This window comes from Paramixta manurensis (assembly GCF_013285385.1).
Lineage (GTDB): Bacteria > Pseudomonadota > Gammaproteobacteria > Enterobacterales > Enterobacteriaceae > Paramixta > Paramixta manurensis.
In genome coordinates, this window is sequence record NZ_CP054212.1 from 2,584,271 (window position 1) to 2,637,232 (window position 52,962).

Annotated in this window: 75 protein-coding genes and 2 pseudogenes (1 of these 77 running past the window's edge); 30 read left to right on the forward strand and 47 right to left on the reverse strand. The window is 49.4% G+C overall.

What is annotated here, in order from left to right:
- Nucleotides 1-25: 25 nt before the first annotated feature.
- From PMPD1_RS12445 to PMPD1_RS12495, 11 genes are all read right to left on the reverse strand, one after another.
- Nucleotides 26-1,243, reverse strand: coding sequence for a hypothetical protein (locus PMPD1_RS12445; protein ID WP_173634341.1), 1,218 nt, complete (start codon nt 1,241-1,243; stop codon nt 26-28).
- A gap of 98 nt (nt 1,244-1,341) precedes the next feature.
- A complete protein-coding gene (locus PMPD1_RS12450) occupies nt 1,342-1,605 on the reverse strand; it encodes a bacteriocin (protein WP_173634342.1) in 264 nt (87 codons plus the stop codon).
- Nucleotides 1,602-1,994: a hypothetical protein gene (locus tag PMPD1_RS12455; protein ID WP_173634343.1), complete on the reverse strand. Its 393-nt coding sequence runs from the start codon at nt 1,992-1,994 to the stop codon at nt 1,602-1,604. Before PMPD1_RS12455 ends, PMPD1_RS12450 begins: the two co-directional genes overlap by 4 nt.
- Before the next feature lie 8 nt (nt 1,995-2,002).
- A complete protein-coding gene (locus tag PMPD1_RS12460) occupies nt 2,003-2,668 on the reverse strand; it encodes a hypothetical protein (RefSeq protein WP_173634344.1) in 666 nt (221 codons plus the stop codon).
- 10 nt (nt 2,669-2,678) lie between these two features.
- The gene (locus tag PMPD1_RS12465) at nt 2,679-3,044 is read right to left on the reverse strand and encodes a hypothetical protein (RefSeq protein ID WP_173634345.1); all 366 of its coding nucleotides are present in this window, start codon (nt 3,042-3,044) and stop codon (nt 2,679-2,681) included.
- Nucleotides 3,041-3,727 (reverse strand): hypothetical protein, encoded by a 687-nt coding sequence (locus tag PMPD1_RS12470; RefSeq protein WP_173634346.1) that lies wholly within the window; start codon nt 3,725-3,727, stop codon nt 3,041-3,043. Before PMPD1_RS12470 ends, PMPD1_RS12465 begins: the two co-directional genes overlap by 4 nt.
- Entirely contained in the window at nt 3,727-3,999 is a 273-nt protein-coding gene (locus PMPD1_RS12475; protein ID WP_173634347.1) for a hypothetical protein, read from the reverse strand. The genes PMPD1_RS12470 and PMPD1_RS12475 overlap by 1 nt, the downstream gene beginning before the upstream one ends.
- The gene (locus PMPD1_RS12480; protein ID WP_173634348.1) at nt 3,999-5,210 is read right to left on the reverse strand and encodes a phage tail tip fiber protein; all 1,212 of its coding nucleotides are present in this window, start codon (nt 5,208-5,210) and stop codon (nt 3,999-4,001) included. Before PMPD1_RS12480 ends, PMPD1_RS12475 begins: the two co-directional genes overlap by 1 nt.
- Nucleotides 5,207-6,835, reverse strand: a complete 1,629-nt coding sequence (locus tag PMPD1_RS12485; protein ID WP_173634349.1) for a hypothetical protein — start codon at nt 6,833-6,835, stop codon at nt 5,207-5,209. The genes PMPD1_RS12480 and PMPD1_RS12485 overlap by 4 nt, the downstream gene beginning before the upstream one ends.
- A 108-nt stretch (nt 6,836-6,943) precedes the next feature.
- On the reverse strand, nt 6,944-8,206 hold the full coding sequence (umuC, locus tag PMPD1_RS12490) for a translesion error-prone DNA polymerase V subunit UmuC (protein WP_173634350.1): 1,263 nt from the start codon (nt 8,204-8,206) through the stop codon (nt 6,944-6,946).
- 1 nt (nt 8,207) lies between these two features.
- Entirely contained in the window at nt 8,208-8,627 is a 420-nt protein-coding gene (locus PMPD1_RS12495) for a translesion error-prone DNA polymerase V autoproteolytic subunit (RefSeq protein WP_173634351.1), read from the reverse strand.
- A gap of 224 nt (nt 8,628-8,851) precedes the next feature.
- On the opposite strand from PMPD1_RS12495, the gene PMPD1_RS12500 reads away from it, so the two are divergent.
- Complete coding sequence (locus PMPD1_RS12500) at nt 8,852-9,382, forward strand: DUF2778 domain-containing protein (protein WP_173634352.1); 531 nt, start codon at nt 8,852-8,854, stop codon at nt 9,380-9,382.
- A gap of 181 nt (nt 9,383-9,563) precedes the next feature.
- Here the strand turns inward: PMPD1_RS12500 and PMPD1_RS12505 are convergent, their stop codons facing one another.
- Entirely contained in the window at nt 9,564-10,199 is a 636-nt protein-coding gene (locus PMPD1_RS12505; protein ID WP_173634353.1) for a recombinase family protein, read from the reverse strand.
- 81 nt (nt 10,200-10,280) lie between these two features.
- On the opposite strand from PMPD1_RS12505, the gene PMPD1_RS22730 reads away from it, so the two are divergent.
- Complete coding sequence (locus tag PMPD1_RS22730) at nt 10,281-11,153, forward strand: phage tail fiber protein (RefSeq protein ID WP_354292602.1); 873 nt, start codon at nt 10,281-10,283, stop codon at nt 11,151-11,153.
- On the opposite strand, the gene PMPD1_RS12515 is transcribed toward PMPD1_RS22730, so the two are convergent.
- The 31 genes and pseudogenes from PMPD1_RS12515 to PMPD1_RS12660 all read right to left on the reverse strand — a co-directional run bounded on the left by PMPD1_RS12515 (nt 11,150) and on the right by PMPD1_RS12660 (nt 34,456).
- The gene (locus PMPD1_RS12515) at nt 11,150-13,357 is read right to left on the reverse strand and encodes a phage tail fiber protein (protein WP_173634354.1); all 2,208 of its coding nucleotides are present in this window, start codon (nt 13,355-13,357) and stop codon (nt 11,150-11,152) included. The genes PMPD1_RS22730 and PMPD1_RS12515 overlap by 4 nt on opposite strands.
- Nucleotides 13,354-14,016: a phage adaptor protein gene (locus tag PMPD1_RS12520; RefSeq protein ID WP_173634355.1), complete on the reverse strand. Its 663-nt coding sequence runs from the start codon at nt 14,014-14,016 to the stop codon at nt 13,354-13,356. Before PMPD1_RS12520 ends, PMPD1_RS12515 begins: the two co-directional genes overlap by 4 nt.
- 6 nt (nt 14,017-14,022) lie before the next feature.
- Nucleotides 14,023-14,592 (reverse strand): hypothetical protein, encoded by a 570-nt coding sequence (locus tag PMPD1_RS12525; RefSeq protein ID WP_173634356.1) that lies wholly within the window; start codon nt 14,590-14,592, stop codon nt 14,023-14,025.
- Between the two features lies 1 nt (nt 14,593).
- The gene (locus PMPD1_RS12530; RefSeq protein ID WP_173634357.1) at nt 14,594-15,040 is read right to left on the reverse strand and encodes a hypothetical protein; all 447 of its coding nucleotides are present in this window, start codon (nt 15,038-15,040) and stop codon (nt 14,594-14,596) included.
- 50 nt (nt 15,041-15,090) lie between these two features.
- Nucleotides 15,091-15,474, reverse strand: a complete 384-nt coding sequence (locus PMPD1_RS12535; RefSeq protein ID WP_173634358.1) for a hypothetical protein — start codon at nt 15,472-15,474, stop codon at nt 15,091-15,093.
- A 63-nt stretch (nt 15,475-15,537) separates the two neighbouring features.
- Nucleotides 15,538-16,773, reverse strand: a complete 1,236-nt coding sequence (locus PMPD1_RS12540) for a phage capsid family protein (protein WP_173634359.1) — start codon at nt 16,771-16,773, stop codon at nt 15,538-15,540.
- Nucleotides 16,774-16,787: 14 nt separating this feature from the next.
- Nucleotides 16,788-17,819 carry a hypothetical protein gene (locus tag PMPD1_RS12545; protein ID WP_173634360.1) on the reverse strand — a complete coding sequence of 344 codons (1,032 nt, stop codon included), beginning with the start codon at nt 17,817-17,819 and terminating at the stop codon, nt 16,788-16,790.
- Nucleotides 17,820-18,090: 271 nt separating this feature from the next.
- Nucleotides 18,091-20,214: a portal protein gene (locus PMPD1_RS12550; RefSeq protein WP_173636211.1), complete on the reverse strand. Its 2,124-nt coding sequence runs from the start codon at nt 20,212-20,214 to the stop codon at nt 18,091-18,093.
- An 8-nt stretch (nt 20,215-20,222) separates the two neighbouring features.
- Nucleotides 20,223-21,884, reverse strand: coding sequence for a terminase large subunit (locus PMPD1_RS12555; RefSeq protein WP_173636212.1), 1,662 nt, complete (start codon nt 21,882-21,884; stop codon nt 20,223-20,225).
- 47 nt (nt 21,885-21,931) lie between these two features.
- Complete coding sequence (locus PMPD1_RS12560) at nt 21,932-22,765, reverse strand: terminase (RefSeq protein WP_173634361.1); 834 nt, start codon at nt 22,763-22,765, stop codon at nt 21,932-21,934.
- 69 nt (nt 22,766-22,834) lie between these two features.
- Nucleotides 22,835-23,179 carry a Gp49 family protein gene (locus tag PMPD1_RS12565; protein WP_173634362.1) on the reverse strand — a complete coding sequence of 115 codons (345 nt, stop codon included), beginning with the start codon at nt 23,177-23,179 and terminating at the stop codon, nt 22,835-22,837.
- A gap of 55 nt (nt 23,180-23,234) precedes the next feature.
- Entirely contained in the window at nt 23,235-23,531 is a 297-nt protein-coding gene (locus PMPD1_RS12570) for a DUF2829 domain-containing protein (RefSeq protein ID WP_173634363.1), read from the reverse strand.
- 166 nt (nt 23,532-23,697) lie between these two features.
- Nucleotides 23,698-24,057, reverse strand: coding sequence for a hypothetical protein (locus PMPD1_RS12575; protein ID WP_173634364.1), 360 nt, complete (start codon nt 24,055-24,057; stop codon nt 23,698-23,700).
- A 77-nt stretch (nt 24,058-24,134) separates the two neighbouring features.
- A complete protein-coding gene (locus tag PMPD1_RS12580; protein ID WP_173634365.1) occupies nt 24,135-24,677 on the reverse strand; it encodes a lysozyme in 543 nt (180 codons plus the stop codon).
- Nucleotide 24,678: 1 nt separating this feature from the next.
- Nucleotides 24,679-24,987 carry a hypothetical protein gene (locus PMPD1_RS12585; protein WP_173634366.1) on the reverse strand — a complete coding sequence of 103 codons (309 nt, stop codon included), beginning with the start codon at nt 24,985-24,987 and terminating at the stop codon, nt 24,679-24,681.
- 154 nt (nt 24,988-25,141) lie between these two features.
- Nucleotides 25,142-25,960: a TIGR02642 family protein gene (locus PMPD1_RS12590; protein WP_173634367.1), complete on the reverse strand. Its 819-nt coding sequence runs from the start codon at nt 25,958-25,960 to the stop codon at nt 25,142-25,144.
- Between the two features lie 55 nt (nt 25,961-26,015).
- Complete coding sequence (locus tag PMPD1_RS12595; RefSeq protein WP_173634368.1) at nt 26,016-27,194, reverse strand: hypothetical protein; 1,179 nt, start codon at nt 27,192-27,194, stop codon at nt 26,016-26,018.
- 2 nt (nt 27,195-27,196) lie between these two features.
- On the reverse strand, nt 27,197-27,646 hold the full coding sequence (locus tag PMPD1_RS12600) for a VRR-NUC domain-containing protein (RefSeq protein WP_173634369.1): 450 nt from the start codon (nt 27,644-27,646) through the stop codon (nt 27,197-27,199).
- Entirely contained in the window at nt 27,639-27,968 is a 330-nt protein-coding gene (locus PMPD1_RS12605; protein WP_354292604.1) for a DUF1364 domain-containing protein, read from the reverse strand. Before PMPD1_RS12605 ends, PMPD1_RS12600 begins: the two co-directional genes overlap by 8 nt.
- On the reverse strand, nt 27,968-28,612 hold the full coding sequence (locus PMPD1_RS12610; RefSeq protein ID WP_173634371.1) for a DUF1367 family protein: 645 nt from the start codon (nt 28,610-28,612) through the stop codon (nt 27,968-27,970). The genes PMPD1_RS12605 and PMPD1_RS12610 overlap by 1 nt, the downstream gene beginning before the upstream one ends.
- Nucleotides 28,612-29,484 carry a hypothetical protein gene (locus PMPD1_RS12615; protein ID WP_173634372.1) on the reverse strand — a complete coding sequence of 291 codons (873 nt, stop codon included), beginning with the start codon at nt 29,482-29,484 and terminating at the stop codon, nt 28,612-28,614. The genes PMPD1_RS12610 and PMPD1_RS12615 overlap by 1 nt, the downstream gene beginning before the upstream one ends.
- Nucleotides 29,481-29,948, reverse strand: a complete 468-nt coding sequence (locus PMPD1_RS12620; RefSeq protein ID WP_173634373.1) for a hypothetical protein — start codon at nt 29,946-29,948, stop codon at nt 29,481-29,483. The genes PMPD1_RS12615 and PMPD1_RS12620 overlap by 4 nt, the downstream gene beginning before the upstream one ends.
- Entirely contained in the window at nt 29,945-30,592 is a 648-nt protein-coding gene (locus tag PMPD1_RS12625) for a phage N-6-adenine-methyltransferase (protein ID WP_354292606.1), read from the reverse strand. Before PMPD1_RS12625 ends, PMPD1_RS12620 begins: the two co-directional genes overlap by 4 nt.
- A complete protein-coding gene (locus tag PMPD1_RS12630; protein WP_173634374.1) occupies nt 30,589-30,936 on the reverse strand; it encodes a hypothetical protein in 348 nt (115 codons plus the stop codon). The genes PMPD1_RS12625 and PMPD1_RS12630 overlap by 4 nt, the downstream gene beginning before the upstream one ends.
- Nucleotides 30,936-31,178 (reverse strand): DNA translocase FtsK, encoded by a 243-nt coding sequence (locus PMPD1_RS22735; RefSeq protein WP_354292906.1) that lies wholly within the window; start codon nt 31,176-31,178, stop codon nt 30,936-30,938. The genes PMPD1_RS12630 and PMPD1_RS22735 overlap by 1 nt, the downstream gene beginning before the upstream one ends.
- A pseudogene (gene rdgC, locus PMPD1_RS12635) lies at nt 31,170-32,060 on the reverse strand (recombination-associated protein RdgC); the annotation flags it as partial. The pseudogene rdgC and the gene PMPD1_RS22735, both read right to left, overlap by 9 nt.
- A gap of 2 nt (nt 32,061-32,062) precedes the next feature.
- Entirely contained in the window at nt 32,063-32,620 is a 558-nt protein-coding gene (locus PMPD1_RS12640; protein ID WP_173634376.1) for a replication protein P, read from the reverse strand.
- Nucleotides 32,544-33,659 carry a DnaT-like ssDNA-binding domain-containing protein gene (locus PMPD1_RS12645; RefSeq protein WP_173634377.1) on the reverse strand — a complete coding sequence of 372 codons (1,116 nt, stop codon included), beginning with the start codon at nt 33,657-33,659 and terminating at the stop codon, nt 32,544-32,546. Before PMPD1_RS12645 ends, PMPD1_RS12640 begins: the two co-directional genes overlap by 77 nt.
- The gene (locus PMPD1_RS12650; RefSeq protein WP_173634378.1) at nt 33,659-33,841 is read right to left on the reverse strand and encodes a hypothetical protein; all 183 of its coding nucleotides are present in this window, start codon (nt 33,839-33,841) and stop codon (nt 33,659-33,661) included. Before PMPD1_RS12650 ends, PMPD1_RS12645 begins: the two co-directional genes overlap by 1 nt.
- A 2-nt stretch (nt 33,842-33,843) precedes the next feature.
- On the reverse strand, nt 33,844-34,194 hold the full coding sequence (locus PMPD1_RS12655; RefSeq protein WP_173634379.1) for a hypothetical protein: 351 nt from the start codon (nt 34,192-34,194) through the stop codon (nt 33,844-33,846).
- 19 nt (nt 34,195-34,213) lie between these two features.
- Entirely contained in the window at nt 34,214-34,456 is a 243-nt protein-coding gene (locus PMPD1_RS12660; protein WP_173634380.1) for a hypothetical protein, read from the reverse strand.
- A gap of 85 nt (nt 34,457-34,541) precedes the next feature.
- Between PMPD1_RS12660 and PMPD1_RS12665 the strand changes: the two genes are divergently transcribed.
- Entirely contained in the window at nt 34,542-35,213 is a 672-nt protein-coding gene (locus PMPD1_RS12665; protein ID WP_173634381.1) for a LexA family protein, read from the forward strand.
- Between the two features lie 5 nt (nt 35,214-35,218).
- Here the strand turns inward: PMPD1_RS12665 and PMPD1_RS12670 are convergent, their stop codons facing one another.
- Nucleotides 35,219-35,728 carry a hypothetical protein gene (locus tag PMPD1_RS12670; protein ID WP_354292939.1) on the reverse strand — a complete coding sequence of 170 codons (510 nt, stop codon included), beginning with the start codon at nt 35,726-35,728 and terminating at the stop codon, nt 35,219-35,221.
- Between the two features lie 24 nt (nt 35,729-35,752).
- Nucleotides 35,753-35,815: pseudogene (locus PMPD1_RS22740) on the reverse strand (zinc-ribbon domain-containing protein); the annotation flags it as partial.
- A gap of 453 nt (nt 35,816-36,268) precedes the next feature.
- On the opposite strand from PMPD1_RS22740, the gene PMPD1_RS12675 reads away from it, so the two are divergent.
- The 27 genes from PMPD1_RS12675 (at nt 36,269) to PMPD1_RS12805 (ending at nt 51,644) form a co-directional block, all read left to right on the forward strand.
- Nucleotides 36,269-36,625: an antitermination protein N gene (locus PMPD1_RS12675; protein ID WP_173634383.1), complete on the forward strand. Its 357-nt coding sequence runs from the start codon at nt 36,269-36,271 to the stop codon at nt 36,623-36,625.
- 854 nt (nt 36,626-37,479) lie between these two features.
- Nucleotides 37,480-37,716, forward strand: coding sequence for a hypothetical protein (locus tag PMPD1_RS12680; RefSeq protein ID WP_173634384.1), 237 nt, complete (start codon nt 37,480-37,482; stop codon nt 37,714-37,716).
- A complete protein-coding gene (locus tag PMPD1_RS12685; protein ID WP_173634385.1) occupies nt 37,716-37,991 on the forward strand; it encodes a hypothetical protein in 276 nt (91 codons plus the stop codon). The genes PMPD1_RS12680 and PMPD1_RS12685 overlap by 1 nt, the downstream gene beginning before the upstream one ends.
- Nucleotides 37,988-38,239: a KTSC domain-containing protein gene (locus PMPD1_RS12690; RefSeq protein WP_173634386.1), complete on the forward strand. Its 252-nt coding sequence runs from the start codon at nt 37,988-37,990 to the stop codon at nt 38,237-38,239. Before PMPD1_RS12685 ends, PMPD1_RS12690 begins: the two co-directional genes overlap by 4 nt.
- A gap of 13 nt (nt 38,240-38,252) precedes the next feature.
- Entirely contained in the window at nt 38,253-38,561 is a 309-nt protein-coding gene (locus PMPD1_RS12695; RefSeq protein WP_173634387.1) for a hypothetical protein, read from the forward strand.
- Nucleotides 38,562-38,686: 125 nt separating this feature from the next.
- Complete coding sequence (locus tag PMPD1_RS12700) at nt 38,687-38,836, forward strand: hypothetical protein (RefSeq protein WP_173634388.1); 150 nt, start codon at nt 38,687-38,689, stop codon at nt 38,834-38,836.
- 10 nt (nt 38,837-38,846) lie between these two features.
- The gene (gene bet, locus PMPD1_RS12705) at nt 38,847-39,671 is read left to right on the forward strand and encodes a phage recombination protein Bet (RefSeq protein WP_173634389.1); all 825 of its coding nucleotides are present in this window, start codon (nt 38,847-38,849) and stop codon (nt 39,669-39,671) included.
- On the forward strand, nt 39,658-41,367 hold the full coding sequence (locus tag PMPD1_RS12710; RefSeq protein ID WP_173634390.1) for a YqaJ viral recombinase family protein: 1,710 nt from the start codon (nt 39,658-39,660) through the stop codon (nt 41,365-41,367). Before bet ends, PMPD1_RS12710 begins: the two co-directional genes overlap by 14 nt.
- A 32-nt stretch (nt 41,368-41,399) precedes the next feature.
- On the forward strand, nt 41,400-42,530 hold the full coding sequence (locus PMPD1_RS12715) for a hypothetical protein (RefSeq protein WP_173634391.1): 1,131 nt from the start codon (nt 41,400-41,402) through the stop codon (nt 42,528-42,530).
- Complete coding sequence (locus PMPD1_RS12720; RefSeq protein ID WP_173634392.1) at nt 42,530-42,952, forward strand: hypothetical protein; 423 nt, start codon at nt 42,530-42,532, stop codon at nt 42,950-42,952. The genes PMPD1_RS12715 and PMPD1_RS12720 overlap by 1 nt, the downstream gene beginning before the upstream one ends.
- A 54-nt stretch (nt 42,953-43,006) precedes the next feature.
- A complete protein-coding gene (locus tag PMPD1_RS12725) occupies nt 43,007-43,594 on the forward strand; it encodes a hypothetical protein (RefSeq protein WP_173634393.1) in 588 nt (195 codons plus the stop codon).
- Complete coding sequence (locus tag PMPD1_RS12730; RefSeq protein WP_173634394.1) at nt 43,595-43,888, forward strand: hypothetical protein; 294 nt, start codon at nt 43,595-43,597, stop codon at nt 43,886-43,888.
- Nucleotides 43,881-44,081: a hypothetical protein gene (locus tag PMPD1_RS12735; protein ID WP_173634395.1), complete on the forward strand. Its 201-nt coding sequence runs from the start codon at nt 43,881-43,883 to the stop codon at nt 44,079-44,081. The genes PMPD1_RS12730 and PMPD1_RS12735 overlap by 8 nt, the downstream gene beginning before the upstream one ends.
- A complete protein-coding gene (locus tag PMPD1_RS12740; RefSeq protein WP_173634396.1) occupies nt 44,074-44,286 on the forward strand; it encodes a hypothetical protein in 213 nt (70 codons plus the stop codon). The genes PMPD1_RS12735 and PMPD1_RS12740 overlap by 8 nt, the downstream gene beginning before the upstream one ends.
- On the forward strand, nt 44,279-44,485 hold the full coding sequence (locus tag PMPD1_RS12745) for a hypothetical protein (RefSeq protein WP_173634397.1): 207 nt from the start codon (nt 44,279-44,281) through the stop codon (nt 44,483-44,485). The genes PMPD1_RS12740 and PMPD1_RS12745 overlap by 8 nt, the downstream gene beginning before the upstream one ends.
- Complete coding sequence (locus PMPD1_RS12750) at nt 44,478-44,927, forward strand: phage tail protein (protein ID WP_173634398.1); 450 nt, start codon at nt 44,478-44,480, stop codon at nt 44,925-44,927. Before PMPD1_RS12745 ends, PMPD1_RS12750 begins: the two co-directional genes overlap by 8 nt.
- The gene (locus PMPD1_RS12755; RefSeq protein WP_173634399.1) at nt 44,920-45,501 is read left to right on the forward strand and encodes a hypothetical protein; all 582 of its coding nucleotides are present in this window, start codon (nt 44,920-44,922) and stop codon (nt 45,499-45,501) included. The genes PMPD1_RS12750 and PMPD1_RS12755 overlap by 8 nt, the downstream gene beginning before the upstream one ends.
- Nucleotides 45,498-45,749, forward strand: a complete 252-nt coding sequence (locus PMPD1_RS12760) for a hypothetical protein (RefSeq protein WP_173634400.1) — start codon at nt 45,498-45,500, stop codon at nt 45,747-45,749. The genes PMPD1_RS12755 and PMPD1_RS12760 overlap by 4 nt, the downstream gene beginning before the upstream one ends.
- A gap of 70 nt (nt 45,750-45,819) precedes the next feature.
- On the forward strand, nt 45,820-47,112 hold the full coding sequence (locus PMPD1_RS12765; protein ID WP_173634401.1) for a phosphoadenosine phosphosulfate reductase family protein: 1,293 nt from the start codon (nt 45,820-45,822) through the stop codon (nt 47,110-47,112).
- A 9-nt stretch (nt 47,113-47,121) separates the two neighbouring features.
- A complete protein-coding gene (locus tag PMPD1_RS12770; protein WP_173634402.1) occupies nt 47,122-47,877 on the forward strand; it encodes a hypothetical protein in 756 nt (251 codons plus the stop codon).
- Nucleotides 47,874-48,065, forward strand: coding sequence for a hypothetical protein (locus tag PMPD1_RS12775; protein ID WP_173634403.1), 192 nt, complete (start codon nt 47,874-47,876; stop codon nt 48,063-48,065). The genes PMPD1_RS12770 and PMPD1_RS12775 overlap by 4 nt, the downstream gene beginning before the upstream one ends.
- 27 nt (nt 48,066-48,092) lie before the next feature.
- Nucleotides 48,093-48,338: a DNA polymerase III subunit theta gene (locus PMPD1_RS12780; RefSeq protein WP_173634404.1), complete on the forward strand. Its 246-nt coding sequence runs from the start codon at nt 48,093-48,095 to the stop codon at nt 48,336-48,338.
- Nucleotides 48,335-48,637, forward strand: coding sequence for a hypothetical protein (locus PMPD1_RS12785; protein WP_173634405.1), 303 nt, complete (start codon nt 48,335-48,337; stop codon nt 48,635-48,637). Before PMPD1_RS12780 ends, PMPD1_RS12785 begins: the two co-directional genes overlap by 4 nt.
- A 65-nt stretch (nt 48,638-48,702) precedes the next feature.
- Nucleotides 48,703-49,062 (forward strand): hypothetical protein, encoded by a 360-nt coding sequence (locus PMPD1_RS12790; RefSeq protein ID WP_173634406.1) that lies wholly within the window; start codon nt 48,703-48,705, stop codon nt 49,060-49,062.
- A 69-nt stretch (nt 49,063-49,131) separates the two neighbouring features.
- On the forward strand, nt 49,132-49,944 hold the full coding sequence (locus PMPD1_RS12795) for a ParB/RepB/Spo0J family partition protein (RefSeq protein WP_173634407.1): 813 nt from the start codon (nt 49,132-49,134) through the stop codon (nt 49,942-49,944).
- Between the two features lie 373 nt (nt 49,945-50,317).
- A complete protein-coding gene (locus tag PMPD1_RS12800; protein WP_354292608.1) occupies nt 50,318-50,587 on the forward strand; it encodes an excisionase in 270 nt (89 codons plus the stop codon).
- Nucleotides 50,565-51,644, forward strand: coding sequence for a tyrosine-type recombinase/integrase (locus PMPD1_RS12805; protein ID WP_173634408.1), 1,080 nt, complete (start codon nt 50,565-50,567; stop codon nt 51,642-51,644). The genes PMPD1_RS12800 and PMPD1_RS12805 overlap by 23 nt, the downstream gene beginning before the upstream one ends.
- Before the next feature lie 358 nt (nt 51,645-52,002).
- On the opposite strand, the gene PMPD1_RS12810 is transcribed toward PMPD1_RS12805, so the two are convergent.
- Nucleotides 52,003-52,341: a YebY family protein gene (locus PMPD1_RS12810; RefSeq protein WP_173634409.1), complete on the reverse strand. Its 339-nt coding sequence runs from the start codon at nt 52,339-52,341 to the stop codon at nt 52,003-52,005.
- A 57-nt stretch (nt 52,342-52,398) separates the two neighbouring features.
- Nucleotides 52,399-52,962, reverse strand: the 3' portion of a protein-coding gene (gene copD / locus PMPD1_RS12815) for a copper homeostasis membrane protein CopD (RefSeq protein ID WP_173634410.1). It continues 315 nt past the right edge of the window; 564 of the gene's 879 nt are visible here — the last part of the coding sequence; the start codon falls outside the window, past its right edge — the gene reads right to left on this strand; the stop codon is at nt 52,399-52,401.

The following is a 52,962-nucleotide window of genomic DNA, read 5'->3' on the forward strand; positions in this document are numbered from 1 at the left end:
TGGGCCCTGAACAGGCCCACCTATTCTACGGTTGAGAGCGCATGCGGCGGAGTTCTCGCAACTGTGATGCAGTGTGGCTGTCCGGCTGGGGTTGTTTTTGTAGGGACTGGGTCTGACTCTGCTCCGTCGGTGCGGGTTGCTGTGACTGAAGATATTGCTGATATTGCGCAGCGGCATCTTTAATTGCCGGATCATTCATATCAGGGTCCTTCCCTGTTTTTGCCCGGTAGAGTGAGGCAAAATCAGGAGGACTGGAATCATCACCTCCTGACATAACGCCATAAGTTTTGTCTACATCCTGATCGAGTTTATCAAATTGCGCTGCGGCTGCTGCACGTGATTCATCATCAGGCGAACTTGCAAGCGCCTTCGCGCGCGCCTTCCCGACTTCTATTTTATCCTTCCGGTAATCACGTATCGCCTGCGCTTCAGTTTTATTACCCGGATTAATCATCTTATCAAGGAACTGCGCTTTCGCCGGGTCATTCATCTGACCGACCATCTGGCTGTATCCGCGTAGCTTATTGAAGACATTCTCAATCGGTATAACCGGCACAGTATCATTTGGGTCAGATGAACCGTAACGCGTCATGGGTTTCGGTGCGGTAGAACCATCATCATACGTGACCTTTATCGTCGGTATGATACCTTTGCCATCTGCCGAGAAGCCAATGTGCGCAAGTTCTTTGCTCTTGATAGTCTTGCCGGTTGCCGGATCTTTCTCACCGATGCCACGTTGAATTTCAGGGTTTAACACCGTGTTCAGAACGTTAAGCGCCTGCGGGTCGTTATAATCCATCTTACCGTCAAGTATCTGCGGCATGACTTTATGAAACTGCATTACCGTGTTTATAGCATCCTTGCCAAAGAAGCGTTTCGGGTTGAGCGGATTATCCGGGGAAATTTGCTGATAAACCTCATCGTCAAATTTTCCATTTTGCAATCCGTTATAAAACGCCTGAACTGCTGGCATTTCTTCCTGCAACTTCTGGCTTCGTGCTTCCTGCGTCCGCCGGTAATTCAACTCATCACGACGCATACCTAAATCAGCTTGTGCGATACCAAGCCGCTTCTGATCCAGCGCATTACTTAAACCCCAGCGCCGATCACTTTCGCTGTCACGACCTTTCTGATAATCAAAATTGCGTTGATCGCGGTCTTTGCTATACCCAAATTGCTCCTGCGCCAGGCCAAAATTGCGGTCTGAGTTTTGCTGCTGTTGATTCAGTGCAGCCTGACGCAACCCAAGTTCCTGCTTACGGCTAATTGCCGCATCTGCGGTATTAAACCCCGCAAGGAACCCATCTGCCAGCCCTAACGTGCCTGCCATAAATCCCCCTGTTATTTAAATAACGAACCGGCCAGCAGACCTACCGCCGCACCAACACCAGCGCCGATTGGCCCGCCCCAGGAACCATACGTCGCACCAATTGCCGCACCAGCCCCGGCACCGACGCCTGCGGCATTCATCTGTCCCTGCTTTTGCTGCGCCTTAAGCTGGTCCTTTGCTGTTTCCCGGTTTCGCTCAAGCTGCGCTGCCTCATTCATTCCCTGAAGCGCCTGTTGGCGCGTTTGTGCTGCTGCATCAATTAACCCGTAGCTCATTGCTGATTACTCCCGGTGCCACCAATGTTTAACTGCTGACGTAAACCCGACGTCCCCCCCGTCAAAATATTCATCTGACGGTCGGCCTCTGCATCCCGGATGCCATTTTTGGCACCAGCAGTAGCCAGCGCCGTTTTCAGCCCCAGGCTGTTATCCTGCGGGTTCGTATTCTGCGCGACGCCATAACGCGCCATCTGATTAGCCTGCCCAACCAGCCCTGATTTAAGCGCCTGCTGGCCCGTATCCGTCGCACGACCTAACTGCTGATCCATGAGTTGTGTGTTGGTTGACAGGTCCATTAGTTGCTTCAGCTTCGGATAGAACCGCTGGCGCCAGTCGTCATATTGTTGCCGGTTAATATCGGCATACGTATCGGAAGCAAATCCCATACATCACCTCAGTAATCTTTATACGATGTTGAAAGACCCAACCCACCAGCATCGTTACCTGATGCTCCGAATACACCATTACTGGCTGAAGAGGGCTGCGATGTACCGTTCATGGCGTTCCCTGCCCCCCAGCGTGTAGCAGCCCCTAATCCGGCACCAACCAGCCCTGCTGTAGCCTGTTGGCTTGCCTGCGCTGCCTGTGCATCCTGAAGCGCCTTGTTCTGTGCGTTTGCGGCAATATTACTGAAGCCAGACAGCGCATCCGCTTTCTGGCCTGAGCCCATCGATGCCACATCCTGAAGGCCAGCAACATACTTATCCTGTTGACTGGTCTGTGCACGGTTTGTTGTGTCAATTAAGCCAGCCACCTGATTGCCGGTAATATCCTGCATCGCTGACTGAAATTTTCCGCTTGATGGATCAACGCCGGAAGCGGCAAGATTATCCGCTGTTCCCTGTTTGACCTGACCAAATTGCTGTTGATAGCTGACGTTTGTACCTGCTGCCAGATTATCGTATTTATCCGTATTGTTCAGGTCGTCCACTTTGTCCATAAATAGGTTTTCATAGGGGCGTAATTCATTTGAATACAGATCCCAGTTCTCTTTAGCTATCTGCGCATTTTCCTTTTCCGCAGATGTTTCTTTAACCTCGCTACTTCCACCTTTACCCATTTCCTTTTCCTCACATCATCATTCTGAATTTCATAAATCCATCCTCATCGGGCATTCTTTTAAATCCAAGTTTTTCCGCTACGCGAATAAAACCCCTCCGTTGCGTATAAAACTCAAACCAACGCCCACCAACAAGCCGGGTTAGTTTCTGCACTTCAGGAATATACTTAGCCAGTCCGTTTTCACCCGAACTTACTGCCAACCAGACCAGCACATAAGGAATGCCTTCAGCCATCATTGGCTTTAAAACTATCCGAACATCATCCGAACCAAAAATAACAGCGTTGCCATTTTCTACCGCCTCGCTGATTTCCTCTGCTTTGACTGTTTTGCTTTCAGCAAAGAAGTTATTTAACGCATCATTAATATTTTTCATAAGCCAAGCGATTGCCGGTAATACTGGTCATATAACGCAGTCTCAATATATAAAACACCTTTAGCATTAGGCGGGGTAATGATCGGCGTATTAGAGTTGCGGTTAACCTCAAGGTAGACTGATTGCGATATACCGTTAGACTGCCCCACCCATCCCATCAGAAGAATCAATGTGGCGCCGCCGCCTGGTCCTGGCGGTCCGGCATTGGCATTTAGCGTGGCATAGCCAGGCATCACTGCTGCCGACTTTCCGGGATTTGTAGCGTTGGCGGCATACCATTTGATCTGCAAAGGCAGGCAATTCCCGCAATAAATCATTTTCCCGTTACGGTAAAAAAAGATTCCATAATTGGGAGCGAAAGCAACGAAGTCCGAGAACACGTAAAAACGGAAACTTATGGAACTAAACTGCGAGGAACCATAGGTTGACGTTAAATTGATCACCTTAAAACCGTTCGCGCCGTTATTGACCTTATAAATGCAGCAACCCGTTTGTGTAACCGAGCGAACGAATACCAGACACTGCTGAGCGTTAGGTACATTCGTCTGAACGTTAATGTTCACTGCGTTGTTACGGGGAAAACTTTGATCGATAACCTGCACAAGATTCAGTGGCGTATAGTCAGGGCTGGCAAACCAACTCCCGTCGTCCCGCCGTAACTCCATGCCGTAAGCCGAGGCCATCAGGAAGACCACACAATAATGATATAGCCGTTATTTCCCGCATTACCACTCCAGCTAACCGTACGCCCTGAGATGGTTATTGAGGGCAGGTTTCCCCCCTCAAAGAAGGTGAGAGTATAAGGCTGAGCCTGAATTGCTGTACCCGGAGGTATGTCATAGGTTTTACTGCCCGAGGCAACGGTAATAATATCCATCACATAAGAAGGAGCAAACGCGTTAATTACATCAAATGCTGTTCCCTTCAAAAAGACCTGCGCACCATAAGCCGACATTACAGTTTCTTCCCCATCACGGCGCAGGGCGAGGCCGATTCATCATAGACAATGATTCTCGCACCGTCCCATACCAGCCCGAGGTTTGACGTCGAATTACGAATCGTCACGTTTCCGTTGTTATCCACGCGAAACCGGTTGGTTATTTGCAGATTACCGTTTGCATCTACTGAAAATGCCGCACCTATTTTCAGGTTGCCGTTCGGATCGACTGTAAACGGACCATTCCTTAAGTTCGCACTGGTTATCGTTGGGGATGAGATGCTTATTCCGGCTTTGACCTGGTCAGCAATAATGGTTTGCGCATTCAGTATCTTGATTGTCGCTTGCTGTATTGCCGCTTCCGTAATGACGGTTTTGTTTCCTTCGATCGCAAAGGGAGAAAGATAAGCGCCGGTATTCGTCGGATTATTGGGATCGAAAACAAAGAATTGATTTGCTGATATAGCGACCTGGCTGATGGGATTACCGCTGGCATCTTTACCGGCGACGATACCGATGCCGGCGCTGATACCCGACGCGCTGGCTTTGGCATCCCACATTGCCTGGAAGGCCTGCCCGCCCTTCGTATCTATCTGCTGTACTTTCTGATTAGTCTCTACAATAGCTGCGGCGTTATCATCTACCTTGCCGCCAAGCTCACCTATCAGCGGAGAGTCGTTAATTTCATTATTAATCAGGTCAACAATGGCATCCACATCCGGGTTTGTTTTTGCCAGCGTTCCGGCTGCGGCGTTATACGGGCCGGGGACACCAGCCGTGTTGACGAAACGAATCCAGTAATAACCGACAAAACCCGGATCAACCGGGTCGCCGTAAACAGTGGCGGCAGACGTAGCCACCAGAACCGCGTTAGCGAGGTTATCTTCAGGATTGCGGTATATTTCTGTTAATGAGTGGCCCCGGTAGGTTGGCATATCCCATTCGAGCAACACGGCCGCAAACCCACCATTAACCTGAAAATTTTGTGGCTGCGTAGGCATCTGCGGCGGGGCTCCCGGATCATCCATATCATTGCCGCCGCCCGGTATCGGCTGATAAACCCCACCAGCCCCCTGCCGCAAGTCGGCAAGTTTAAGATTTCCGAGGTCACGCAGTGTAATAGCCCGATCAAGCCCGTTGCCGCGCTGGCCGGTAAGGATTTCGATATTTTCAGCAACCGCAGCCTGGTCGCGTCCCGCACGGAACGTTTTTTTATTTTTACTGCTCATGCGGGCATTTCCTCCATTGATGTGCTCAGCGTGACGCGATCCACCTGCGCATAACCCCAAATTTCCACTTGCCAGCGCGATGCGACCAGCGGAGGCAATTTAAGCGTTGAGTCCTGAAGCGAGCCGGGAGGGAGAGATAAAGCAAGTTGTCGATCAGCGTAGAGATTAATGCCAACGCGCTGAATACTGTCGCTCTTAATTCTGAGGCATGAAAACGCCGTAGAGTTGAGCGCAAGGAACTCTTTAGAGCGCCATGTAACCGGTAAAGGATTAGTGCTGTTCTGCGCTGTATAAAGCTTTGTTCCCTTCGCTACGTACAGCGTATCCTCTTCAAGAACATTATGAGCAGCATCGAAAACCGTATTGAAATGACGAATATCCATTGATTCAGGATCAAAAATAAAACCCGCCACTGTGTTATTGGCTGTCGTATATAAGGCGTAATACTCCCCTTCAACCTGCCATGCGCGTATAGACGCCGGATTAAACTGCTTGCGCCATTGCTTAGCTTCAATGATTTTTTCAGTCGCCACAATCGCGTTACCGGACGCATCAACCGAAACCAGCCCATTCGGTGATGCATAGAGCGCGAAGCCATCCATTGAAACCATGCTTTGACGGCTCACACACGCCTGCATAACCGGCAACTTACTGTTGTTGATGCTGGACGGTGACACTCCGGTAAACAGATATGGATAGCCTTTTGTGCCTACCACCAGACCAGTACCTATCGCCGCAATAGCAACAATGTCGTGCTCTGTTGACTGCTTATAGTCGTCAGGCCATGCATAGGGCAAATAAGCTTCTGAAAACATCACCTGGTTACCGGCAAATCCGGCGGCGATCCCGTTTGCCATCAGACACAGGCCGATCATGTTATCTGGCGGCTGAAGATAGTTATACGTTTCCAGCACCGGACCTAAATCTTTATCGGCTACATTGTCCCGGAACGTCCTTACACCTATGTCAGTCTCAGCAACCAACAGGAAATCTGCCGATCCTCCTCCTGTTACCGAGCGGTAAATCCGCCGCCGTGTGATGTTATTGTTCTGGCTACCCGGCGGTTGCAACTGCAAATCGACACTACTACCAGGATAAACAATCGTTACCTCATCCGAAGCCGGGCCGGGTGGTCCCTCCTCTCCATATGCTGTAACGTATGTCTCAACATAAATTCTGGTTTCGTCATCGGTCGGGTCATCGTCGTCGTGATCGTCCGGCGGCGTAATTTGTGCGACGGTGACAGCATTGGCTGGCGCTGGTATCCCGAGTCGGAAACTTGCGGAGGGGTAATTGCCATTACCAGTGGTCGCGATTTGGCTGCTGGTGACTTTCGGATATGCACCATCGGTATAGTAAATGCGGGTGTACTGGTCCTGAGCAACCGGGCTTCGAATGACGTCAACAATGCCTTTCCACGCGAACCAGAAATCATCCCGATAATGGAAAATCGTTTGGGGTTTGAACGTAAACACCTTACCTGTATCCGCATCGGCCATGACGGGCGATACCACTCCAAAACGGAAATGGCAGTTGTTCGCTACGGTCGCATTTTCCTGCGGCAAAAGATGAGCTACCACGCGGGGCATTTCTCCGCGCATGGTCGTTATGTCAATGACAGGCATCAGTTGAATTTTCCGGAAAGGAAGAAAACAAAAAAGCCCCGCTTTTTTAGGGCGAGGCTTCGTATCATTCGGGAATTTAGCTCACCTTCAGGATGAACTCAAGTTGGTTTATTTAACTACAGGCAGGTCTGAATACCGCGTTGTATAAGCAGGAGAAAGCATCTGTCGTTTCATTGCCCATGGTTTATCAATCCCCTGCCCGGCAAACCAAAGTTTGCCTTTACCGCTCTGATTGACACCATCAATCACATGCATCAGAGCCGCACTATTGGGTTGAGGCCTGAATTCATCAAACAGGTTAAGCTGCGCAACGCCCTGGCTGTAAAAATCACCTAACATTACGCCAGCCTTCATATAGCGATGGCCGGCGATCCAGATGCGGTCCAGTGCTTCAATTGCAACGCGAATAATGTCGCGGGTATCGTTCGACGGTGTGAGTAATTTCCCCATTGCCTGATTACCGTAAAAAACCTCGTTAGCCACATGCGGGCTTGTGCGAAGAAATACGGCTATCTGGCGGCAATATTGCCTTTCACCACGCAATTTCTCTGCCGCTCTTTCCGCATAAGCACAAATTGCCTGACGCATCTGTTCGTACTCTGTAATCCGACTGCTAAAGCTACGGCTACACACTATCTGTTGTTTGGTAGGAGAAAACTCTTCAAGCTCTAAACAAGGCTCTCCGCGAAGCTCCCGCACGGTTCGCTCAAGCACGACATTGAAGTGTTTACGCATTACCCATGTTGAGCATTCTGCGAGATGCAGTGCTGTTTCGATGCCCATCAAATTCAGCTTTTTGCTTATGCGGCGACCAACGCCCCAAACATCCTCAACAGGAACCATGGACATCAATTTACGCTGCCGATCAATGTTAGAGAGGTCGAGCACGCCTCCTGTCTTACTCCATTTTTTTGCTGCGTGGTTAGCAAGTTTCGCAAGCGTCTTTGTCTGAGCAATGCCGACGCCAACAGTGAGATGTGTTTCACGCTGCACGCGATCACGAACATCGCGACCAAATCGCTCAAGCGACATACAATTACTGACGCCTGATACATTCATGAATGCTTCGTCAATCGAGTAGATTTCGACAGCCGGTGCCATTTCTTCGAGTGTCGTCATGACGCGATTACTCATGTCAGCGTAGAGCGCATAATTGCTGCTGAACACCTGCACTCTATGCTTTCGGATGAGGTCTTTCATCTGGAAATACGGGACGCCCATTTTTATGTCTAACTTCTTGGCTTCAGCGCTACGAGCGATCACACAGCCATCGTTGTTCGACAAAACGACAACAGGAAGACCACGCAGGTCAGGGCGAAAGACCGTTTCGCACGACGCATAGAACGAGTTGACATCAACAAGCGCGAACATCTCATTTATTCGCTTTAATCGTAAACGTCACAACGCCGAAAATTTCTAAATTATCTTCGCTGCCAATAACAATTGGAGAATAATTCGGGTTCATCGGTATCAACTGGACGGCAGGACGTAACTGCAATTTTTTTACTGTAAACTCCCCCTCAACCGAGGCAACAACAATACTGCCATGTTCGGCTGTTAGTGAGCTGTCAACAACGAGCATATCACCGTCACTTATCCCTGCATCGATCATCGAGTCGCCACTGACGCGCACAAAATAGGTGGCACTAGGCCGCTGAACCAGCAACTCATTGAGATCAAGCCTCTGCTCTACATAATCCTGCGCTGGAGAGGGAAAACCACAAGACACGCGCTCTATGTAAAGTGGTAGCGGAAGTATGGCCCTAATCTCAACCGGTCTAATGAATTGCATATTTGTACGCCTTAAAACAAACTGTATATACATACAGTATCGGCAGCATATCATGCCGATCAAGTCGCTTTTTTGGGATTTTTAGGAAGCGTTTGAGCAGGAAAGGAATTTAATTTTTAATGCACGGCACTTCTTGATTTCGCTACCTGATAAATAACCAGGTTTCCACTCTGCCACTTCGGACATATGATTAGCAAAACTTATATCTGTCTAAAGGAATGACGATGCAGATTATGCGAATGAGCTACGACGACCTGACTAAGGGTGGTGGAGAAGCAAAACTACATGTGTACGGGGTTGGAACCTTTCCCGTTTTTAGCGGAGAAAAGCCGTACACCAACGATCCAAATTGCGCTTACATTAAAAATAGCGCAATTCCCGTTGGCCGTTACTGGATAGTAGACCGCCCCGAGGGCAGCTTCGCAAACCAGGCCCGCGCCGCTGTCTGGGATCGGATTTCAGGCAACAGGCATGATGAATGGTTCGGCTTGTTCAGTGATGCAACGATGAGTGATAGCGTGTTCATAAATGGCGTCTCTCGTGGAAGTTTTAGACTGCACCCGCTACGCCCGAATGGAGCCGGAATAAGCCAGGGATGCATTACATTTTTCAGGCCGACCGACTTCCAGTTTGTTCGCCGTTCGTTGCTTGCGAGAAAGAAAAAAATTATCCAGAGAAGAAACCTACAGCTAGCAGTTTACGGATGGGTTGATGTCATGGGAAATAGTGATTTTGAAAACTGCAAAATACGTTAAAAACATCGCGCTTTTTATCATTTGTTTCATACTGGCCTTCGTCATTTCAATGTACGGAATGCCACTTAATAGCCTGACACAATCCGTTGTTGACTGGTCGTACGCACACTTCAGCCATATTCTGACTGGCGTTTATGAAAGCGAGTCCGACCCTGTCACATTCACTGCCCTTATGGTGATGTTATTGCTCTACGCGCTTATTCTTTTCTTCATCATCAAAAAGGGCCTGAGCTTTTTCCGCAAGTGAAGAAGTGCGTAAACGATGTTGTTCAGCGGCAGGGATATATTTATAAACTGTCTTTACTGCAACCTCCAGAACAAGGGCGACCTGCTGTAGCGTCGCTCCGTTAGCAAACATCCGGCGCGCCTTTTCTACGACTTCAGTCGTCATGATGCGCTGACGCCCGCCAATCCTTCCCTTTTCTCGCGCCGCAGCCAGCCCGGCACGGGTACGCTCGACGATTAGTTCGCGCTCCATCTCGGCCAGCGCCCCCATAATGTGGAAAAAGAAACGCCCCATTGGCGTGGCTGTATCAATGCTATCCGTCAGACTACGGAAATTAACTCCGCGTTCGTGCAACTCGCCAGTTAACGCAACGAGATGGCGCATACTGCGCCCGAGGCGGTCGAGTTTCCAGACAACAAGCGTGTCGCCCTCCTTCAGTGCGCGTAGCATTTTATTTAAGCCAGGGCGGTTAGTGCTCTTGCCACTGATTTTATCTTCATAGATTTGCTCACATCCTGAGCATTCAAGCGCTATCCGCTGCAAATCCGTGTTTTGCTCATTTGTTGATACACGTATATAGCCAATCTGCATGTAAAACCCCGACCGTTAAAGGGTGGGATTCTGTCAGCAACGGGCTGTTCACTTAAAGTAATACTTCGCGTAAACCTCGGTTTGGGCGAAGCGGCTAAAATTGATCTTCCTGTTCCCATTGAGTCGGGAGGTACGGGAGCAATAACGCCGGAGCAAGCAAGAAATAATTTTGAACTCGGTACTGCGGCAACGAGAGATGTCGTTACCTCTGTCCTCGATAACACATCTGGAAGATTGCTTCAGGTTGGTAGTTTTGGAATAGGAGGGTCAGGACAGGTAATAAATACATCGGTTGAAACAGAACAGGCTACTCTTCTACGCAGCGGGGTTAGCCAAATATTCCGAAATAATAACGATACGTCATATACGTTTAGATATTCACCTGTAATTCTAGCTTGCACATTTGATACATGGGTGGCTATGACTGCCGGATACTCAGGGGCAGGAGTACGGATTAGTGCTGGCTCAAACAACGGTTCAACGACAGTTTATTACAATATTTATACTGACAAAAATACAACAAAAGCCAGTGATGGTACGTTGAAAGCAGCATCTCCGGTAGCTCGTATAGTCAGATCCCGAGATGAGAGTAAACGCAATGACATAGATGAAACCGGCTTCATATGGTGTGGTGCCGGAACATGCAATGAAGAAGCGCGCGGCATTAGTATATCGCGTGAGGATATTGGCGTTTATAAAGTCTCCGGAGCATCAGGACTGGCAACAGAAGGCTGGCAGTTGTTGCCCCCGATGGACCCCGCTGGCATGGGCGAACTAGGAGTTGTTGAAGCGGATGAAGGAACTGACGGCAATATTATTGTCCGGCTCTACAAACGCAAATACATCTTAAATGATGACGGCGAAATCGAGAGAACTAAGGGCGACCCGATCGACGTGCCAGAAAACAGTTGGATTGATATTCGTCTGAATATGCCGCCAAAAGATGGAAATTAAAAATCCAGTTTATCACCATCTGGTGGTTGTTTTTCCGGCATCGATAAGCGGAAATCTATCCATCTCCCTTCAGGAATATCCATTGGTTCGCCAGCGACAACCATTGCAGTATTTAGGTCGAAACGCCGCGTGCTCACTTTAATATTGATCGTTCCATCACCCTCAGTTTGCGTTTCTACAAAACAGAGTCGATTCCCGTTTACGTCCTGGGGTACTTCAATTTGCCAGCCTTCAGTTGCAAGCCCCAGCGATCCGGAAATACGATAAATACCGGTATCAATTCTTTCTGCTGTAACGCCTGTTGCCTCTTCGTTTATGACGGCACAACCGGCGCCCGTAAAGCCTTCAAAAAAATCATCGGGCATATCATGCGGATCATTAGAGAGCCGCGCGATTGGGGATGCTTTCTTAACAAAGCCGTTTGAGTCAACTGTTGTATTACCAGTGCTCCATGCAAAACTCCATGGTCCCCAGGTGGAATTATCACCGTTATAGTTTCGCCAGGCCATTTGACGGCCACCATAGGCTGTAGCAATTTGGCATGCATAATTTTGTGTGTTTGCCCAATAATTCAGAACAGGTCCAGCATAACCAGGACTATCTGATGCGCTTGAATAACCGAAAAAATTTATTCCTTTAGGTGCTGATGCATATGAAGAAAAATCCATGTTAGGAGAACCAACACGAATAGATGAATTCAGATTCAACTGGTGAGTCATTACCCTGTCTACATTAAACTGTCTAAGGTCCAGCAGCCCAATTATGTGCTGATTGTTGTTGTTTGAAAAAGTGGAATCTCTCAACCAAAGGTATAGTGATCTGTCTGGCGATAATTCAATGCCAGCAGTGTTACCAACATCATTATCATTAGAGCCAGTGCTTTTTAATGTAAAATTCGGGTATTGAGTCTCTACTCTTGGCGGGTATGTGAACTTTTTTATTCCTCCAATGGCCTGATCCGTATCCAGCGTAACAAAGCTTTCGCCCAAACCGAGGTTTTCGCGAAAGGCATCATCATCCTCAGAAGCCAAAAGCGTGCGGGCGAAATCAGAAAGTACCGCCGCCGCTACTTCATCCTCACCTGTCAGATAGATAAGCTGGTTTGCTGCCGTCTGTAACGCGGCAATAGCACTCAGCAACGCACTTTTATCCTGTTTATCGGACATTGCCGCTTCGGCCCGGTCTGCGGAAGTTGCTGCGTTGGTCTCTGAGGTAGCTGCGTTGCGTTCGCTTGTTAAAGCGTTGCTCTGTGACTCAGCCGCCGCCGTGGCACTATCTTCGGCAGCATTCGCCTTTTGCGTAGCTGTCTGCTCACTTTCTTTTGCCGCCGAGGCACTGCCAGCGGCATCACTGGCGTTCTGTGCGGCGCTGGCTTCACTTGCTGATGCGCCCTGTGCCGCTGCTAAAGCTTCATCATATTGCTGCTGAACCTGCGTCGCTGTGTCATCAACGGAACCCTTAACCGTTTCCGCTGCGTCGCGGGCTGATTCGGCGCGGTCAGCATCACTCTTGACCGATGCCGTAATTTTATCGGCTGTGTCCTGTGCAGCTTTTTGTGAAGCATCCTCAGCTGCATTTTTTGCCGCATTCAATGCTGTAGTGGCACTTTCTGCTGCGTTCGATTCCGACTGTGCTGCTGCGGCTTCGCTGGCAGATGCATCCTGGCGGCTTTTATCTGCGGCGGTCGCGCTTGCTTCAGACGCTGCCGCACTTGTTGCCGATGCATCGCGCGCTCCCTGCGCGGCTGTTACCGCTGCCGAAAGGTCAGTCGCGTATTGCTGTGCAGCGTCACGCGCAGCCTCGGCGTCTTTACCAGCCTGAACAGCCTGGCTGTTAAGTGTTTGCATCGTCGCCAGATCGGTAGCAACGGTCTGCTGTATTTGACGGAAATAGATAATCACGTCGGGCGTAACTTCAGATTCCATTAATTGCTGCTTAAGCAATTCATTCAGTGTCGCCGGTCCGGTTGTATCGCTGATCGTTACTGATCCGTAAAGCAGGTTACCGGCATCGCATGCAATCGTGATCGAGAAGTCGCCCTCTTCCAGTTCAATGGAATAATGACCATCGGAATCCGTCTCGACCGTTGACGAAAACCCACGTAAAACCTGAAGACTATTTGATAATGAGGTCAGCGTGATTTGTGCATCAGGTACAGGTTCGCCTGCCGGATTAACCAGCACGCCGGAAATAATTACGCTCACTGCTGGCCTCCGGTGTATTGAGCTTGTTTAAGCGTCTGAGAAAACTGGTCTGCACTTTGCTTGATACCCAGTTGATCTGCGAAAGCCTGGTAATGCTGCGTGGCAATATTTACATTCGCGCCCCCTTCGTTGTCTTTACTGAATGACCGGTAAAGCATCCAGTCAACGATGGGGTTGATGTAGAGCTCATCAATCGGAATAACGTTGTTGGCGCTGGCGTCTTTTAACGCCTTAATTTTGGCGACAGGAGGAATGCGGGAAATGACAGCTTCAATCTGCATCGCGGTCTCCGGCGCCGGGAATAACCAGAACACGCGAGGTGTTAGCTCGTTGTATACGTAACGCTCGGGTGTGCCGGTCATGGCATGCCAGTCCGGATACTGATAATCAAGTACATCGCGGGGAACCGGTAATAACGCTCTGCCCTCTACCACGCGAATAATCTCGATCACACGCACGGCACCGGCGGGTAACGTTTGTTTTGTTCCGGCCACACAATCAAGCGTTTCGACGGTGGCGCCGGCATCCGGACGTGAAAGAATAACAGCGCGTATCGCATCGTTGTAATAATCGCACAATTCGGAAATCGGCCAGCGTAGCCAGGCAGAATCCTTTAGCTGCGTGTTAACGCGGCCAATCACTTCAGCAATAGTTGTCATGTGTTTTTAACAGAAGGAATGTCGGCGAACGGGATTGTTAAAGCCGGTGTGGGACGGATGGGACTCCAGTGCTTTGCGGTACGCATCGCGGAAGCCATCAGTAAAACGTAGTCGGTAGTATTCTGAGCGTTGCGGATCTGTCCAGGGCTTACCCGGCATCATGTACAGTTCCTGTAATGCACCGAATGCAACGGCCTCAGCATAATCATCTGCAAGCGCGTCAGGCACAACAGCGGCACTGATGCGCGGCTCAACAGCGATCACTGCATTCACAGCAAGCAATTTCCGCCGGAAACAAAGCGTGTTGCTGTTCATGAGATAATAATCATGGTAAGGAAGAGGTTCGTCAGCAAAAGTAATATTGAGCAGCCTGACGCATTTTACCGGTTGATCCGGCGTAGTGAGTTCAACAGTTTGCCCCTTTTCGACATTGCCGATTTCGACATACTCGCGGCAGTAAAGAGACTCCCGGCAAAACTGCACTGACGCATTGATTACAGCGTTCCGCATCATCATATCGAGTGGCCCGTTAATTCTGGACCGGATAAACGGAAGAAATACATCAGGCTGCGCCATCTTACTCCCCTTCCTTTTGGGGTACGGTTTTGATCGCATCACGAACGCGGGCTCGGAAATTATCTACCTTTTCCTGTGCATCCTTTGTGATGCCAAGGTCAAGCGATTCCGCCAGCGTTGCAAGTTGCGCTGCCGTGTATTTGGAAATATCCGTTTCCTGATCGCCAACCATAACGACAAAGCTGTTCTCTTCGGCCTTTTTGCGTTCCAGTTCTGCCTGCTCTTGCTGAAGGCGTACCGCATTCGCTTCAGCACTTTCCTGCTCTCCCAGAATCGAGGCCACTTTATCGGCAGTTACGAAAACAGTGGGGAAATTAAGTAGCTGATAGGCAATGTCCGGTGATACCGGTACCGGCGTATTACGAGGAAAGGTCAGGCGACTGCCGGTAATGGTGTCACGCTTGAGTGGTTTCGGGCCAATGTAGGCAATATCGATTTTTTCTGACATGGAGTTACCTCAAGGCAGGCCCACCTGAGCGGGCCCGAGATTGAAAGGGATTAATAACCAACAGCCACATAGCGGATAAGCACAACAAGTTTCCCTGCCGCAGCACCACCACTAATTGTTGCAGTCAGCAATTCACCGTCGCTCTGCGTCATGTACGGCTGGACAGGTACCACCGTTGCAACCGCAGAGGAAAAGTCATCGGCAGGGACAAGAACGGTATCACCACTCTTGATTTCGACCTTTACCTCTTCACCCAGCGCGTCACTTACCACCTGAACGCTGTTAATACGCATACCAATCGGGAAATCCAGCAACTGGACAATATCGCCTGGCGCAGCCGCACTTAGCGTAATGCTCCCTTCCGCGACAGACTCATTGCCCTGTGGCCCCTGATACACTCGCTCGCTTAGCGATGGCGCAATAATTACGGACATAATTTTCTCCTGAAAAACAAAAAGCAGACCGAAGCCTGCTCTTAATGAAAGGATATTGGCAACTTAGCGTGCGGCCAGACGGTCACCGCTGATTGCGGAATCAACAACCATGACACCATGGTCCTGCACACGGCCATTCTTTTGCTGGAAACGGATTTTCTTCAGGCCGTTAATCCAGCTAATCGAAATTTCGGTGCCGTTATCATGGTCCACTTTCTCTTCGTGATAACCAAAGAAGCCACCCTGATCACCGATGCCCCACGCACTGGCCAGCGCCTGACCACCCAGCAACATGGCACGGTCGATATTGGTTGGCGCTTCAATGATCGAGGTTGTTGCCGCATTGTCGTTGTTCGATACGGAGACTTGCGACCCCGTAAAGAAACGAACCGGCGTACCGGAATACTTACGGACCAGGATGTTACGCCACATCGCACATTCCCCCTGGAACAATGGATGCGCGAAGCCCTTAGAACGTTGAATCGCACGGGACAACATAGCCTGCCAGTCTTTACCGCTGGTAGAGGTGTACCAGTCATTCCACTGGCGTGGTGTGACAAACAGAGCGTAATACGGGTCTTCGTTTTTCAGTTCATCTTTAGACAGACGAACAGGCTGAAGTGGATGCGCCATCTCGTCGAGATACAGCGACATGTTATCCACCGTGCTCAGCGAGAACAGATCCGCCGCATCAATGTCCTGAAAACGTGTTGCATCGCCAGCATAGAAATGGCGGTCATACGTTGGTGGCAGTACATCGTTCACCATAATTTCATTGAATTCATGGTGGCTTGCCAGCGGCACGATTGTATCGTCAGCAATGAAGTCGCCACGCGCTCCGGCAAGATGGAAAGTCGCGCTCTGATCCTGCAAATCGTTAAAGTACGTGCCAAGCAGAGTGCGCCCGGCCGCACGCAAATCATGTTTGTAACGCTGCTGGGACATTTTGCCGCCCGCATCGACCAGGTGACGCCCCTGATTGATGCCTAAATCAAAGTCAGAGAAGTTGAGGTTCTCACCGCGACCAGCCAACTTTTTATCGCCCATGGTCGGACGTTTGGAAAGTTTATGGATGATCTGCATATCGACCGAATCACCCTTGGTTTTGGTGAGGTCGGTGACGCGGACAACAGGCGCCATAAAGCTTGTTTGCTTCGGCCCCTTTTTATCCGGCGTAACCTGTTTCGGTGCTGCATCCTGTTCAGTAAGGATGTTAACGAAAGAGCGATTGCGGTTTGCCGCCGTGAACAGCGCAACCTGTAATAGCTTATTCGCCTGGGCTTTAGTAATCGTGGTCATGCTTTTTCCTTAAATTAAAAGCCTGCCTGGCTCAACAGCGCATCAATCGCATCGTCAGACATCCCGCTCATGGCTGCGTAAATATCGCTATCACTGCCATTAACAAGTTTGTCGAGAGTAGACTGAGGTGACTGGCTGTTGGCCTGACCTAAATCGGAGGGGGAAGCGGGAGCGCCAGCAGTGGCTTTGGCCTGTGCCAGTTTTTCGTCCGCCAGTTTTTTTAGCTCTTCAGCAGTTGGTAACTTCTGCCCCGCTGGTTCGGATTCAGCCTTATCGCCGAATGCCGCTTTTGTGCGGCGGGCAACTTCTGTGAAGCGCTCATCAAGGGACTTATCTTTCCATGCAGGATCGTTTTTCAGGCGCTCATCAATAGTGATAGCCATATCCCGGCGATCAATATCGTTGTCGAACCATGACTTAAGCTCAGTGTTACGGTTAATCGCATCACGAACCGGGTCACCGGACGCATCGGCCTCCGCCTCCGCTGGTTTGCCTGTCTGCTGGATAAAGTCGATTTTCGCGACCATGGTTTCCAGCACACCAGCTAACTCAGGGAAGTTTTCACTGACTGTCGCTATCTGCTCCGGTGTGATTTTCGCGTTTTCAGGAAGTTGAGCGGGCTGTAAGCCTGCGGCGTTAATCTGTTTCTGCAACAATTCAAGATTACGCTTCAGGTCATTAAGCTCGGTTTCACGCGCCTGCGCGACTTGCGCATTGCGTTTCGCATCTTCCCGTGCGGCCTGTAAAACATCGTAGGGAATCTGGTGCTTACCATCTTTCCCGATGATAACTTTCTGAGGCTCATCACTCGCATCAGCATCACCCGGCGGCGGTGTCTCAGTATCGCCCGTTTTAGCTGACTGCCTGGCTGGCCTGGACTGGTCAGTGTCCGTTTCTTTTTTTGCAGCGTCCTTATCGGTGCCAGTCGTTGAATCATTACCGCCTTTGACTTCACCTTCACCATCTTCAGCGCTATCAAAATCGGTATTAGCCAACATCGCCTCAAGTTCTTCCGGCGTTTTGCCGTCCAGATCATCAAATTCCACAATACTCTCCTGCACGTCTATTTATCGGATAGCTCCGAGGTAGTTAATAAGGCGTATCGCTGCCCATGCGAATAAGCACTCTCATGTAAGGAAAGCGCTTATCTGCACAAACAAAAATGCCCGCACGGGGCGGGCAAGTTAATTAAAGCTAAGGACTAAACCAGAATTACAATGACAAAAAGCGGCAATAAAAAAAGCCCCGCTTTTTTAGGGCGAGGCTTCATATCATTCGGGAATTTAGCTCACTCTTTTTCGCCATGCAATAGAGTAATTAAGCAGAAAGAGGAATTTTATCTATCTCAGCCTGAATATTACTTAATAGCTGCTGTTGTAACGCTCCAACGTCATTCTGTAATTGCTCCATCTGCTGCAAAATTTGCCCTGTTTCCGCCTGCGTCTTCGCATCATTAAAACGCTGACCAGATGCAAGAGCCTGTTCCCGCTGTGCCGTTGCCATCGTGCGCTGTGCTTCAGCCTCCAGCTTGGAAACTTTGCCAGCCATCTCGCGCATCTGTAGCTCCATTTGTTGCTGCTGAATCTGTTGTTGCTGTGCCGCTGCCTGCTGCTCTTCCGGCGTCATTTCATCCGGGGCTTTTGGCGTACCCAGCGCACTACGAATACGTTCGATGAACTCAGTTTTATTAGGTACATCAAGCAACTCAATCCACATATCAAGTACCGCTGCCTGTACCTGCGGCGGCAAGCCTGTTATGACCTGCGACATGCGTTCAGCAAGTTGCGATTTATACGCCGGAGTTTGCTGGATAGGTGCCAGCGCAATGTGAGCACGAAGGCGTGAAATATCATTAGTCATGCCCTCATTCGTCACCATATTGATCATGACCTGCTTACGGCGACGCGGATCATTCCGGTTGATAATGACCGAATAATTTCGGACGCCTGTTAAGTCCTCAAGCAAATAAGAAAGCAGCAACTGGCCTACCTGCTGGCAGGCAAACTGATAGTTGTCGTTAATTTCCGCCAGCGTTGTCGCCCCCTGTTCAACCAGATTGCTAATTGCCACACCGGAAGACGCGCTGGAGTCCTGGCCCAGGAATGCAGAATAGACGCCCATACCGTCCTGGATGAGTTTCATCGACTCTTCCATGACCTGAAACTGCTGCTGTGCAACTTGGAAATCCTGCTGGATTTCGATCGACTGTGCGATGGTGGTTTTGTTTTGACGATCGGGGTTCAGTTCGATAAGCCCGTCCGGTCGCTCCACTTCCTCCAGTAACTGCTTGTTGCTCAGATTGACCGCATCGGCATCCTTGATAACGCGCTTAGCCTGGAGTAGAAACGTTAGTTTGATGCGTCGGAAGTTAACTTCATCCTGCGCGGGTATTGCACGGCATGCCAGACCGTACGGCGCCCCGTTCCGGTCTTTTCTGTAGCCCCAGAAAGGGACGAGCGGAAACATACCTTGCGGCGCCGAGCAAGGACGATCAACCAGTGCGTGGGGACCGATGAACCATGCTTCACGAACGCGGCTCACACGCGCCATTTCAACACGCACCCGCCCCATTGCCACGGCAGTTGCATGCATGATGTTGTTCTTGTTGTACTGAATAGCCCGGCCATTTTGCAGGTACATAACCGGGATACGCGCAAATGTGCGATAGTAAATAACCTGTAGCAATACGCGCTTGCGGTTTGAACTCATCCACTCAATGTCTTTATTGCTGTACTGTTGGTACTCCTCGTACGCTGCAACTAAGTCCGGATCAAACCCTTCGGCTAAATCCGTCTCGATAAAGCCTCGCCATTCCTGCACTGCCATATCGATCACAGAGGCTTTTCCGGGGAATGTTGCTTTCACTTCGTCAACGTCCAGCCAGCGCTTACGCATCAGCCAGCGGCAATCACTGAGATCGGCTTCACGGCTGTGAAAGTCCCAGTAAACCTCGTTACGGTGTACTGTTGAAGCCTTGTATTTTTGCCCGAACGGATCGGCATTTTTACGCACCTCCACCCAGGACAAACCAGCCTTTATTTGTTCCGCGTACGCATCCGAACGAACTTTGTTGATGTTAGCCAGACGGCAGGCGTCAGCGAATTCGGCGTTTACAGCTTCTGCCAGTTGTTCAAATTCATCAGTGGGATCATCAGCAATAACCATCAGGTCGGTACGCGTCTTGGCTTCCATACCCAACACACCATCAATCGTCGGCGCAATTAAGTTATGCATGGTAAGCGGCTGGCCGCGTTCTTTAAGTTTCGCTACCAATTCAGGAGGCAACTGATCACCGTCATAATACGCACAGGCTTTATTTGCGGTCGTGCGCCAGTCCGGCTGGTCGTTAATATCAGCCGTGATGTCCAGAAGCTGATCAAGCGAGAACCGGTCGCGGTTATCAGGTTTTGCTGGCTGTTCAGCCTCCATCACATCAATCATTTCGCTCATTAGTGGGCCATCCAGTGTTGTGGGTCACGTTTAATCGGTTCATGTCGTGGGCGCGCTGGCATGCGTGCGCGCATCTCCTGCGCCAACGCATAACTCATTACCTGGTCATCGAAACAACCTTCCTGTGCATTCATGCTGCCTTTCTTGTCGTAAACGTAGGTCGTCATTTCTGAAATAGTTCCTGACCAGCGGATACCGGATATATCGTCGCGCAGAAGTGTTTTTAATCCCTCAATCATGATCGGCTTGCTTTGCCGGGTCGTCAGCCAGCCAAGCTTTTTGGTCTCATCATCATTGACGTGATCAATATGTTGCTCGGAATAGATATAGCGAGGGGGATATATCTCACGCAGCTTTTGCAGTACCGCATGACCGTGGTTATTACGCTCCGGGCCAACGAATGCGTTGTTATACATTCGCCCCACATGGGCCAGTAGCATCGCGTAAAGCTCGGCATCAAGATGCCCGTACCAGTGCGCAACCTGATCGCCATTGCTGCGTTTAACGATGTCGAACGAACTCCGGTCGCCATGCTCCAGCCCTTCGGCGACGTCCGCGCCAATCGCGTAGTCCTCATCAGGGTCGGGCAACTCCCACACCAGCAAGTGATTCACTACCGCGCGCTGTAGCTCATCCTTTCCGGCATGACGCAGTGATTGCGCTTTTGTTTTGTTGCCTGTGACCGGGTCAATGTCATAAACAATCAGCGGAGGAATGCAACGCCCTTCCGCGCGCATGGTGGGTATTGGAGAAAATACCCGGCGCCCGGATGTCAGGAAGGCTTCCTGCGGCGTGCTAGGAAACTCCTGTTTCATTTCCTCCTGCTGCTCAATTTCTTTACGGATATACCACTGCATTTGTTGATCGGTCAGGGTAATGTCCATCGACATCTCAACAGCCGCGAAGTATTCCTGATGATATTTGCTGAGCACCAGACCGCCAGCCGGAACAGGCGCAACGTATTTCGGGTCCATCCACCAGGCATAGAAATGAAATGCGAAATCCTGTTTGGTTAATCCGATGCCTGATTTTTGCAATTCCATGGCGCGCGTGCTCATGCCATGGAAGTCACCACCAACGCCTTCCGCTGTCGATTCAATGAACACGATGCTCTCTGCATGCACGGCGTTAAGCGTACCGGTTCGTACCTCTTTCGCTTTTGCCGGATATTTCGCGCAAATCTTGCCGTGCTCAGAAATATGCAGGCGCTGGACTGTTCCCGAGCGAAAGGAAGTCGCCACCTGAATACTGCTGCCATGTGCAAAGAGGATATAACCGCCGTTCGCCCCGCTACGCCGCTCAGTTATTTTAAATGTCGAGCGGAGCCAGCCGGGAAGGTTATCGAATGGTACGGCAATCTTTGTACGGAAGATTTCGCCTGCGGCCTGTTTATCCTGCGCCACAATCCCGCATTTAATATTTTTGTTAAATAACGCCTGGTCGAGAAGGTAAATATCAATTGCTGTCGAGAACCCAAGCTGACGTGCCTTCAGAATAATATTTTTCTGATGCATGCTTTCAAACAGCTTGCGCTGTGCCGGACGCATATGGAACGTAACCAGTTCACCGCTCTCGTTCTCTACCTTGTAGAGATTATTCAGACGCCACCACGGGTTACTCAGTTTCGCTGCAATAAAAAGGCGTTGCTGCGCCTCTGTCATTGTGTCCAGCGAATTATTAACGCCCTCCGCGTCATAATGCGGAACCGTCATTGCGATAACATCCCGTTATCGTTCATGCCCTGAATATCAGAAACCACATCAGATAATGGCGTTGTGACATCGCGGCTTTCTGCCGTGAGTTTTTCTGTCTCGGCCTTCAGTTTTGACGTGGCTGCTTTGATGCGATGAGTGTCTTCGCTGAGTCGGGGAATCTGAATGGCATTAAGAGCCAGGCTGCTTAGCGTTCGTTCGATGGATTCAATACGTGCGACGTTACGATCTAAGCCCTGCTCAGCCTTCAGTAATTTGTCATAAAGCTCTATTCGCTGCTCCACGCTCTCAGCATTCTTTAAATCTTCCATGATCCGCTTCATGGTCTTCGTGACAGATAACGCGCGAGCACGGGTAAAAATTAGCTCGTCATGCAAATCAGAGTCTGCGACCGCTTCGAAAAGTTCATCTGCATCGAGATACTTCGCATATGCAGAATGTTTCTGGCTGTACTTATGGCCGGGAACGAAAGGACTAACGGCATTAGGATTACCGGGATTGCCCTCAGTGAATCGGCCCTTTTTATCCCGCCCGTTTAATTTCGCATCCTGCTGCGGATCGCTACCGTTGTTGTCGTTCGTGTTATCTGCATCACAATTATTATTTGCGCCGGAACCATCGCCCTTTGCGCAGTTTTGCGCACTGTTACTGCGCTGCGCACTTTTGCGCATATTCTCTTGTGCATTTTGCGCAGCTCTCGGTTTAATGTAACGGCGTGCTGACTGGTATTTGAGTCCCCGACGCTCACACCATTCCTGTGCTGTGATTCCCGTTGCAGCATGTTCACGCAGGAACTCTTCCTGTAGCGCTTTCCAGTCATGTTTAGCCACGAATCGTTATCCTGCCGCTCTTATCCAAAGGGTTATCGAGCCCCCTGTAAACAGGAAGCTCTGTAACCATCAGGCGTTATCTTCTGACAAGGACTGACTGCATCCGGACGCTGGTGTCGCATCATGGAGTTTCTGGCGCAGTAGATAACCTTCCAGTTTCCAGATTTCGTTGACGGCATTCTGCAAAGCAATTTTGCGGCCTATCTCTTCGTCAAAGTTCTCGGGACTGGCGCAGGCACTAACGCCAGTAACATTAAAACCATTGGCGAGAGTGATGCAGCAGACGATTACCGTGGTACCGGGGAATCGGTGATACTGGCCGCTAACCTGAATGGCCTCAATGTGGGCAGGCGTGATGCGTGGGGCGGTTAATCCCTTAGCGATAATTTCCGCTTCAATATCTTTATCGGTCATATGTACTCCGGTTATGAGGTGAAAGTGGTTACGTTAAGGTATGGGACTAAAAGGGCTATGCTGATCGCTCAGCATCTTGCCAGTCATCAGCCAGCATGTCGGTTTGTGAAGCCAGCCATCCCTCCACTGTTGAGCCGTCCGCCGCTTTCATGCAAATACACGGCATGCGCACTACTGTTCCTTCGTCTCCTTTCTCAAACAACTCCGATACCACCCCGTTGATGTGAGCCTGGACGATCGCGGCATCATGGCTTCCCTTCTTCAGGAAGATGAACATGCCCTTACCGTTCCATCCTTCCCGCCCTACCGCTTTTCCTGCTTTTAGAGCACCAATTGCCTGACCAAAATTCATTGTCTTAACCTCGGATTGATTGCATAAAAAGCCCCGGCATTTGCCAGGGCGTCACATGATGGCTTTGTACCAGCTTTGCCATCGGTAGATGTTTGTCCGGAGTTCCCGCACGCATTCCGCTGTTTCAGTGTCTGCAAGCAGATCCTGGTCACTGTCGGAACCGGCGTTACTTGCCTTGCACGGGGGCTGCATCAAATCCGGTGACGGCGTTGGCGGCGTCGATGGCACGCTGGCGCAACTGCACAGCAGCAGGGTCAAACTTGCAATTAGTATGTTTCGGGTCACTGATATATTTCACCCCATCACGATAAACAGTTCTGTAGATGACTTTGGCTTGCGTGTTGGCATTAGCCGCTCTGGCTTCTCCCGCGTTCACCGCCTTAGCAGCCTTATCCTGTTTCTTGCGGGCCAGTTCATTGATGTGGTCCGCGTGGGCATACCACCCTTTCAGATAGCATCCCCACCCGGCACCAATGATCACGCCGACGGCAAGCAAAGCCGCAAGTATTTGGTTTTTAGGGTTCATGGCTTAAATCCTGATGGTGTGAGGTCAAGCGGACGTTTCAGATTTCACGTAGCGTTACCGGATCGGCATAAATATGATTACTTTTTAACCAAATTAAGGCCAAAACAGGTTAATTCACTTTCCTGCTCTCTTCGCACAACCTGACCAAAGCAGTTGTTTGAACGTATACGGCAGTCCCTTTTGCGGTCATAAATCCATGTTTTGATGGCCGCACACGCGCCGGTACGATCGCCTGCATTAAGCTTTCGGTAAAAGGTGGACGGGAGGCAGTTACCGGGACCGATATTCCACGGGCAGAATGACGCGATGCCCGCTTTTTGTGGCCCGGTCAGGGGCACATGCACATTGCGGTCAACCCAGGCCAGCGCCTTTGCCTGCTCTGCACGGTCTATCTGGTCACACTGCGCTTCGGTAAGCCGCATCCCCTGAACAACGGGCTTGCCATTAACGCGCGTCACACCACCGCAAATCGTCCATACGTTGCCCGCATCACTGTATGCAACCAGGCTTCGCCCTTCTTTTTCTTTCAGAAACTGGTCGAGAATTACTGATGAGGGCGCCCCGGCGAGTATCAGTGTCAGTACAGCAGCACTGAGTTTTCCTTTGTAGTTTGCTGCCATCTCAGCAGTCCGCAGATTCAGCTTTATGCAGCGCTTCGTTTACGATCTCGATTGCGGTCGGCTGCTTGTCTGTCGGACGCTGACTTACATCATCAAGATAGTCTTCGATCAGACTGGTTCGCTTACGCTGCTCAGCACGCTGAGCCCTTGCATCAAGACGGCCCATAATGAAAGAACACGCAGAAATAACCACGCCTATCCCGCCAAACGCGATATAAACAAGGTCCTGCGTGGTAACGCCCATCGCTGCAGCAATAGCAGCCAGCCACCCAAAAAAGTGTGTAACGATGCTTCCCGGTTGTTGATCCATATTTTCACCGCCTGCCGGTGCCGTTGGGGAATAAAAAAACCCGCACGGCGGACCATGCGGGTTTGCGACTAACCAATAAAAAAAGCCCCGCTTTTTTAGGGCGAGGCTTCGTATCATTCGGGAATTTAGCTCACTTTAACGCACTGCGCAATGGTTAAGCGGCTGGTTGAATCTCATTGCGCAGACGTTCAGATAAAAATATTTCCGCTGAGCTTTCTTCGATATATAACCAGCGCTGGCAGGCTTCAACCACAGGGGCATAATCCGCCGCCCAGACTGCGCTTCTGACCTCAGCCCCTGTGCTTTTCATTGATTTGCGCATTAGCTCCATTGTGGGCGGTATAGAGCCCCGCCCGCCGCACTCGTCGCACTGTGCCGGATGTGGCTTACTCACTGAACCGGTTCCCCGACAACGCGGGCAAAGGCAGGTTTTAGTTGCCTCACGAGACGACCATGCCCTTAACTCTCCCCGGATTGCCGTTATGCGCGCCGTTAAGTCTGCGCATTCTGCAACACTGGCAGCATAACGCACATCGCTGTCGCCAAGAGAGAGGCGCTGCAATTCCAGATGCTTTCTTTGCCCTTCAATAGCATCCAGAGTTTTACGCGTCATTAGCGCCTTCGGGCTGTACTTACGCATCAATGCGGCGATACGGTCACACTGAGCCGGAAGATTGCGACCAAGAACCATGCTGGTAGCGAAATTGCAGGCGGCAATAGCGCGTTCGGGATGTGGTCGCTCATGCAACCATTCACTGACAGCGGCACGCAAACGCTGTTCAGCAAGATAATCAGCACGGTATTTTGTTAGCAGGATGTCATAGCCAACAGGATGCTCACGCTGTGTTGCAGCCATAGCCCCTATTATTTGGTCTCGTGATATAGGTGATTTTCCGCGCCCGGCGGAAGAAGATTCCGCGCTAAGGCAGCGCGGATCATGCATACGGATAATTTGCTCAATAGCTTTGGTCATTTTGGTCAGTCCTATTAATTAATCATGACCAATCCTATTCATCTGAGCAGATAACTCAACCTTTACCTTTATTACTTAGGATCTTACTCGCAAGTTCAGCAATGGCATCAGCACCGTCGAGTACAGCAGGAATTTTGTCATCTGTTGCTTGTAGTGGACTAAAAATTAGTGACTCAAAAGACTTCCATGATTCATTTGTATTAACACTTGTCGATTTTTCACGCGTTGCCACGTAATCGTGAATGAACTCACATAAATTAAGCCGTAAGTCTATTTGAAGCAATTGAGCCTTCAAAGACTTAGTCTCACTATAGAAAAGCCGCATAAAATATAATATTAGCAACTCAAGCGTCAAAGCTGGCCCGAAGTAAAACAAATCTCTGAAATAAAAAGATGAAATTGTTTGTGAAGTACCCTGGTTAATATCGGCTATCCTATTCCAAAAAAGGCACATGGAGACTAGAGGGATCGCAGTCAACAGTATCATAGCTATCCATGAACGCCGATTTGCAAATTTTAACTCTTCATTCTTGCCTTCTTTTATCGTTGAAAAACCTTTTGCTAACAACTTGAAATTACCAGAGGACTTTATATCGTTAAGCTTATCAGCAAGACTAGTTACTTCTTTGTTCAAGCCATTTAAATAACTTTTGTTTTCATCTATTTTTTTACTAACAAAACTATTACTTTCTTCAATACTCCCCTTCAGACTATTAATATTTTCGGAAAAGGACAACGTATCTCTGAGAGCATCACTTTGTAATAAATCTGCAATAATACGCACTGGAAGTATGTTAAGAAAAAAAACAAAATCCAAATCACGAAATGGTTTTTTATCCAAACTATTTAGCCTGGTAAGATTCTCATGCTCAATCCAGACATATCCCTGATTAATCCTCACAAAATCAGTATAAATCTCATACTCATATAGAAAACGAGTTAACGCCATTAAAAAAACAAAAGGATCATCTCTTAAACTGGCTTCAGTCAAATATTTATCCGGCATTACTTTTCTGGTGTATGTAGTGTATTTATTTAGCTCACGGTCACTATTATTTAAGAGAAAATAAAATTCAGACCATGCATCAAAGATAATACGCTTAAAAAAATCCTCATCTGATAACTCATTCTCACCCCCTGTTAACGCTGAGTTTTCCAGTTTATACCTTCCCTCCATAATATTATTACATATATCCATTTGATTTTTAAAGGTTGCATTATCGAAATCAATCATTATTACCATCCATTATTTTTAATATATTCTATTATCGTTTCTTTTGCTGATATGCAACCAAAAGAAATCGAAACTCTATAGGAAGCCGTCATAAGTTTACTAATCCATTTTATTTGCAACTCTGAAAGCTTTCCATCCTTAGACTTCATTTCAATCCACAACCCTGCATATTTACCACGCGGCAGGGCCAGAAACAGATCCGGCACACCGGGCCGAAGGCCAAGCCGCTTAGCATCGCGCGCCGCTTTCGGTCCCCGCTTTCCCTCGTTAGGAATGTGTATCAGATAGTCGCCAATACAAATACCATCAATAACTGTTTTATCCGCCCACTCGATTAACGCGGCCTGTTCCTCGGTTTCTGCCTGATGAGGAACCTTTCTAACCTTACCGCCGCGAACTTCCAGTTTGGCTTTTGTTCCGATTAAATCTACCGCGTCTACCGAATTAAGCAAATCGCCCTCCTTTCGCTGTGAGCAATTCTTCTTCAAACCATACCCTCTGAGTGGCATGTAACGCCTGAAGATAAATTTCCTCCCGTTCGCCGGGACGCCAGTCATAAGGAGTGCGACCGTCGATAACATCATGGCAATCAGAACAACCAAACACAGCCCAAAAGTCATCAGACTTATAAGCCATGCCATGCGTTAAGCTCGGCAAATGACAAAGCACTACCGTTTCCCGATTGAAATTACATATCCCCGGTATCTGGAGCGTGCACTGGCGCCCCCGCGCTGAGTCAGTTAAATACTTCGAACGTAACGCAGGGGCTTTCATCAATACTCCATAAGTTTATTAATAGCGCTTTCCATCTCTGCCGGATCGGCAAAGTGCTGGCTTAATGTTTCATTCCAGATAACCCCGGCGACGCCGCGATAAACCTCATCAAACTTACCCTGATCCATATTTGCGAATGCAATAGACCATCGCTGTTTTAGTGTTCCACCGTCGGGATTAGGCGCCAGGTCATAAAAGCCTGCCTTGATCATTACGTGGTTGAGATATGCATCAGTTGATTTAACCGCCTCCGCGTCGAAACGATCCCTACGCTGGCGGGCGATTTTCTCCAGTACCAGTTCCGCAATACCTTTCGTGACGTTGTCGTATAACTCTGGCATTTGGGATTGCTGAGCGACGACTTTAGCCACTTCATGCGCAATCCACTCTTCCGGACGGCTGACAAACTGCCAGTCAGGCACCCAATACGATATACCCAACTCAATCAACTTCCAGAATTTGCGATGATGCTTGATGTTGCGGCGGTCACCGACCGGAGACATTGCGATTGGTGTGCCAACCGGCACACCTTTCATGATTTCCCGGTCATGGTCGGTACAGTATTTAATTCCCCCGCCGGGCAGAAGCACGCCAAGCGCCTCGGTTTTGTGCTTACGGGATGACTTAGCAGTAGCAACGCTCATCAAACGCCCTCCCCGGGTAGCGGTTCGCTGGCGCTGTTAATTGCCCGCTTTACGCTTGAAAACAATTGACGTAACCGCATGACTTCGGCATCACCCTGTAAACGCCGGCTCGCATCTTGAATAGCCAGTGTTAACTGTCGAATTGTGCTCTCTTCCGGCAAACCCAATGACAGGGCCAGTTCCTTTTGAGCATGGTTCAATCGCTCAACGGCTCTGGCTACAGCCTCACGACTGTATTGCAATTCATGGTGGGTTTGATTTCGAATTGCTTCCCTTTGCTCATCGCAGCGCGCTATTTCATCCGCCAGGTTATCAGTGGCTGTATATGCCCGGGCAACTAAAGTCGCGATTTCATCACCGTGCCGCTTAGCAAGCTCACGCTCAGTAAACCAGACGCAGGCCTGGCGAATTTTAAGCTCAGTTCGTTTGTTCTCACGGGCGATACCATCAATCAGGAGCTTAATCCATGCATCTCGGGGGAGATTATCAACCGCTTGCATTGTCGGGCCTTTAACATTTCGCCAGCCATTCCCTCCCCGCACCATTAACCCGCATCCGGCGGGCAATTCGCTTTTCTTGATAAGACCTTCCGGAACAGCAAACACTACGCCGCTCGCATACGACAGGTAGCGTGTATATTTGCCTTTGGTTACATCGGCGCGGAAATCGGATACCGAAATTTTGCACTCATACGCAACCGGGCAGAATTTACTAAAGCTGAAGGGAACGGCGTAAACGTCCGGTCTTGCACTACCTGACGGCCCTAGTTGCATATCTTCCCAAACGAATCGCGAAGTATTTCTGCGTAAATGCTCTGCCAGGTCGTGAGCAAGTGCATCGTGTTGCCATTTTTGCATTGTAAACATGCTCATCTCGCCCCCCTTAGCTTCCGCACCTGCTCAAGCCGTTCAGTGAGGAAGCTCATTTCCTTATTGGCTTTGTCGATGTCAGCATTAACATCAGCCAGCCGAAACTGAGCCGTTTTAATGCGCGCACGACAATTCACCTCTTCACGCTTCAACTTCTCCAGGCCTTGCCGGTGATCGGTAATTTCCTGACGAAGCGCTCTAAGCTCCCAGTCTATTTTGCTCTCACCCTTTGTCCGTGCCAGTATCCAGTCAAAGGCATCCACTACTGCACCGCAACGCCGACAAGTTAACTGACGATAGTGTTCGTCAACGAGAACGTTGGCATGCTGGCAACGATGATGTTTGTGTTCCGGTGGTGGCGCTTCAACCAGATTACGCATTTCTTTAATGTCGCTGTTCTTATCGAAGCGCTTCGTGAAAGCAAGGACATTATCACTGTTATCAGGTGCATCGATTTGATCGCTCACGCTGCCACCCCCGACATGTTTGCCGCCGCCTTTCTGATTTGAGCAATAAACGCAGCGCCACGGGCCTCTAAATGGTCCCGGCTTACATAATCCATTGCAGGACCGCGCCACGTTTTATCGAACACGGCTATCGCAGCCGCAAAACCTGCGGAGGATGATGTAGGCTGGCCCGGCGCTGGCCGGTACCATTGTGGCAAATCAAAACTGACTCGCCCGCGAATAAAGGAGACATGGTCGGCCTCTTCAGGCCACCAAATTTCACTTGTCGCAGCTTTAATCAGGAATACGTAGCGCCCGCCAGCGTCACGCATTTTCATCGCATAGCTAATGATGTGCCGCATGCCGGTAATGTACTGTTCCCCGTACTGACTGGCACGGCTATAGGGCGGATTCGCGTAGCCAGCGCCGTTCAACTCTTTCAGTCGTGCGGACCAGTTTTGCGTGAGCGCATTCTCCTCAGCAGTATAAAATGCCTCGCACTTTGCATTGTCCGTGTCGGCAAACAGATCCAGAACAAACGGGCCGAACATGGCATTAATACCCCACCAAAGTCTATCGGGAGAGCGCCACTGATCGCCTATTTCTTTAAGTTCGTGTGTGGGCCTGGCTTTTAGTGCCTGCAATGCTTCAACATATGGGTTCACAGCGTCACCTCCTCTTTCGAAGGCACCAGACGATAAAACCAGACCTTTTTACCGGTTTCGTCATTGCGCACTATCCGCACTTGTTTAACCAGACCGTGACGAACAGCACTCACCTCGCGCAGCCGCGCGCTAATCGCGGCCTGAGTATCCCCTTCACCGGGAAACATTGTGGAAAGTAACTTTTCGATGCCACGCAACGTGTACCAGTCCGCGCCCGCTGTTGCGACCATTACCCTGTGCAGTTGCGTGTTAGCGTCTGAGAAACGTCCCTCCAGGCTAAGCTTGCGAAGTTCCTGGTTGATGCCACTACGTTCTTTTGCCGAGACTTCAGGTATTTTGACCATCACGCACCCTCCGCAACAGCCAGAACGTTTCGTGAACCATCCGGTAAAAGCGCAGATACGACGCCCCGCACCTCCATCAACTCAATTAACCGGGCGCCCCGGTTATATCCGATGCGAAACTCACGCTGGATACCTGAAATTGTCGCCCGGTTCCTTTCCACGACAAATTTAACTGCCTGCTCATAGAGCGGATCGTTATCGCCTTCGGTATCTGGATTGGCTGTATTGTCAGCTTTAGCCACCCCGCCTAACCCGGCAATGAGCGCACTGATAAGGGCAGACAGTTCGCCGGTCATCAGCACAAAATCAGCGTCAAAACGTGCTGCAGCATCTTCGCGATCAATATCATCGTTCTGTTCGAGAATATTTGCGCTGAACTTCAGGCGCTTAAGCATGGCTGCATCAGTCAGTACAAAATTTATACGCTCCTGCCAGTCCAGCGCCAGCCTGGTTACCAACTTCCCGGCCCGGATATGCGTTGCTATCTCATCAGACACCAGATCCTGATGTTTACTGCTCAGCACCCCGCCATCTTCCAGTACAGCCTTTAGCTCAGCCTCGTCAGACAGTGAAAACCCGGCGGGCGGATTACCGCTGCGTACCCATTCTGTAACGGTCAGTTCGATCGGGGTTTCCAGCACCAGGGGCAAGACAGGTAGCGATCCGATGGTTTTACGGAGCAAGGCCAGGGCATCCTCCGCTTTTTTGGCGCTGGCGGCATCAACGACGATTAACCCGGCCCCTTCGTTAATCCAGATCGCCGTAGTATGGTATTTACTGAAAGCACGCGGCAGCAGAGTCTGGACAACTTCATCCCGCAACGTGTCTTTTTCGGTTTTCTTCAGGCGGCGCTGTTGTGCCGCTTCGAGTTTTTCCACTCGCGCAGCCAGTTCTCTCGCGATGACGGGCGCAGGGAGTATTTTCTCTTCACGCTGTATCTTCACCAGGATTTGCCCGTTAGAACGGTAAACCAGTTCTTCACCGAATGGCGCCACCCATCCTGATTTTGCTGCATCCTGACTTCCGCACGGGGTAAACGCGAATGCCTGCATTTGTTTACCGAGTTGAGAAAAATCGATATTGCGGCTCAGCTTATAAATCGCCGCGTTTTTGAAGTAGCTCATGGTCATTGGTTAGTCCTTGATTGCCTGTTTTTTTGAATAATCCGGGCCAGCATTTCACGCCCTTTTTTGTTTGTTTCCGGGGTGGTCAGCCCCTTCTCATGTCCTACGGTTTCCGGTCGGGTTTTATGTTCCAGCCGGATCACCGGCGCAGGTATGCTTTCCCCTGCCTGTAGTTTTTTCCCCCATTGTCTGAGTAATGTTTCAGCTACCTTACGAAGCTCAGCCATGCCGTGGTTGTACTGCAACATCGCCCGGCGCATTTCTGTGACAATCCAGTACATGACTGGCGCACTCCACGGAAACATTGCCGCATCGCTGTAGTTCATCCTGCCCGCGCAATAGCGCTCAAACTCTGCCATCACGTCCTCAAGTACCGGTAACCGCGCATCAACACACTCTCTCGCCAGCGCTATCCAGTCCGGAGGCGACGGAAACGGATAAAACTTTCGCCCCGGCGCCGTATCAACGGCATAGCGAAGTTGCTCAGGTCTGATTCCCTCCACGGCCAGCACTCTTACCAGTTCCGCCCCAAACGTCTCCACCAGTTGCGGCGTATTCATCCTGCCCAACCACATCGGCCAGTGGATCGGGTACAGCGGAATAATCACCCTCAAAGCAATTTCCCTCAGTTCCTGATGATCCGTAGCCGTACTTGTCCTGTACTGCCTGGATTGCGGCGAGTCCCTGCTGGAAACGATCCGCTGCATTGCTTCCGCCGTTACCGGCGCTGGTCGGTTTGACATAGCGCGCCCCTTTCGCATATTGCTGTTTCAGTGACTGGATGAATTTTTGTTGCCACTGGCTGTGGTAATAAACCCTTCCGGTTGGTTGCCAGTAAAACCGGAATTCGTTGAGTAGTTCAGGTGTGTAACCCGCATCAGCCAGACCGGTCAGGGCCGCAATACGGGCAAAGTCGTTGCCCGGCTCCCATTCGAGCGTCATTGGAAACATGCCAGCCTGAGGCGTCGGTGCCTTGTGGGGAACACGCCCGTCAAGAAGTGCGTTGTGGTGTGGGTTTTCCGGCTCTACGCTATCGCCTGAATTTTGACCAGCGTCAGAGAGAGAGAGATCAGTATTTACTGTAGATCCGTAATTACTAATGTCCTGAAATTCAGGATACGGATTTTCAGGATACGGATTTTCAGGATGTGGGTTAGCTCCCATTTCAGCCGTTTCCTGATTTTCAGGATGCGGCTCCATGCCCTGCCCTGTCTGCGCTGGCTCCGTTTCCTGAAATTCAGGATATGGTCCGGCAGATTCGTCAATACCCTCATGAAATTCAGGAACGGCCTGTCTGGGCACATCATATACGTAATAGTCATATCCATCGGTTACGCCACGTTCATCACGTAGCTGAATGCGTAGTACGAAACCGACATCAATCAGTTCATTGAGCAGCTTGTACACCGCATCACGACCACAACCGCGAATGCCTTTTTTCTCCTGCCAGAGGTGTGACGGGTTAACGCTCCAGCCGTCCGGTTTGGAAAGCAGGTAGTGCAGCAGCCCTTCCGCCGCCCATGTCAGGGCGCCGTTACCAATGGCCTGATTGTCGATCAGCGTATAACCGCGCTGGCGGTTAGCTCGTACGATAGCCATCAGACCGACTCCGGTTCATCGGCCCTGTGTTTGTTCTGCTCACGCGAGTAATACGCTTTGGTGACTCCGGACAAAGCCCCTGTGATAGCCAGACGCCGGGTTTCTTCCCCGGCAACGTCGATTTTCTTGCCGATGATGCCAGCAATGAGATCGACGGATTGTGTTTGCGTTAATTTATCCATGGTTAAACCTGCTTGCGTTGAGGCACTGGCAACCAGTCAGGAACCGGTAAACCAGCGGATTGAAGTTCGTTGTGAACGTGCTGAAGCATCTCCGGCGACTCAGCAAACATCGCCAGGAAACCCCGGATAGCAGCAATATTGGTTTCTACTGCCGGATTTGAAGAAAGCACTTCGGAAGCTGCTTTGATGGCCACTGCCTCGGGCTCAGTCCAGCGGGTTTTAATCTGGTCTTCACGAAGCATGTGGAACGGCAAGCCTGCTTTTCCGACTTTCTTACGGGAAAGCAACTCCTGCCGCATATCGTCGATCTTAGCCCCTGCCGATTCAGGATCGGGGCGGTTTACAATGGTCATTGGTTAGTCCTTAAAGTGGTTATTGCTGGGATGGCTTGGTCAGGGCCAGCCCGAGGCGGTTAGGGTCTCTGCCGTAATCCGCCGGGTTGTAGACATACGGGATGTCAGGTGAGAGGTGGCAAAGCAAAGCGATTCTCTCCGGGATGTGCTTACGCCAAGTATGGACGGCTGGTCGAGCCACTCCAAGAGCATCAGCAATTGCCGTGTCCGTGCGAAACTTCTCTTTAAGCATCTGATAAAGAACTGGTTGTTTAAATGTCATACTTTACCCTCGTCAATAAAGTTACATTTTATAGCAAGAAACTAACGACAAGTAAATTACATTGAGTTCGTATAACTTACTTACCATGAAAACATTTGGTGAAAGATTCAGAACAAGGCGAGAGCAGCTAGACCTAACTCAAGAAGAGGCTGCTAAAGCAATCAATCGGTTACTTAAAGGTGATCGAGGCACTTTTACGCGTGTAACTATTAGCAATATAGAGAATGGAAACCAATCGAGTATCAAAGACAAGGTATTACTTGCTGCGGTTGATGTGTTGAAGTGCTCGCCACGATGGCTGGTTTATGGTGAAGGTCCAGTTGAAGAAAGAAATGTAAACGTAGCTGAAACTTCTAGTCATCAACGCTTAATACCTCTGATAGACTGGGTTCAGGCTGGTGCATTCACTGAGGTGGGCTCATACCCGGAGGATAGCTATGAATATTATCCCTGCCCTGCCAACCTTAGCGATAAGGCATATGCACTTAGGGTTGAGGGCGAATCGATGATCCCTCGCTTTGAACCGGGAGATATAATCTACATAGACCCTTCGCAACGGCAAAAGATTAACGGAAAATTTGTTATAGCCAGGTTGGTAAATGAAAACTCTACTACCTTTAAGCAACTACAGATTATCGATGGAAAAATCTATCTTCAGGCCCTCAATCCAAACTATACTCCAGAAATGAAGTTTACTCATGTAAATCAGGACTGTGAAATTATCGGCACCGTAGTTTGGCACATCAAGCCAGTTTAACGCATTTAACTCCTATCGCAGTCTCTTGTTGTGAAGCGATAATCCTTTTTTTTCCCAAAAAAATTATAAGTAAAAACCACTGCACCATCATATTTAGAGATAATATCTTCGTTACAAAAGGTTTTTTTGAAAGATGAACTTAGCATATTGTTCAGTGGCTGAAGTGAATTGCTATCTATAAAAATATCATCTATATCATATATATAGTGCAATTCATGCCCTCGAACATACATATCCCGAAAAGTCGCTGTATCACTAACCCGCACTGGAAAATGCATTTTTAACTTTTGCTCTGCGGTTTTTTTTGCAAATTCGTTCCATACCACATCTCCGTTAACTACTGAAGAACCTAGATGCGAACCCACTTTCCCAACAACAATAGCGATAACTACAACTATCAATATTAGTAGTTTATTCGCTCCCCATATTGCCTTCGTTTTGCACTCAGCAATTAATGACTTTCCTTCTGCTGGTTTGTAATTAGTCCCTTTCCAATCCTCTACTTCTTTATTCACGCTTCCCACATCTGAGATCCGATCACCGCAGTTTGAGCAATACCGGTCCCCAGGATCTACAGTTGTTCCGCATTTTGTACAAAACATAACAATCTCCCACCATAAAATAAGGATTATTCCTATTGCTCAATGGAATTCATTAAAACAGAGAAAATTTTTTTTGTTAAGTATCAATACGGTAATGTAATTTTTTTAACCAAAAGACAAAAAACTAACGAAAGTTAATTGACTAAAAATGTCAATAAAGTTACATTGAAATCATCAGCGGTTCCGCCGATGGCCCTAAGCCTGTGCAACCGCTTCAATCGAGCACTGAAAAGTGCAATGAACCAGACGAGATGGGTTTGGTGGGCAGTAGCTCAGTGTTAACCGGTAGTCGGCCATTCGCGATGGCGGTGACGGTTGCAATATTCAACAGATGGTTTCCCGGAGTGCGCACGATGGGAGGCAAGACGTTGATAAAGCTTAGAGCGCCACCCTTGTTGTGTGGAGGTCACCCATAGAGGGTCTTCCCAACCAAAGCCATTTCAGGAGGTAATCATGATCAAGTTACAAAACCTCAAGCCAAACGCCCGCACTCGTCGCGATGAACGGCGTAAAGCAAAGCAAAAGGCGTGGGCCGCAGCTAATCCCATGCTCGTCGGGCACCGTTACCGGAACATTGGTGAGTCGCCAAAAATCGTTCAGAAGCCCGGTTATGAGCCAAAGCCGATAAAGTTTATAGCCCTGGATATTTTTTGGGCAGCTCGGGAATACAAGCTTCAGATTATCCGGGCAACGTACCTGTATGAATATGAGTTCAAACACTCACATTTAGCAGAAGGCCCGATTTGCCTTGCGGATGTGGCTATTTATCGTGCCGGGCATCGAAAATCAACAACGCTAACGGCGAGGTGAACATGTCTTACATAGAGGACAACATTCATCTTCTGTCAGCATTCAATCGACACGATTCAAAAACCGTGGCAACGATGAAGGAGTACGTTCTTCCTTGGGCTAAAGAACGACTGAAAAATCTTGAAGACCTCAATGAACTATGTCCCCCTGCTGTTTTTCTGAACGATATAAATGAATTACGGCAAGGTATAAAGACTTGCGAAGAAAGACTGCAAGCCCTATAGCCGGGCTTGTCCAGATTGCTGAGAGTATCTTCATAGCAATGACCACCGGGAAAGACCGAGAGCCTGGAAGAAAAAAGAGGCAGCTCTTCCGGGGTGATCCTGCCTAGCTGGTGAAGCTTCGTGTTTGCGAAACCATTCCAGCCATGCTGGCTGTAAGGTCAGCTCACAACAGGTAAGAGCATTGAACTTTGCATGCCGGGAAAGCGCGCCTGGCGTCGGTTGGATTCCGGACAGTGCTCTTTCCGTTGTGGTGAATGCGCAGACTGATGCGCGATCGGACGTGTAACAGGCTCATGTACCTGCCGCCGTAAAGACTTATGGGTTCAAGAACTCACGTGACGCTAAAAGCAAGCAAGCCGGAGATCAGCACCGGCCACCACAACCCAATCACGTTGAACCGTGATAACCGTAGTTCCTCTAGTGCTGTGTGTAGTCTTTGCCCATCCCTGTGATGGGCTTTTTTTCGCCTTGAAACAGGAGAACCATCTTTATGGAAATACTCCTCACGCTGGCGATCCTCGCTGGCCTGGCCCTGCTCATAGCTATTTTGATACTGCCATTCATCTAAGGAGGTAACCCAATTAAAACAATAAGCGACTGACCATCGTTATCTAAATTAAGGACTAACCAATGACCATGACATTCAAACAAAAGCGTCTGGCGCGTAAGCGTGCACAGGCGAAAGAAGCAAAAGCCCGCTTAAAGGCTGAGTGGGAAAACAGCACGGTTTCGCTGGTGAAAGTGCGCTGTAAAGCTATGCCGGATATACGCCCTATCCGCCCGGCAATTAAATGTAGTTCTGGGCTATCCGCCTCTGGTAGCCAGCTACGCACCAGCACCAGCCGCATCCCGAGAGGCGTGCGTTGATGGGTGATGTTGGCGATCACTTCAGGGATATAAAGCCGTATTTGAAAGAACGTCGTAAGAAAGCCCGCGACGGCGCCCATGAGCGCATTAAAGCCTTTTTCCTCAGGAACGGCATTGCGCTTGAAGAGGGGAATAACACCCTGATATTCCGCACGCCTGCCGGCACCGTTTGTTATTACCCGCCGAGCCAGAAAATGCAGCACAAACAATTCTGGAAAGAATGCAGCCCAACCTGGTGCATGAATTACGTTATCAAACTGAGAGAGAAAACATGATCAACATGACCCCTGTTAAATCTTCCCAAATCCACAGCATCGGCCACGATGCCGCCACCGGCACACTTGCAATTCGCTTTAACGGTCGCGGTAACGTACCGGGCAGTTTGTATCACTACGCCAATTTTTCAGCCGATGATTTCGCCCGCCTGAAAGCGGCTGATTCTGTTGGTTCCCATTTCTACAAGCACATTAAACCTCATACCGATAAGTTCCCTTATCAGCGTATCAATGAGGAAAAGTCATAGGGGGAACGTCTCCATGAACTATCAGCAGGAAAAACGGATCAACCACATTATCGCGAAATTCAGCGATAACGATCAGGAGTTAATACGCAACCGCATTGAAGAGCTTGAAGTCGAGATTCCTGATCATCTCATCACAGCAATTTTCAAACCTTCCCGTTTTAACGACCTGCGCCATGACGCATTACAGGCGGCACTGGATGAAACAGACATTCAGGACCTGGTCGGCGATTTCATCCGAACGGTACTAACAAAAGCGGCAGAGCTTGAATACGCGATGGATATTGCTGACGGGCAGGATGAAGTTGACGTTGATGCTGCATGAGAAAGCCCCACCGAGGTGGGGCTAACCGGCTCTCGGCGACCAAACCTTGAGCCTTAAGGACTAACCAATGACCAAACGGCCAGTGATTATTGTCAGGCGACCAAACCTGACAGGAGAAGAATAACATGACCAGTAAACCCACGAAAGGAATGTATCTGCATCGTTTAACCGGCGATGACGTTCTTAATCCTCCCCGCCATTACGCCGGATGGACTGTGCTTTTTGCCTGTCTGTTCGGCGCCACTTTTTTCCTGACTTTAGCTTCTGGCTTTTAAGGACTGACCAATGACCGATTTAATTCAGAACCTTCCGGAGGTACTAACCAACCGGGGGATTGACGAAGCAACCTGGAGCGCGCTCAAAAACAGCATTTTTACCGGTGCACGTGACGACTCGATTTTGATGGCGGTCGATTACTGTCGTGCTCGTAAGCTTGATCCGCTTATGAAGCCGGTTCACCTCGTTCCGATGAGTGTGAAAGATGCTGCCACAGGCAAACATAATTTTCGTGATGTGGTAATGCCGGGGATTGGCCTCTATCGCATACAAGCCGAGCGCTCCGGAAACTATGCGGGTTCGAAAGAGCCTGAGTTTGGCCCGACCATCACCGCAAAGGTTGGTGAGGTGGAAGTTACCTATCCGGAATGGTGCAAATACACGGTCAGTAAAATGATCGGCAACGGCACTATCGTCGAATACAGCGCGAAAGAATACTGGCTGGAAAACTACGCTACCGCTGGTCGTGATACTCAGGCACCAAACGCGATGTGGAAAAAACGCCCCTTCGGGCAACTTTCTAAATGTGCGGAAGCGCAGGCATTACGGAAAGGCTGGCCGGAGATCGGCGCGCAACCTACAGCCGAAGAAATGGAAGGTAAAATGCTCGACATTTCCGACTATCCCTCCAGCACAAGCCCCGCGCTGGCAAACACGCCAAACACCTACCCCGAAGAGATGTTTAACGCGAATGCCAAGACGTGGGAAAAGCTCATTCAGTCGGGTAAGAAGAAAGCAGCATCTGTTATCGCGACCGTTGAAAGCAAATATCAGTTAACCCCCGAACAGCGTAAAGCGATTGAAGATATGGAGGTGATCGATGGAAATCATTAACGTACAGCAGGGAAGCGAGGCCTGGCATTCGCTTCGCGCAAACCACTTCACGGCCAGTGAGGCGCCGGTAATGATGGCCGCATCCGGTAAGATGCGGCGCGATGAGTTATTACACATCAAAGCGACCGGCTCAGAACGTGAAGTTAGCGACTGGGTACAAAAAAATCTCTTTGATAAGGGCCACGCTTACGAGGACAGCGCCCGCCGCATTGTTGAAGAGATGATTGGTCAGGAGCTTTTTCCGGCCACCGCTATATCCGATGACGGAAAATTACTGGCCTCATTCGATGGCATTACCATGCTCGAAGATATTCTTTTCGAACACAAGATGTGGAATACCACCCTGGCTGAGTCAGTCAGAAATAACGACCTCCCTGAAGAATATTACTGGCAACTTGAGCAACAATTGTTGGTGAGTGGCGCAGATTGCGCCTATTTCGTTGTTTCAGACGGCACGCGCGAAAACTTCGAACATCTGGTTTATACACCCGTGGCCGGACGCGCCGATGCGCTCCGGGCTGGATGGGATCAATTTGCCGCCGATCTCACTTCATACAAAGCCCCCGAGTTACCAGAGCCGACTGTTTGCAAAACGTTTATGCGCTTGCCTGCGCTTGTTATTGAAGTTGATGGAGCAGTAAAAAGTTCTAATCTTCAGGTTTATCAAAATGAAGCCCTGAATTTTATCCGCTCCATTAATACCGAACTGTCAACGGATCAGGATTTTGCAGACGCGGAACAAACCGTTAAATTCTGCGATTCCGCAGAAAAAGAACTCGTTGCTGTAAAACAGCGTGTTCTTGCGCAGACAGCCGATATTGACGAGCTTTTCCGTACGATTGATCTGCTTTGCGACGAAATGCGTAATAAGCGCCTGCTGTTGAATAAACTGGTCAAAAGCCGCAAAGATGAACTTCGACAGGAAATTATCAGCGAAGCAAACGCCAGCCTTAAGCAGACTCATGGTGAACTGAACACAAGTCTGAATGGCGTTACTCTCCCCCTGCCCCGTACTGATTTCGCCGGAGCCATGAAAGGCAAGCGCACCATCGTAACCCTGCGAAGCGCGGTGAATGACGAACTGGCGCGGGCAAAAATTGAGTTGAATCAGACGGCAGAGAAGTATGCCCGTAACCTGACGTTAATCAGCGACATCGATGACAAATATAAAAACTTGTTTCGCGATTTACCGTTAATTATCGGTCACGATTACGACCACCTGAAATTGCTCATCGATCAGCGTATCAATGAACAACTTGAAGCTGAGCGTAAGGCTGCTGAAGCCGCAGTTGAAGCGGCTAAAGTCGTAGAAAATGCATCTGCTGCGATTGAACCCATCGTTGAACCAGCCGGGAAAACGTATGCTTCAACAAAGCCAGCCCCAATGGCCACTGCATTATCTATTGCGCTTCCCAAAGACCTGCTCAAAGAACTTGTCTGGAGTGATGAATGGGAAGATGAACAGGGTAAAACGATTAAGGTCATCCACCGCGAACAGACTGGTTCGCGTCGCTGGGAATCTGATCATCTGATGATTTTTACCCTCGGCGGAAAACTCTATGGCTCAACCTATAGCCTGGGGTTAACCGAGTGCCAGGAATCCTTACCCTACGAGTATGAACCTGATCAAATCGAGTGCCTGCAAATGGAAGCGTATGAAGTGACCGTCACACGCTACCGCAAAGTACCGGCCTGACCCGCTTCGGCGGGTTTTCTTAAGGACTGACCATGACCACACAAAATACCGTCGCCACCGTACTGGATGGCGCCCTTCGTCCTGTTCGTTCGCAACTCGAACTTGCCGCATCGCAGTTAGCTGGCATACCCCACGCCTCTGTACTCAGTGCAACGTCACTTCTGGAACAAGCACGGGTACTGTGTATTGAGCAATACAACGCTGAAGTTGATGACTTCAATGAACTTATTGATGAGCATGAGGCACTTCAGGGCAGGTTAACTACTGCTGAACTCGCGTTAATCAGCTCGCGAGAGAAACTTGCAGAGGCTGAGTTGTCCGAAAAAACGATGAAGGCAGAAAGCGATCAGTATTTCGCGCGTAATAAGCTTCTTCACGCCGATCTTAATGCCCTGCGCGAGAATCTTGCCAAATATCAGTCAATGAATCCCGACCGCATGAAATCGCAGATCGCCCGGTTGAAGGAAGACATCGATGAAAGCAAAAAAATCAGAAACCAGCAACTGACCGAAATTCGCAGGCTAAAAAACGACATCGCTGAAACAAAAAGTAAGTTGTCATCAATGACGGTGCTCAACACCGAATTGACAGATCATTGCAGCGACATGCAGCGTCGGCTTGAAATTGCCGATGGCAATACCGATCCGCGTACTTTTGGGGGCCACGGTGTTGATTACTATTTCTATACATTCCAGTTTGGCCTGAAGCTGAGTTCTCCCGATCCGGACATAATTATTCTCAATGATCTGGAGTGGCATGTTGAAGTGCGCACGACACACGGTATCTGTCTCATCATCTCCGTGAACGAGTGGACAGCACCTGTTTTTCCGTTTGTCTCTGAAATCAAAAATACCTGGCCCGATGGCTTAACTCCGGCGCTAACCGCGCATATTCGCGATTTACTGGAAAATACACATGCTCACCTGGTGCGGCGAGCCGAGTGGGCCGAAACCGTACTGGTCGGTACGCTACCACTTAAAGATCAGTATCTGGATCAGCTCAGTTCCGCAGGTATTCACACACTCTATGACATTGTGCGCCGGACACCGTCCATGCTTGCCGAAGCCGTAAAGGGATTCGGTATGCCAACAGCCCGCCAGGTGCATTCAAAGTGCGTGGGCCTGGTGCGTGATTGGGAAAAACAGCATCGGGAGGCTGCGTGATGGAAGATTTTGAAGACCTGATTTTCGCGGCTAAGGACGATGATGGTTGTGACCACACGCAGCGTATAATCTGGATGATGCATCAGCGGGCTAACATCCGGCGCGGTATTCCATGGACGCCGTGCCCGCTTCCTATCAAGATCGACCCGTTTAAAGAAATTTCGCAGCCCACCACCCTGACGATCGGCGTGCGTCGTACCTATTCGCGCAATGTCGCACAAGGCATTTATCAGTTGTACCGACGTGGCTGTAACGAAAATAACATCGCCAGCATGCTGGGCATACCGCTCGACAAAATCCGCGTCATTATGGAGCACAAAACCCAAACCCAGCGGCGCGCATGGCAACTCGTGCAGCAGGCAAGTCACTTACCGACCCAGCAGGAAATCATTTCCCGCCTGTCGAAAGAACGCCCGGCCTGATAAATCCCCATTTCATGAGCACCTAATTAGGCGCTTCATTCGCGAGAATTATCTATGAATATTCAACGCTACAAACCCGTGGCGGCGGCAACTATTTCGCCGTCGGACAAGGGTGATTTCATTAAGTTTGCCGACCATCAGAAAGCGATTGATACACTGGCGATAGAAAACGATTATTTGCTACCTGCCGCCGCCCGGGAGTTATCCAACGCCTGGCTACTTCACAAAACCACGATGGCCGCGCAAGCGGCATTATTTTGCATCAAGTCCGGTGATGTTGCTGAGGCGACGAAGTGGCTTGAGGGCGTCACTGATGAGGCTCAGGTTGAGTTACCAGATAACACTACAGTTACCAGCCTACAAGATTGGTTCAACAACAATATGGTCAGCCAGGGCGGTGAATACGGCTACTTAACGCATTCTGATGCACTTCAAAAAATCAGAGAAGAACTGCCTCAAACGTGCAGCGCAATTAGGGAGTTTGAAGCGCGTGGAGCCAAAACAGCGCTTACTCAATTTGCTAAGCAGTGGCGTGAAGAGTCTGACCGCAACGGCGAGTTTATTGGTCTGAGCATTGCAGAAAGCGCTGGTCGTTATGCTGAAGAGTTCGCCGCCCGCCTATGCACCGGGGAGGCTGAATAAATGGCTAACTGTAACTGCATGAATGAATTTAAAGAAAAGTTGCATTCTCACCTGATGCAGGGAGTGCCAGAAGGAAGCGAAATCGCGGATCTATGGGGCGGGACTGGTTGGGATAACCAGGTGTTATCTTTCGGCGCAGATGGTGGTGTTCACGTCATGTTGAAATACAAGCTGGCGTATCGCGCGCCAAAGAAAAACGGCGAACTATCCAAAAATTTCACCAGGAAAGAATGCTCACTAAAAATGAGCTATTGCCCGATTTGTGGTGCTAAGCAGGGAGGCGACCATGTCTAAACGCATCAGCAATCGAATTGCTCGGCGCATTCTCGGCGGTACTCACTACCACAGCAACACACGTATTATGACTCGCTCTGGTTCGCTGGTGCAGGTTAATCCGTCTCGCCGCCAGCGCCGGGCCAATAAACGCATTCTGGCTATCCGTGCGGCTATTCGTGAACGTAATGAGCAGGGAGGCGACCATGTCTAAATTAGCTCAGGGTTTTGTTCATATCGATATAGACCATAACCAGTACGGCGGGTTGTCGTTATCTGTCTGCAATGATGATGTCGGCTATCGAATCTCTGGCGGCAAAATTGGCGGCTGTGAAAATCTGGAGCGTTTCACCGTGAATGCTGATGAGTTGATTAAAGCAATTCAGGAGCATGTAGCGAAGGGAGGCGACCATGCTTGATTTGAAATCCGGGATGGTGGCCTATGCCAAAACTCTCAGCCTACATATTGAAGGCACTGAGTTGAAATATAACGCCCCGCGCGGCAAAAAATTTGCCGTCATTTTGATGACAGCAGAAAAGCCAGGTGACGAAGGAATTAAAGCAGATGAATTTCTCCGTCAATGCGGCTGGAAGTTAGATGGAGGCGACCATGCGTGAGCTAACTGTATCAGAGCAGGATTTAATTGACTTCGATCTGTTAAAGCAGGGCGCTAATCAGTGGAAATTTCGATTTTCCGTTGGCTCTCCATTTAAATGTGCATCCAGCAAAGAAAAAGCGGTGAGTTATGCAACAGAGGCGTACCTGAAAGCCAGCCGCGATGAGTTGTTAACGAAATCTCAGCGTTTTGATAAAGCGTGCAGAGAGGAAATCGAATCATCACATACGCTGTGGGGGCACATGGATATGACTAAATTACTCACAATGTTTGAAAAATTGGGCGGTGATACCTCATCACTGCAAATTGCAGCAAAAAGAGAATTCAACAGCAACGGCGGCCGCCGCACTTCATGTGCTGTTTCTGCGCAGGGAGCGCGTGACACCGCCGCAATGCGTATGAAGCTGGAGCGGTATATCGAATGGAGAAAAGACCATGCGTGAGCGCCCTACTTCGTTAGCCAGCGGCGCGAAATTAACGCCGGAATCGTTCGCTGATTTTGTTGATCGTCTTAAATACCACTGTCGCGGTGCGGGCGTTAATGACCACTGCACGGCAGACGCTATTTTCATCGTTCAGCGTAAGCGGTTGGTGACCGGAATTGATACCGACTACACCGACCAACTTGTTATTTATTGCGATGACTCCAAGTGGTTCAGCATTCAAGAATATTGGGATGATCTGGATTATGACGCACAGGTTGATCTCAATAAAAAGTCTCAGGACTGGTGCGATAAGCAGTTCATGAAGGCCGACTCAAGCGACCAGTGGTATCTGATCGGCGAATTAGATGATCACACTGTCACTGGCTACATGTGGGAATGGGAATACGTTAACAGCCATTTCACCCGCGAAGCCGCAGAAGCATTCATTAAACGGAAGTCGCACGATTATCGCGACGGTCTACGCATCTACGTTGATGCCAATATCTACTGTTGGGAATTCAATGCCATTAAGGAAGCGCTGATGGATGGCAGCTTGGTGCTCGCAGATAACTGCATCGGGGGTGCCTCATGAAAAACTATCCGGGCGGATATGACAGCTTATCTTTGCGTGAGCTGTTAGATAGCGTCGTTATCTCCCATGTGTCAAAAGCTATTTCACCGGAAAAGATGAGCGTCGCAGAACGTCAGAGAGACCTGCAATTTGTTAAAGAGTCTCTTGTGCAGTGCGCCCACTTTATCCGCTCAGTTATTGAAGATAGTGAGGGGGAATATTTGATCGGCGCTGGTAGCGCTGAGAGCTATAAGAGGGATAAGGCATGAACCGCCCATACGACAAAACTAAACCGTTGAGTGAGCAGCCGTGGCTGTTCAGTAAAGGGAGAAAGGCAGGATGACAACAGCACCAGCAATCATTATTCCTACAGATATATCTGCGATGGTGCGCGAAATTGAAACCACCTATGCGTCGTTTCTGGAAAATTTCCGCATCCCGTCCGATCACGTCATCGTTGTCAACTACTCGGGTGGCAAAGACTCAACAGCAACACTGGCTATTGCTCATCATCTATTTGGTGACAAGGTGCAAAATGTTATGGCAGACACAGATAACGAGCATGAGTACACGATTGAGTATGCAAAAAACATTCACACTCAGGTAGGTTGTCGTCCCGTTCAGTTGGTTAAGCGCATTTACAGCGCGGCAGATTTTGCCCGCCGACGTGCCTACATGAAAAAGAACTGGTCGAAGAAGCAGGCCATCCGCATGGGTGCTTACCGGGGCGTCGTCATGCCGTCACTGGGTCGGGCGGATACCGCATTTGGTCAGGCATGGCTGAAAACAGCGAAGCGCTGGGGTATCGACTTTGAGACTGCTTTAGATGCTGCCTTGTCAGTGATGCATCCGAGCGGAAACAGTTTTCTCGATGCGGCTCTTTTACACGGCAAATTCCCGATGCTCCGTGACCGGTTCTGTACCGACGAGCTCAAGATACAGATTGCCTACGATGCGGCAATTCGTCCGATGCTGGATGAGGGTGAGGTCGTTGTTCAGTGGTCAGGCGTCCGTGGTGATGAGTCATCCAAACGTGCCGGTTATGACCGCTTCGCAGTCGATATGCGCGATGAAGGTTATCTCTTTAACTTCCTGCCAATTCATCAGTGGACGGCTGCAGATGTATTTGCCCTGCATAGATATTTCGGTATTAAGCCAAATCCACTGTATTTGCAGGGGGCTTCTCGCGTCGGTTGCATGAACTGCGTGCTTTGCAACAAAGAGGAAATTTCAGAAACCGCTGCCCGTTGGCCGGAGCATATTGAAAAACATCGCCAGTGGGAGATGAAGGTTCGTCTGGCCTCCCGCTGGGTGCACTGGATGAGTACCGGTACGGTGAGTCAGGCATGGGTCAACTCGATAATCGGTTTCCGCGAGATAACAAATCGACGTGGAGAAACAGTGAAAGTCAGGCGTCTACTGGGAGACGTGCCGCGCCTTTATGGTCTTGATACGGAAGTTCAGCATCTCGACTGGTCCGGGTTTTATGGGCCGCGTGGGGGAATGGGCGCGCCATCGGTAACCGAAGTGGTGGAATGGGCCAGGACAGGTCGGGGCGGCAAAGTATATGACCTGGTTAAGGCCAGCCTGAATACTGCCACCTGCTCATCACGATATGGCCTGTGCGAATAAGGAGCCAGCATGACAATTACAGCAGAAGAAGTGATTTTCGGCCTGGGTTTGCTCGTCAGCGACCATGATGAAGAGTCGGATGGATATAGCGTAAATGTAAAGGAAGCTCGCTCACTACTGGCCCACATCAACACACTGGCAGCAGAGATTGACAATCTCAAAACTCAGTTGAGCATCGCAACGGAACGTGCTGGATTCAATTTTGACAGGGCTGAGTCAGCAGAGAAAGAACTGGCGGCGCTGAGGGAGCAGAAGCCTGTTAGTTGGCAATTTATGTCAGCAAATGGCCATTGGTTAAGTGTCAGCGAATCAGGTAAAGACGCAGCGGTTAAGGAGGGGTGCAAAGTGCGCCCACTTTTTAGTCAGCCGGTACCGCCCGCCCCGGTTGCTGTGCCGGATGAGCGAGCCACACTGCGCAGTGAATGGACCGTGGAAGATTGGGTTTTGCACGTAGGTGGCCGGTACCAAAATAACGACCCTGCTAATTACGTCGAATTTGGCAGCATGACGGCCGTTGCCGCACTGATTAAACAGGTAGCTCATAGCGCTAAAATCGTCGGCTTCAACGCCTGCCGCGCAGAAGTGCTGCGCCTCAACAGCGGGAGTAAGCCGGCAGTGAAGCCGGTGAAATTGCCGGAAGCATTATTGCCCGCTAATCACCGCAGCGGTGAAGCGTTTATGGCGGCAGATTCTGAGGGAAATTATTTGAACAGGGAGTTCACAATCAAAGCAATCCGGGCCGCTGGCGGGGAGATTGAAGAATGACTGAATCAGAAAAAGCGGAGTTGGTTGAAATCGCAACGAAGCGTCTGGCGCAATACCGGAAGATGAATGAGCACAAAAATTCAAATGTCATGCCGCGCGGAGGCATCGAATTTCAATATGAGCCGAGCATAGCGCTGATATTAGAGCACAGCAACGTGACGCTGGAGTGTTCAGCCGTTTACAGATAGCGATATACTCCATTCAGGAGGAATCGTATGTCACACAACATAGCAGCACGCAGCAAAGAAGAACGCGATAAAGTTAACGTTGACCTTGCGGCGTCCGGAGTTGCTTATAAAGAACGGCTGAACATGCCTGTAATCGCTTTCGAAGTTCAAAATCAACAACCGACTCACCTTCAGGAGTATTTCGTCGAACGGCTCCAGTTCTATCGCAGCGTGTCGGCTAAATACCCTAAAGGTGCAGACCCTATCTATGCGAAGAAGGAAGATTCAAAATGACACAAATTCTTTTGATTGGCGGGCCATTCGATGGGGAGATTCGTGAAGACCATTTCCTCGAATATAAAAATTTGAGAGTTACTAAGCCAACCTCTGTTTCGAGCGTATCGGCTCTGAGACGAGATTCCAACTCGGCAACTTCTCATGTTAAGGAGTGTTATCATAACTATAATATGATCTCGGTTCGTATCGAGGGAAAAAGTTATGCCTGTGCGACTGCAAAAACAATAAATGAACATGAAATTTTAGATTTAGTAAAGAAAGCAGCAAATGAATCTGGATTCAAACCAATTGAATAGAGCATGAAGTCTTTGGGGTGTTCAAAACCAATCTATCAGGTTTATGCGAAAACGGAGGAAGGGAAGTGAATCAATATAAATGGCCTACTTTTGGCCTAATCATTTTCCTTAGCGGCTGCATGGCCACCCCGAATGAAGCGCGGAGTGATAGCCCTCTTTTTACCGGGACAAGTACAAAGGCGCCCGAGTCCTTAGCCGAATGCATCTATGAGCAATGGACTAACCAGCGCGTTATGCTTGAAAGGGATAACACAACGCACACCGAAAGAGTTCGCAATATGATTACTGTTTTTACAATGAAAGACAGTATGTTTGCCGACATAACAGCCAGGGAAGGCGGCTCAGAAGTTAAATTTTATAAGACATTTGGAATGGGTTATACGGTTTCTGGAAACAGACAAGACATCGTAAAAAAATGCCTTTAGTAATTCAAATGTTGACCAATAACCTCGCCACGGCGGGGTTTTTTATTAACTAAAACAGGAGCCAACTTCATGGCAAAAAACAGCATTGACGCTTACGGCGCCAGTGGCAAAACCAATGTCCTCAACTTTGAACCCGGCGCATTACACCTCATCAATGACCCATCGCATCTGCTTTATGACGAACGCATCTATCTTCCACTTAACGAAGCCACGATACTGAACATCATGGAACTCGGAGTGCTGGAGCCGATCATCGTCTGGAAAGATCCGGAAACTGGTCTTTCATGCGTTGTCGATGGCCGTCAGCGCGTAAGGCATGCACTTGAGGCGAATAAGCGCCTGGCTAAAGAAGGTAAAGAGCTTCTTTTAGTTCCGGGAGTAGTGAAGCGCGGCTCAGCAGTCCGCATGTCGCAATTTATGGTCAGCGCCAATGAAATCAGACAGGCAGATACACCTTTAGGTCGGGCAAAGAAAATGGCTGCTCTACTGGAACGCGGACACGATGAAAGCGATTTGGCTCTGTTGTTCGGCTGCGGAATTAAAACTGTCCTGGCAACACTGGCCCTGCTCAATTGCACGCAAGTTGTGCAAGACGCCGTTGAAGCAAACAAAATTACTGTTACCCAGGCGCGTCGGTTAGCGAATTTAAAACCCGACGTTCAGCGGGAAAAAGTCCAGGAACTTGTGGCTGTTGCTGATGGTACTTCTGGTCATACACGCGCGAAACAGCAGCGTGAAGTGATGGGCGATGCTAAACCTCGCCTTAAATCCCGTAGAGAAATCACTAAAGCGCTTGATAGCGCCACCGGCGATTATGCTGCCGCCCTGCGCTGGGTGCTTGGTGATGAAGATAGCGCGAAACGGAAGGTAAATCATGCATGATAAATTCTCCGTCGATCTCGCTGTTCGTAAACTCTGTCGCCGTAAGAAACTAAGCATCAAAGGATTCTCTCAGCGCCTTGGCAAATCTTACTGGTGTGTTCGTAACACGCTAAAGCGTGACAGCACTACAGTGGCTACGTGTGAAGAGTATGCAAACGCACTTGGTGTCACTCTGCCTGAACTCATATCGGAGGGATATATTGAAAAACCGTGGTGACCACCATAGTTACGATGAATAAAAGTAAGGACCAACCAATGACCAACCTCAAAAATTATTTTTTGGCTTAACATAGAACAAAGCCAATCAAAGCCCCTTCCTATACCAATTCAAATTAACATAATGGCGGGTAATAAGTTCCCGCCGGGAGTAATTATGTCCTGGCTAACACTCGATGAATGGTGCGAAGAAAATTATCCTGGGAAAAAACCGTCGCATCAAACGCTAATGCGATGGGCGCGAAATGGCAACCTCTATCCTCCTGCTGAAAAGCACGGTCGGGAATACAGGGTTAAACCGGAAACCATTTATATACAAACAAATAGCATGAGGGCCAGCAAGCAACTCATTAAAACTCATGCTGAAAAATTTAAAGCATCTTCATTTATGGAGAAAGTAATTAATGACACGGCGAGAAAGATATGATGCTAATCTGCCTCGAAACTTGACCTACAGAAAGGCAAGGAGATCTTTCTTTTGGAGAAATCCGTTAACTGGTAAAGAGATCGCTCTCGGTCAGATTTCTCGAAGAGATGCTGTAGCTCAGGCCATTGAGGCCAACCATTATCTCGAAAGCAACTTCTCGCCAACCTTACTTCTTGAAAAACTGAAAGGAACAAATGAGTTAACGCTCTCAACTTGGCTTACGCGTTATGACGTTATTTATAAACGCAGAAACCTTGCAGATAACACATATAAGGTACGTAAGGGGCAAATTAAAATCATACAAGAGAAAATGGGAGAGTTAATTCTTGAAAAAATAACAACCAAACATGTTGCGGAATTTCTTGAAGAGTGGGTATCACAGGATAAGAAAACCATGGCGGCAACAATGCGTTCTGTTCTGTCAGATATATTAAGAGAGGCTATCGTCGAAGGGCATATTATTAATAATCCCGTAACACCTACCCGGGCTGCGAAAGTCACCGTGAAACGTGAGCGGCTTGAATTAGCACAATATGTCCCGATAAGAGAAGCGGCCAACAAGCTGCCTCGTTGGTTCGCTCTTGCTATGGATCTGGCGTTAGTGACCGGTCAGAGACGTGAGGATGTTGCAGCAATGCGTTTCAATCACATCGTTGACGGTCGGCTGCTGATAGATCAAGGGAAAACCGGCGCGATGATTTCCGTGCCCCTTGATCTTGAGCTTCAGTCGGTTGGCCTACAATTGGGAACGGTCATTGAGCAATGTCGTAAATCCAGCACAACAGATTTCATGATCAGTGCCGGGCCACGGAAGAACAGTGTGGACGGTTCATTGCACCCTGACAGCCTTACAAAAAAGTTTGTCAGCGCGCGGAACAACTCTGGACTGGAGTTTACAGAGTCACCGCCAACATTCCACGAGATTAGAAGTCTCGCGGGCCGTCTGTACGAAAAGGAGAAAGGGAAGGATTTCGCCCAAAAGCTGCTTGGGCATAAAAATGCAAATATGACGAATAAATATCTAGATACGAGAGGTAAGGAATATGTCATTTTATAAAAGGCCGAATATCAGATTTCGGACAAATTTCGGACATTTTCGGACGGCGCGATGTAACTTATTGAAAGATATATAAATTAAAAAAAGACCGAATACGATTCCTATATTCGGTCCAGGGAAATGGCTCTTGTCAGAGCCGTGCGCTAAAAGTTGGCATTAATGCAGGCGATGTCGCCTAGCACTTTAAAGCGTAGAACAGAGTTGAGGATTTTCCAGCCAATTGTAAACAAGCAGCAACAAAGAGGTTAACTCTGTGATCATGCTGGCAGAATCGCTGCGTCTACCGGAGAAGGGCTAGTCAGAGTGGTGGGCAAAAGCAGGCGAAACACGCCGATACGGCGCGTTTCTATCTCACAAATCAATCACACAGTTTTTCAGCGCGGTCGATAAACGGCTGCAGGCTCATTTTGTGCCCGGGATTGTTGGGGTCGTCAATCTGAATCACCGAAATGGGCTGTGCCTTCACCTGCCCTGCCTGCACCAACTGCTCCGCTTTATCATTCAGCGGATACTGCATCAAAGTGCTGGGGTTAATAGCAAACAACGCATGATTTTTACTGCACGAAAGCATCACTTCTTCACGATCAAACGCCCATTGCGCTTTACCCATTTCGAAGCGGCTTACGGTAATCACTTCGGAAGCCAGCGCGCTGCTACAGATACCTAATGACAGCACCAGACAAACCCATCTTTTCATCGAATACTCACCTTATGATAAAGCTCCCGCCTGATAACCTGGCGGCAATACCTAATGTTAACCCGGCGCCATGGTAGCAAAAATGCTAACCAGTAAAAGAACCAATACGGCTATAGCCAACTCGAGCCAAGTCATATAGACAAACTTTTGCTGCGCCCCGCTACCAACCTGACTAAAGCGTGGTACCCACCAGTAGCGATTCACTAATGCAATCGTCGCCATCAATCCCACCAGAACGATTTTCGCCAACAGTAACTTGCTGTACAGCGCAAAACCGGTGAGTGGCCATCCAAGAATCAATACTGAATTGAGCAAGCCGCTCAATATCACCACTGCTACCGCCAAATGACCATAACGCGAGAAACGCATCATCGCGCGAATGGCATCACTACGATGTAAACTTTGCTTCGCCTCTGCCATCAGCATCAATAGCGGTAACAAGCCACCCACCCAAAAGGATGCGCCGATCAGATGAAGCGACTGACTGACGCGCTGCAAGGCACCTGGCCAGCCATCTAACATGGCAGCATGACCAACAAACGCCAGCCCAGCTAACTGCGCCAGGCCCAGCAATAACAACAGCCGTTGACGCGTCTCGCCACGTAACAGGAAAGCGCAGCA

Bases quoted from the DNA above. Each gene is read 5' to 3' on its own strand.
- umuC (WP_173634350.1), bottom strand. From the start codon at position 8,206: ATGTTCGCGCTTGTTGATGTCAACTCGTTCTATGCGTCGTGCGAAACG.
- PMPD1_RS12525 (WP_173634356.1), bottom strand. From the start codon at position 14,592: ATGGCGCAGCCTGATGTATTTCTTCCGTTTATCCGGTCCAGAATTAAC.
- PMPD1_RS12495 (WP_173634351.1), bottom strand. From the start codon at position 8,627: ATGCAATTCATTAGACCGGTTGAGATTAGGGCCATACTTCCGCTACCA.
- PMPD1_RS12760 (WP_173634400.1), top strand. From the start codon at position 45,498: ATGAAAAACTATCCGGGCGGATATGACAGCTTATCTTTGCGTGAGCTG.
- PMPD1_RS12460 (WP_173634344.1), bottom strand. From the start codon at position 2,668: ATGGGTAAAGGTGGAAGTAGCGAGGTTAAAGAAACATCTGCGGAAAAG.
- PMPD1_RS12805 (WP_173634408.1), top strand. From the start codon at position 50,565: ATGACACGGCGAGAAAGATATGATGCTAATCTGCCTCGAAACTTGACC.
- PMPD1_RS12505 (WP_173634353.1), bottom strand. From the start codon at position 10,199: ATGCAGATTGGCTATATACGTGTATCAACAAATGAGCAAAACACGGAT.
- PMPD1_RS12520 (WP_173634355.1), bottom strand. From the start codon at position 14,016: ATGACAACTATTGCTGAAGTGATTGGCCGCGTTAACACGCAGCTAAAG.
- PMPD1_RS12555 (WP_173636212.1), bottom strand. From the start codon at position 21,884: ATGACAGAGGCGCAGCAACGCCTTTTTATTGCAGCGAAACTGAGTAAC.
- PMPD1_RS12640 (WP_173634376.1), bottom strand. From the start codon at position 32,620: ATGAATACGCCGCAACTGGTGGAGACGTTTGGGGCGGAACTGGTAAGA.
- PMPD1_RS12725 (WP_173634393.1), top strand. From the start codon at position 43,007: ATGAATATTCAACGCTACAAACCCGTGGCGGCGGCAACTATTTCGCCG.
- PMPD1_RS12715 (WP_173634391.1), top strand. From the start codon at position 41,400: ATGACCACACAAAATACCGTCGCCACCGTACTGGATGGCGCCCTTCGT.
- PMPD1_RS12470 (WP_173634346.1), bottom strand. From the start codon at position 3,727: ATGGCCTCGGCTTACGGCATGGAGTTACGGCGGGACGACGGGAGTTGG.
- PMPD1_RS12480 (WP_173634348.1), bottom strand. From the start codon at position 5,210: ATGAGCAGTAAAAATAAAAAAACGTTCCGTGCGGGACGCGACCAGGCT.
- PMPD1_RS12585 (WP_173634366.1), bottom strand. From the start codon at position 24,987: ATGGATCAACAACCGGGAAGCATCGTTACACACTTTTTTGGGTGGCTG.
- PMPD1_RS12650 (WP_173634378.1), bottom strand. From the start codon at position 33,841: ATGGATAAATTAACGCAAACACAATCCGTCGATCTCATTGCTGGCATC.
- PMPD1_RS12590 (WP_173634367.1), bottom strand. From the start codon at position 25,960: ATGACCAAAGCTATTGAGCAAATTATCCGTATGCATGATCCGCGCTGC.
- PMPD1_RS12710 (WP_173634390.1), top strand. From the start codon at position 39,658: ATGGAAATCATTAACGTACAGCAGGGAAGCGAGGCCTGGCATTCGCTT.
- PMPD1_RS12550 (WP_173636211.1), bottom strand. From the start codon at position 20,214: ATGATTGATGTGATGGAGGCTGAACAGCCAGCAAAACCTGATAACCGC.
- PMPD1_RS12535 (WP_173634358.1), bottom strand. From the start codon at position 15,474: ATGTCCGTAATTATTGCGCCATCGCTAAGCGAGCGAGTGTATCAGGGG.
- PMPD1_RS12800 (WP_354292608.1), top strand. From the start codon at position 50,318: ATGTCCTGGCTAACACTCGATGAATGGTGCGAAGAAAATTATCCTGGG.
- PMPD1_RS12755 (WP_173634399.1), top strand. From the start codon at position 44,920: ATGCGTGAGCGCCCTACTTCGTTAGCCAGCGGCGCGAAATTAACGCCG.
- PMPD1_RS12610 (WP_173634371.1), bottom strand. From the start codon at position 28,612: ATGAGCGTTGCTACTGCTAAGTCATCCCGTAAGCACAAAACCGAGGCG.
- PMPD1_RS12775 (WP_173634403.1), top strand. From the start codon at position 47,874: ATGACTGAATCAGAAAAAGCGGAGTTGGTTGAAATCGCAACGAAGCGT.
- PMPD1_RS12655 (WP_173634379.1), bottom strand. From the start codon at position 34,194: ATGACCATTGTAAACCGCCCCGATCCTGAATCGGCAGGGGCTAAGATC.
- PMPD1_RS12745 (WP_173634397.1), top strand. From the start codon at position 44,279: ATGCTTGATTTGAAATCCGGGATGGTGGCCTATGCCAAAACTCTCAGC.
- PMPD1_RS12730 (WP_173634394.1), top strand. From the start codon at position 43,595: ATGGCTAACTGTAACTGCATGAATGAATTTAAAGAAAAGTTGCATTCT.
- PMPD1_RS12540 (WP_173634359.1), bottom strand. From the start codon at position 16,773: ATGACCACGATTACTAAAGCCCAGGCGAATAAGCTATTACAGGTTGCG.
- PMPD1_RS12785 (WP_173634405.1), top strand. From the start codon at position 48,335: ATGACACAAATTCTTTTGATTGGCGGGCCATTCGATGGGGAGATTCGT.
- PMPD1_RS12680 (WP_173634384.1), top strand. From the start codon at position 37,480: ATGACCATGACATTCAAACAAAAGCGTCTGGCGCGTAAGCGTGCACAG.
- PMPD1_RS12530 (WP_173634357.1), bottom strand. From the start codon at position 15,040: ATGTCAGAAAAAATCGATATTGCCTACATTGGCCCGAAACCACTCAAG.
- PMPD1_RS12500 (WP_173634352.1), top strand. From the start codon at position 8,852: ATGCAGATTATGCGAATGAGCTACGACGACCTGACTAAGGGTGGTGGA.
- PMPD1_RS12660 (WP_173634380.1), bottom strand. From the start codon at position 34,456: ATGACATTTAAACAACCAGTTCTTTATCAGATGCTTAAAGAGAAGTTT.
- bet (WP_173634389.1), top strand. From the start codon at position 38,847: ATGACCGATTTAATTCAGAACCTTCCGGAGGTACTAACCAACCGGGGG.
- PMPD1_RS12570 (WP_173634363.1), bottom strand. From the start codon at position 23,531: ATGAATTTTGGTCAGGCAATTGGTGCTCTAAAAGCAGGAAAAGCGGTA.
- PMPD1_RS12485 (WP_173634349.1), bottom strand. From the start codon at position 6,835: ATGCCTGTCATTGACATAACGACCATGCGCGGAGAAATGCCCCGCGTG.
- PMPD1_RS12575 (WP_173634364.1), bottom strand. From the start codon at position 24,057: ATGAACCCTAAAAACCAAATACTTGCGGCTTTGCTTGCCGTCGGCGTG.
- PMPD1_RS12780 (WP_173634404.1), top strand. From the start codon at position 48,093: ATGTCACACAACATAGCAGCACGCAGCAAAGAAGAACGCGATAAAGTT.
- PMPD1_RS12700 (WP_173634388.1), top strand. From the start codon at position 38,687: ATGACCAGTAAACCCACGAAAGGAATGTATCTGCATCGTTTAACCGGC.
- PMPD1_RS12690 (WP_173634386.1), top strand. From the start codon at position 37,988: ATGATCAACATGACCCCTGTTAAATCTTCCCAAATCCACAGCATCGGC.
- PMPD1_RS12770 (WP_173634402.1), top strand. From the start codon at position 47,122: ATGACAATTACAGCAGAAGAAGTGATTTTCGGCCTGGGTTTGCTCGTC.
- PMPD1_RS12810 (WP_173634409.1), bottom strand. From the start codon at position 52,341: ATGAAAAGATGGGTTTGTCTGGTGCTGTCATTAGGTATCTGTAGCAGC.
- PMPD1_RS12595 (WP_173634368.1), bottom strand. From the start codon at position 27,194: ATGATTGATTTCGATAATGCAACCTTTAAAAATCAAATGGATATATGT.
- PMPD1_RS12695 (WP_173634387.1), top strand. From the start codon at position 38,253: ATGAACTATCAGCAGGAAAAACGGATCAACCACATTATCGCGAAATTC.
- PMPD1_RS12465 (WP_173634345.1), bottom strand. From the start codon at position 3,044: ATGAAAAATATTAATGATGCGTTAAATAACTTCTTTGCTGAAAGCAAA.
- PMPD1_RS12580 (WP_173634365.1), bottom strand. From the start codon at position 24,677: ATGGCAGCAAACTACAAAGGAAAACTCAGTGCTGCTGTACTGACACTG.
- PMPD1_RS12615 (WP_173634372.1), bottom strand. From the start codon at position 29,484: ATGAGCATGTTTACAATGCAAAAATGGCAACACGATGCACTTGCTCAC.
- PMPD1_RS12475 (WP_173634347.1), bottom strand. From the start codon at position 3,999: ATGTCGGCTTATGGTGCGCAGGTCTTTTTGAAGGGAACAGCATTTGAT.
- PMPD1_RS12645 (WP_173634377.1), bottom strand. From the start codon at position 33,659: ATGGCTATCGTACGAGCTAACCGCCAGCGCGGTTATACGCTGATCGAC.
- PMPD1_RS12750 (WP_173634398.1), top strand. From the start codon at position 44,478: ATGCGTGAGCTAACTGTATCAGAGCAGGATTTAATTGACTTCGATCTG.
- PMPD1_RS12795 (WP_173634407.1), top strand. From the start codon at position 49,132: ATGGCAAAAAACAGCATTGACGCTTACGGCGCCAGTGGCAAAACCAAT.
- PMPD1_RS12740 (WP_173634396.1), top strand. From the start codon at position 44,074: ATGTCTAAATTAGCTCAGGGTTTTGTTCATATCGATATAGACCATAAC.
- PMPD1_RS12630 (WP_173634374.1), bottom strand. From the start codon at position 30,936: ATGGTCAAAATACCTGAAGTCTCGGCAAAAGAACGTAGTGGCATCAAC.
- PMPD1_RS12605 (WP_354292604.1), bottom strand. From the start codon at position 27,968: ATGAAAGCCCCTGCGTTACGTTCGAAGTATTTAACTGACTCAGCGCGG.
- PMPD1_RS12720 (WP_173634392.1), top strand. From the start codon at position 42,530: ATGGAAGATTTTGAAGACCTGATTTTCGCGGCTAAGGACGATGATGGT.
- PMPD1_RS12450 (WP_173634342.1), bottom strand. From the start codon at position 1,605: ATGAGCTACGGGTTAATTGATGCAGCAGCACAAACGCGCCAACAGGCG.
- PMPD1_RS12675 (WP_173634383.1), top strand. From the start codon at position 36,269: ATGATCAAGTTACAAAACCTCAAGCCAAACGCCCGCACTCGTCGCGAT.
- PMPD1_RS12565 (WP_173634362.1), bottom strand. From the start codon at position 23,179: ATGACCGATAAAGATATTGAAGCGGAAATTATCGCTAAGGGATTAACC.
- PMPD1_RS12735 (WP_173634395.1), top strand. From the start codon at position 43,881: ATGTCTAAACGCATCAGCAATCGAATTGCTCGGCGCATTCTCGGCGGT.
- PMPD1_RS12455 (WP_173634343.1), bottom strand. From the start codon at position 1,994: ATGGGATTTGCTTCCGATACGTATGCCGATATTAACCGGCAACAATAT.
- PMPD1_RS12685 (WP_173634385.1), top strand. From the start codon at position 37,716: ATGGGTGATGTTGGCGATCACTTCAGGGATATAAAGCCGTATTTGAAA.
- PMPD1_RS12665 (WP_173634381.1), top strand. From the start codon at position 34,542: ATGAAAACATTTGGTGAAAGATTCAGAACAAGGCGAGAGCAGCTAGAC.
- PMPD1_RS12765 (WP_173634401.1), top strand. From the start codon at position 45,820: ATGACAACAGCACCAGCAATCATTATTCCTACAGATATATCTGCGATG.